The following is a 57,671-nucleotide window of genomic DNA, read 5'->3' as shown; positions in this document are numbered from 1 at the left end:
AACTATGGGTCAGCCCGGAAGATAGAGCCGCAAAAGCTCTCAAAGAATATTTAGGCGATAAGGAACAACCGATCCAAGAAATTGCGCCGAAAGATTCTGCGCAACAAGAAGCTCCTATCCAAAGAGAAACAGTTGAACTGACAAAAGCAGTTGCACAAAAACCTGCGGCTACGCAAGATTCTAAGCCTGAACCCAAGGTAGAAGCCACATCAACGCCAGAAACAACTCCTGTGCCGGAACCTGTTTCCGCCCCAGTATCTGAAACTGTTGCGACTCCTAAACCTGCCCCTGATCCCCAACCAGAAATAGAAACTTCCGCTAAGCTAAAAGACGGTAAGGCAAGAATAATTGAGCCGATCATGGCTACAGAAGCCAAGCCGGATGCCGACAAGCCGCAGTGGCAGAGTGACCTTACCAAAGCTCTGCAACAGGCAGATCCACGCCTTTCCGTATGGCTTGACCTCATTCTTGACGGCATTGATACTGCCGGAGAAGATCTCTGGGCGCGCCTTACTTTTCTGCTGAAAGCACTCGAAGCCCCGGCCAAAGAAGCTGAAGATTTCGTCGCCCGCTTCAAAGAATGGCTAAGCGACATGGACTATGAACATGTCGAAGAATTTCGCTCTGAATTGCAGTATCGTCTGGCTCTGGCTCTTGAGCTTGAAGATGAAGAAGATGAACGAAGCCGTCTCTTCATTAAACTTTCCGAAGGACTTTCCAAAACACGAGAACAGATTACCAAACGTCTTGATTCTCTTCTTTCAAGTCACTCCGCATTTGATGACAATTTCTGGGAAGAATTTGAAGAAATTCTAATCATGGCAGATGTAGGCTTTGAAGCAACTTCCGAGTTGGTGAGCCGCATGAAAGCCAGAATACGCAACAGCGGTGAAACAAATCCTGAAAATTTCAAAGATCTTCTGCGAGCAGAACTGGACGAAGTTTTCAAAGTTCCTAAGCGCATTAAAGCATACAATCCGCCCGAAGTTGTAATGATGATCGGGGTTAACGGTGTCGGTAAAACCACCACCATTGCAAAGATCGCCCACCGCGAACAGATGCAGGGCCGCAAGGTTCTAATCGTTGCGGGTGATACTTTCCGCGCCGCAGCAATCGGACAGCTTGAGATCTGGGCTAAACGCGTAGGAGCAGGATTCTTTGCAAAAGCAGAAGGCTCCGACCCTGCCGCAGTAGCGTATGAAGCAATAGATTACGCAGTTAAAAACGGCTACGACCTGATGCTTCTTGATACAGCAGGAAGACTGCACACCAAGACCAACCTGATGGAAGAACTCCTTAAAATAAGAAGAGTTTTAGGTAAAAAACACGATGAAGCCCCGCACCGCTGTGTTCTGGTCATTGACGCAACAACCGGACAGAACGCCATGTCTCAGACAAAGCTTTTCAACGAAGCAATCGGGGTGGATGAATTAATCCTCACCAAGCTAGATGGAACAGCAAAAGGCGGAATCATGATTGCCGTGACCATGCAACACAAAATCCCCATTACCTTCATCGGACTAGGTGAAAAAATGGAAGATCTGCGCCCATTCAACGGTGCTGATTTTGCTAAGGCTTTATTGATGTAGAAGATTGAATATACGATTTGAATATAAATCCCGTTTGGCTTTTAGGAGCTGGGCGGGATTTTTTAGTAAACAGAAAACATTTACCTTACAACACACGTAGATTACAAATTATTACGATTAATATGGAGCAGACATGAACATTGTAGAAGAACAACCTAACCTTTTTCTTAAGGATCTACGGACTATCCAGTCAAAATTCCCAAACGCTTACCAAATATTTAAACAAATATTTGGTATTTTTCTTTTTCTTGGAGCTCTAATTTTTACAATATATTTCATTAGCATTCGCCATTTTCCCGTAGAGTTACTTCTTGGAGAATATTTTTTATTATGCTTCACCTCATTTTTATTTATCGTATACTACCTATTTCTTGTTGCTGTTTTTTTCTTTGCTCTATTACTTCCACTAGACATCATACTTATCTCCATAACAAAAATTACAAAAAGCAAGAAGATAAAAGAGCGCTTCAACTATTCATTATATACATTTTCTTTTATTGCATACAGGATATTATATTTAAGCAATATGTCAAAACACGATTCAGATTATAATATTTTATGTTTTTTTACATTCATAATAGCTCTTATAATTTATTGTTTATACTCTTTTGATTGGGTCGAAAAATATTATCAAAATAGATACTTCTTATTACCAATATTTTTACTCCCATTACTAATGCCTCCAACGTTAACCGTATTAGTAAACAACACTCTTTGCAAAATTGGTATCAGAGTTGAAGAGCCAATACTAATTGTGAACAGGCACTACAAAAATATTTTTAAAAATCAGACTATTCTTTTTGACGAATTGGCGACAAGCTCAGACCTCTTAGTTAAAAACTCTACGGTTCTGTTGACTAATATTGGAACTCAATCTTATATAGAATTCAAAACATCAAAAGGTAAATTTGTAAAAATTCAAATACCTACGGAAAAAATCACTATAGTAAAATAATACTATATATTACTTGTTCACTCAAACAGAGAAATCCCCCTTGAAGCACAGCTCCAAGGGGGATTTCTCGTTCATAATATATAACCCGCGAAACTTAATCCCAATCAGGCTCACACTCAGCTCTGAATCCTTCAAACGAAATCAGGTGATTGTGCAGATACATTTTTTCACCGGCAGAAGCCTGTCCGTAAACATCATCACCCACAATCGGGAATCCTGCGGAAGCAAGATGTGCTCTGATCTGATGACGCGCGCCCTTTGCGATTCTGACTTTAACCAAGGATACGCCGTTGCCTAAGTCGGCCATACGGTCAACGTAGCTCCAGCGGAGTCTGTCAGAGCCGTCGTCCAGCACTTTGGTTACAGTGCGGGAATCAGTATCAAGCTCTTTTTTGACAACAAACTCAGAATCAGGATTACCCAGAACTCTGGCGTAATATTCTTTTTCAACTTTTCCTTCTTCTTCATACTCTTTAAACAAACGGGCCTGTTCATGTCCGAATGCTACCAGCAGTATTCCGGAAGTTGAATAATCCAGTCTGTTAATTAAAATCGGATTTTTCTCCATGAAAAGTTCTTCAAGACAATCCTGCGCGGAACTTTCCATACTTCCGGCGATGGAAGCGGAATGCATCCCTGCCGGTTTTAAGACAGCGGCATAATCGTCAGTTTCTTTGATTATGGTAAGATGCGGCAAAAGATTTTCGGTGCTGTCTGCGTCAGTTTTTTCATATAAAACAACTTCAGCTCCGACAAACATTTTAAGCCCCGGCTTTGCGCTCCGTCCGTTTACAGAAACCAGACCGTTTTCAACAATCCTTCTGCGCTGACGAAGACCTGTTTCAGGGAGTAAAACAATCAAAAATTTATCGAGTCGCAATCCTTCATCATTTTCCGTTGCAACTACTCTTGAACATTCTTTTAAATTCTTATTATCCATAATTAATCTCCTGACTTTATATGGTTCTATCCTGCGATAGATCTTTGACGATGTAATGGAAAAAGCATACAACTCTGATACTCAATCCAACTGTAAATTTTAATAAATCTGCTGTTCCGTAATAATCAAACCAGAATATTCGAGGGCCACACGTGAACTTACGAGGATGCATACTAATACTTACAGCTGCAGTCATGTGGAGCCTCATCGGACCTGTTTCTAAATTCCCCCTTGAACAGGGGATTCCGCCTCTGGAAAACGCATTCTGGAGAGCTCTAATCGCATGGATACTTTTCGCTGTCCATGCATACCGTATGCGTGCCCTTAAAATAGCTGTTAAAGACATCCCTTTTGTCGTCTGCTTCGGGATAGTCGGTGTCACCGTTTTTTACGGATCTTATCAATTAGCCGTGCATGGAGTTGGCGCAGCACTTGCGTCAGTGCTTCTTTACACGGCTCCGGCATGGGTTGCATTCATGTCATGGCTTTTCCTCGGCGAAAAAATGGGTCCGATTAAACTATGCGCCCTCTCCATGACAATTCTCGGAGTTGTATGCGTATCACTCGGGCCTCAAATTTTCGGAACCGGAAAAGAATTAACCTTCACATGGTTCGGACTCTTATGCGGCCTGACCTCCGGATTCACATACGCGCTTTATTATATTTTCGGAAAAACTTTTTTCGCCCGCTACTCAACTCCTACAATTTTTCTCTATGCCCTTCCGATCGGCGCGCTAGGATTGCTTCCTTTTTTCGAATTTCATCACAAAACCCCGACTTCATGGATATGTATTATCACACTTGCAATAGTTTGTACCTACGGTGCATACACTGTTTATTACGCAGGTTTAAAATGGCTTGAAGCCACAACGGCATCTGTCATTGCTACGCTTGAACCTGTCGTTGCCGCCCTGCTCGCGTGGTGGTGGTGGAATGAAAGTTTCGACTGGACCGGGTATTTCGGAAGCTTACTCATCATTTCAGCGGTGCTCCTTATTGTAATGGAAGGTAGAATCACATCCCGCGTACTTAGCCCGCAAACTGAGACAACATAATTTCAACAGCTTAAAAGGTTCTCAAAAATATGCTCAAACAGGTAAAAGCTTCCGCCGGTTCCGGTAAAACCTACGAACTAACTGCACGCTTTTTATCCCTCCTTGCAGGATCGCAGGAAGAGGATTCAATTCCCGTCTGTAAATCATCACAGGCTAAAGGCTATTGCTGGCCTGAAATAATGGCGGTGACCTTCACCAATAAAGCCGCCGCTGAAATGAAAGAACGGGTCGTGCGCTCTCTTAAAAACAGAGCACTGGACATAAAAGGTGACGGACTCGGCAGTGACTGGACTCCCGGCGCAGCCAAACGTCAACTTACTCCGATTTTACAGCGTTACAACAGGTTAAACATCAGAACCATCGACAGTCTGCTGAATCTACTGGTGCGTATTTTCGCCCTTGAACTAGGCTTAAGCCCTGAGTTTGAACTGCTTTTCGATCCAGCGACACTTTTTGAGCCTAACTTCAATAAATTTTTGTCCCAATGTGAAGAAGGCGACGAGTATCGTAAAAAGTTAATGGATGACGCTGTTAAAAGCCTCGTTATCAAAGAAAACAAGCAGGGTTTCTGGCTGGCTGAACAAATGCGTTTCAGGCTGATCAGAATTCTTGAGCATGTTCTGGAATGCCCCGGTGAAAGGCTTACTGATCAGGAAGAAATAGCAGGATTGCTTCAAGGATATTTTGATAAATATATGAAAGCAGTTTCCGCCATGTCTTCATTAATAAAGAGTGAAAGCATCGCAGCCTCAAGTCACCTGCTGAAATATCTGGACCACGCAGCAACTCTCGATTTTATGGGGGAACCTAAAGAATCGACAATGGTCACAAAGGAAAGCTTTGTGGATTGCGTGAACAAAAAGTCTAAATGCGATATCAATTCATTACATGAAAAAATTTATGATGATCTGAAAAAAGCTCACGTTCTTTACCGTGATCAGGCCATGATTTTGCGCGGAGCATATGCTCTTGCCCCGTTTGTCAGAATCGTTGAAGAAATCCGCGATGACATTATAGAATACCAGTCACTGCACGGAATGCTGCTTAGTTCATCACTTCCACGAGTCGCTTCGTATGTTTTGCAAAGCGGTGAAGCACTCCCTGATGCCTTCTGCCGCATGGGGTCGAGACTGCATCATTTACTAGTAGACGAATTTCAGGACACCAGCCTTGAGCAATGGCACGCTATGATTCCTCTAGCTGTAGAATGTTTATCCAAGAACGGAAGTCTGTTCTATGTTGGTGATGTAAAACAGGCCATCTACAGCTGGCGAGGCGGAAGATCTGAACTTTTTGATGAAATAGCCGACGAACCGGAACTTGCCACACTGACAGAGTTTACTCCCGGCCACCTTGATTACAACTGGCGCAGTCTTGAAAAAGTTATAGAGTTCAACAACTCATTCTTCGATGCTCTTGCCGACTACGATGTAGCAACCGATCTGGCAGAAATTCTTTACCCCAACGGACCGGAAGATCAGCAGACAGAACTTGCTGAAAAGATTGCTTCATCCTTTGAAGGTGCATCGCAGAAGCTTCCACCAAACCAGCCCCGTTCAGGTGGATATGTAAGACTGCAAAAACTGTTTGCCGAAACTTCATCTGAAATTGAAGCTGAAACAAAACGCAATTTTGATCTTTTAATAGATGAACTTTGTCCTCGCAGAGAATTCAAGGATATATGCGTCCTTGTCCGTTCCAACGGACATGCCCAGCTCGTATGTGACTGGCTGGTGGAAAAAGAAATTCCGGTAATCACCGAAAACAGTCTTCAGCTTGATCGACATCCTGTAGTTCGCCAGATTGTATCACTGCTTAAATTTCTGGATTACCCGCAGGACGATCTCGCTTTTCTGGAGTTTATTTGCGGCAAGGAAGTTTTTCAACGCATTTCAGCCATATCAAATGATGAAATTGTAAGCTGGCTTGGTTCACGAGATAAAGGATCACTCTACCGCCGCTTTTCTGAAAAATTTCCCGACTTCTGGAAGTACCATATTTCGCCGTTCCTGCGTAAATCTGGTCTTATGACTCCGTACGACCTTGCAAGCGAAATGGTCGCGCGGTTCAAAATTATTGAAAGCAATCCTCAGGATGAACTTTATATTCGCAGATTTTTGGAAGTTGTTCATTTGGCGGAAGAAAAACGCGGAACATCGCTGGCGGCGTTCCTAGATTTCTGGGAACTTTCGTCCGCAGAGGAAAAAGTACCTCTCCCTGAATCCGTAAATGCCGTACGTATTATGACCATCCACAAATCAAAAGGGCTGGAATTTCCGGTCATTATTGTGCCTTTCCATAACTGGGCGGTATCAGGATCAGATACAACTTTCACGGACATTGAAGTGGACGGAAAAGTAATGCTGACTCCGATGAGCAGTGCTTTAGGCGAAACTTATTATGAAAACCGTACGCGCATGTTCACGGAACAGCTCAATTTATTATATGTAGCATGGACCAGAGCCGGAGATGAATTATACGGATTCCTGCCGTCGGAAAAAGTTAAAAGCGTAACTCCCGCACTTTCCGCAATTGAAACTATCCTTGATGGACGTTTTAATGATCTAGGACTGCTGGAGCATGGAACCGCGCCGATAAGGACGGAACCTTCAATTGATGAATCTTTGCAAGAAAATAAACCTACGCAAGAAATAACAGAGAATTTAATCGCTCCCGACTATTCCTCCCTGCAATCACCGGAGCTTATGGCTTGGCTGCCAAGGCTTAGAGTCTATCGCCATAATTTAGAAGACTATTCCTATGATGCCAGAATGCGCGGAGAACTTGCGCATAAGGCTATGGAAAATCTTATTCTAACAGGTGATGACAGCGGTGATTGTATGCGGAGCACCGAAGCCGCCTTTGCACAATTTCCCGCCATTGCGGATGAGCGCGAGACTATCATCCCCGAAGTCGCAGCCATGACAAGCTGGGCCATATCCGTTGAAGATGTTCGCGCGGCCATTGAACGCGGGAGACCTGAAGTTGCCATTATGGACAGCAAAGGCGAAACACACCGCGCGGACCTGCTTCTGCTGGAAGAAAACCGCGCATTGGTGGTTGAATATAAAACAGGCTCCCCTTCGCCTGAGAATGAAAAACAAGTTAAAAGGTATTTAAGATTGCTGAAAGAAATGTACGGAAATCAAAAAGAATTACGTGGACTCCTTGTCTACCTAGATGGCCAGTTCACACGGGAGGTTCTGATATGACCACCCGCTCACCTTTCAGCATTATTTCGTGGAAAAAAGATTTTATCGAAAATTTCAGTTCTATCTTAATAGATGAATCCGACGGCGACTTGAGTAATACAATTGTTATCGTTCCTCACCAGCGGCCTGCCAGATATTTAAAAAAAGCTCTTGCCGCGTCGGAAAATCTGCCGAAACCTTGCATTCTGCCTGAGATTTATTCTTTTTCAGAGTTTGTAAGCTCACTTATGCCGAAACTTACGGGATCTTTTCCGCGCAGAATCGGTAAGCTGGACCAAGTAGGTTTACTCTTTCATATAATAGAAGGACTTCGCACTGAATCTACAGGCTTACTGGCGAAATTGCCCGTTGACCTGCAAAAGTTTTTCCCGTGGGGGACCAGACTTGCATCTCTGCTTGAGGAAATGCTCAGGCAGGATATTGTGCCTCGCAATCTATCCATGCTGCAAGGAGAAGTTCTCGACTGGGCGGCCGCTTTGCTCGAAGAAATAGAAATAATTTTTGTTAAATATGTTGAAGCACTTGAAAGACGGGGCTGGTCAACCGGTGGCCTTGAAAGCCGCAATCTGTCTCAGAATTTAGATAAGCTGGATAATATTTTAGCAGGTAAAAAATTATATCTGGCAGGATTTTACGGACTAAGCGGCGTTGAAGATAAATTTTTCCATCACCTTTGGGACAATTTAGGTTTGCGGGTAATCTGGCACAGTGACCCGGCTTTAGCCCTGCGCGAGAAGGGACATTTTGCGGTAAAAGAGCACTACAACTGGCTGAGTAACTGGCGAGCCGAAGCGGTCTCAGATGACAACACCGAAGGAAGTTGCGATCTGCCGGAGCTTAAATTCTTTGAGGGATTTGACCGCCACTCGCAGCTGTGCGCCATGCGCGAAGAACTTTCAACCGGATCATATGACGGATGCGCCGTTGTTCTGCCGGACACATCATTACTGCTGCCGGTAATGCATCATCTACCGGAACACGACATCAATATAAGTATGGGCTATCCGCTTGAACGATCTGCCCTGAACGGTCTGCTGGAAGCAATTCTAAAACTTCAGGAAAATAAAAACGGTGCGACCTACTACTGGAAAGACCTTTTAGCATTGATCAGGCATCCTTATTTAAAAATGCTTGAGATTAACGGCGATCAGCCGCTTAGAACTATTTTTCATCAATGGGAAACACTGCTCAGATCCGGTTCTCCTTATGCCGATCCAAATGATTTTATTCCGGTTTACTGCGATGAAAACGGCAACCTTGTTGATAATTCTGAAACGACAGAAGAACTCCGGGCAGAAGTTGTAAACCTTTGCATTGACGGCTTTGCAAAAATCACAACACTGGAGGAGCTTGCTGACAGCTTACAGCATATGGCGGAAATGCTTCGCTTACGCGGCGGAACTTTATGGCAACGCTACCTGCTGGACTCAGAATGTTTGTTCAGGTTGATGAACGAAGTTATTCCCGAACTTCGCGAAAGCTCCATCAGTGAAGAAGATTTCGGTCAATCTTTATCCTTTTCCATATTCAGACAGCTCCTTTCCTCACAGCGGGTATCCTTTGAGCCGGACCCGATTTCCAGCATGCAGGTACTCGGTATGCTCGAAAGCAGATTGCTTAACTTCAAACGTACATTCATTCTTGACACGGTAGACGAAAAAATACCGGGCACTGACCCGTATGATCCGCTTTTACCGGACCAGTTAAGACATCTACTTGATCTCCCGGATTCACATGAACGCGAAAGTGTTGCCAGCTATAACTTTTACAGACTCATTATGGGTAGTGAAGAATCATGCATCTTCTATCAAAGCGGTGTTCAGCCCGGCCTGCTTGATTCAAAAAGTGTACGCAGCCGCTTTGTTGAACAACTCCTCTGGAAAATCGAACAAAAAGAAAAAAGAATAATCACTCCCAGTGAGAATTTTCCTTTAAAAGCAATCAACTTTCCAGTCGGGGCAATACTTAATGTCCCCGTCGCCATTGCGAAAGAGCCTGTGGCCGCAAAGCTTGAAGACATGCTTAAACATAAAGGGCTTTCACCTTCAGCCATGGATTGCTATGTCACTTGCCCCAAGCTTTTCTTTTTCCGCTACCTCTCAAACGTAAGGGAAACTGCAACAGTTGACTTGGACGGAGATCGCGCCGGATTCGGCGAACTTATCCATTCAGTGCTGAAAGATTTTTTAACACCGCAACTCGGCAATGAAATCTGCGGCAAAGATTTAAACTTCAATGAATTAAGTGAACTTTTTATGATGAGGCTTGAACGCGATTCACTTTACCTGAATCTGCCATATGATATTAAAAAGTCACTTGAATACGCAGGTAAAAACAGACTTACTTTATTTCTTAACAATATTGGGCAGACAAAAATAGTAGCCCTGGAAACAAGCGCGCAGGCAATTCTTAATCTGGATGGTTATGATAATTACGCAGTAAAAATTCACGGCCGAATCGACAGGGTTGATAGTCGTAACGACAGCCGCTATGTTATCGACTATAAAACAGGGCAGTTACATATGCCCCGCAAATCTTTTTGGGAAAATTCTGAAATTTGGAATCCAATACTTGAAGAACAGCAAAGCTTGCAGTACGACTCAGCAGATTTTCTTGAAAAAATTAAATCAAGTGCGAACAGCCTTCAGCTTCCCCTATATTTATTGATGGATCACCACACCTCATCAGTAATGCCTCATCAAGCTGCGCTTGTTGAACTTGTAAAAGAGGGTCAGGAAAAATTCTTATTTGATTCAAAAACAGATGAAGAAGAAAGAATCGATATTATCGGCACAAAAATACCTGCGCTCTCAACATTTCTTATTAAAAATATGATCTGTGAACCGCAATTTAAAGCAATTCGTTCAGCGCAGTGCAGTTGGTGTTCATACCGAGAAGCATGCGGAGCATAAGTAATAATTAGATGAAGACTACTGAAATAATGATATGCGGAGCAGGCATAGTAGGATTAACCTTGGCACGTGAACTGCTTGCCAGAGGACATAAGGATATTCTCATTATCGATAAAGAAGACGAAGTGGCAAAACACGCTTCAGGTCGTAACAGCGGCGTATTGCATGCCGGTATATATTACGCTCCGGGAAGTTTGCGCGCTCAGTCATGCCTTTCAGGTAATTTTAAAATGAAGGCTTACTGCAAAGAGAAAGGATTACCGTTGCTCGAAACCGGCAAAGTAATTGTTGCAAAAAACGAATCAGAAATTTCTACTTTGCATGAGCTGTATGCCAGAGCCACAGCTAACGGAGCAAAAGTTGAACTGATAGACGAAGAGAGACTTTCACAGATAGAGCCGAATGCAAAAACATGTAAAGAAGCTCTTTTTTCACACTATACGGCGGTTGTTGACCCGCGCGCAGTAATGAAGTCACTCTACAATGATCTATTGCAAAGCGGTAAAGTCACTTTTATGCTCGGCACAAGTTTTATCACAGCAAGAAAGAACAATATAATTGTTACAGACAAAGGTGAAATCAGTTGCGGCCTGTTTATTAACGCCGCAGGAGCATACAGTGATCAGGTTGCCAGACCTTTCGGCTTCGGCGAAGGCTACCAGCTCATTCCTTTCAAAGGAATTTACAAAAAACTTAAAAAGAATAAGGCTGATATAATTAAAGGAAGTATTTATCCTGTCCCCAATATTAAAAACCCGTTTCTCGGCATACACTTTACCAGAAGTGCGACCGGGGATGTTTATCTTGGGCCTACGGCAATTCCGGCTTTCGGCAGAGAAAATTACGGCATCTTAGCAGGACTGGACAGTGAAGCTTTCAGTATTATATTAAGGGATGCGGTCCTTTTTATGAAGAACCAAAAATTCCGCTCCATAGCCTTTGAAGAACCGCGCAAATATTTCTTCAAATGTTTTTTTAACGATGCAAAAGAATTAGTCAAAGAATTAAATCCTGATGATATTGAGAGCACCCCTAAAGTCGGAATCCGCCCTCAACTTGTAGATATAAAACGTAACGAACTTGTCATGGATTTTCTAATTGAAAGTGACAACAAAAGTGTACACGTACTTAATGCAATTTCTCCGGCATTCACAGGATCCATGTTTTTTGCAGAAATGATCGTTGATAAATACATACAGTAGAGAATGTTACAAGTTACATGAAAAGACCAAAATTATTACATAGTTTTCCATAGATTCTAAAGTAAAAAACACTTGACTTAAACGCTCATACAGGAAAAAACTTTGCTCGCACTATACTCTAGTTAGAATAGTTCAAAATAGCTTTTAAAGATTTTATAACAGTACATTAATACAGAATATTTTGTATTATCTTTAATTTTTCAAGTAGTTTAGTAAATACATATAGGAGAACTTACAAATGAAGCTTCCCCAACTTAAAATAGGCGACCTAGTTGCCAGAGTACCCATTATCCAAGGTGGAATGGGTGTAGGGATATCTCTTTCAGGTTTAGCTTCAGCTGTAGCTGAAGAAGGCGGAATAGGCGTTATTGCAGCAGCAATGATCGGCCTTACCAGCTCAAAACCAAACAAAAGCACACCAGAGGCCCAAAGCGAAGCTTTAGCTGATGAGATCAGAAAAGCAAAAGCTAAGACTTCCGGCATCATTGGAGTCAACATCATGGTTGCTCTGACTGATTTCGCTGCGCAGGTATCAACCTCCGTTAAAGAAGGTGTTGATATTATTTTTTCCGGTGCAGGCCTTCCGTTGGATCTTCCTAAGTACCTTGTTGACGGTGCTAAGACTAAATTAGTGCCAATCGTTTCTTCTGGAAGAGCGGCTTCTATCATCTGCAAAAAGTGGATGTCCAAGTTCGACTATGTTCCAGACGCATTTGTCGTTGAAGGACCTAAAGCAGGCGGTCATCTTGGATTCCACCGCGATCAGCTTGATGATCCTGATTTTGCGCTAGACTCAATTCTACCTGAAGTTCTTGATGCTGTTAAAGTATTTGAAGAAAAAACAGGTAAAACAATCCCGGTTATTGCTGCCGGTGGAGTCTATACCGGAGAAGACATTTGTAAGTACATTAAAATGGGTGCATCAGGAGTACAGCTTGGAACAAGATTCGTAACAACTCACGAATGTGACGCGGACGAAAAATTCAAGCAGGCTTATATTGATGCTTCTGAAGATGATATGACAGTAATTCAAAGCCCTGTAGGACTACCGGGAAGAGCTCTTAAAAATGAGTTCCTCGAAGAAGTTACTGAAGGTAAAAAAACTCCTTTTAAATGTAGCTTTAAATGCCTTAAAACCTGTAATGTTGAAACAGCTCCATATTGCATTGCTTCCGCACTGATCAACGCACAGCGCGGAAAACTGAAATACGGTTTTGCTTTCGCAGGCGCAAATGCATACAGAGCTAAAAAGATAATCTCTGTTAAAGAATTAATTGCTGAACTCAGCTCTGAATTTGAAGAGGCTTGCACGGCATAAGGACCAAGTAATAAATCAAAAAAAGGCGTTCCATTTGGAACGCCTTTTTTTTGCCTAAGCTATGTCTAAAACTATTTTGTCTTACTTTTTTTCGGATCTTTTGTACTGTCGTCGGCAATTGGTTTCGAAGCAGCTGGATCATCAACTTTTACGGTATCAGTCTCAGCTTTAGGCGCATCATTTTTAACAACAACTTTCTTTTTAGCAGGCTTCTTGCGATTTGAAATTATAGACTCAAGCTTTTCTGCTGCAGTCTGAGTTTCAGATCCGGCTCCCAAAAAGTGCATTTCACCTGCGGGCGAAATCCAGTGCCATCCCTCAGGCTTTTTTAATATCCTAGCCCCCTTTGAATCAAGAAAATCCTTATATGAAGTTTTTTCAAGAACTTCATCAATCTGTTCAGTCAATTTTACATTTTCTGCTATCACCTGTGTATAACGGAAAATTTCAAAAGCACTGTGGATCAGATCAAAAGCAGGGTCGATACTTTCATTTTTCTTAGACGAAAGTTCCTTTTCAAGCTGAGCAAGATCTTTCTTTAAACTGCGAATTTCAAAAAGAGCTGCATTCCTAGCCGCTTCACTATTATCCGCAATTGCGTTTGTAACCACGGCTGCTGTCTGCTTTTTCATAGATCATCCTCCAAAGTTGATAATTTTAATTATATACATCTAATTGTTAAAATAAGTAACTTAATCATCATTTTCACCTTGTTTATTACTGACTGCGCCACTTTCGGATAGAGGATGAGCTTTATCATAAACATTCATAATATGCTGTAAATTCAAATGAGTATACCGCTGAGTAGTAGTAAGATTTTCATGACCCAGCAATTCCTGCACGGAACGCATATCCGCTCCGGACTGCAACATGTGCGAGGCAAAACTATGACGCAACATATGAGGATGTACTCCCCCGTACAATCCAGCTTCTTCGGCCATGCGCAAAAGAATCCGATTGACCTGCCTTCGATTAATGCGTCCGCCCCGATTCGCTATAAAAAGTGCAGTCTCTTCAATGGCAGGACCAAGCTCTTCCCGGACGGCAAGATATGAATCAAGAGCCTCGCGGGCAGTGTCACTGAGCGGTGAAAGACGTTCTTTGTTACCCTTCCCTGTTACCCGGACAAGCCCGGATGAAGTATCAACATCATAAATGCCGAGTGAAACAGCTTCACTTACCCGTAATCCCGAGCCGTACAAAAGTTCGGCAATAGCCAGATCACGCTTATCCTGCGGTTCGACCCCGCATTTTGAATCAAGAAGATTAACAGCCTGATCAACATTCAATGAACGCGGCTGTCTGATTTCCTGTTTAGGATTTCGTATTCCGGACATGGGATCGTTGGCAATAAAACGGTGGCGTACCATGTATTTGAAAAATGATCGAAGTGTAGAAAGTTTCCGTGAAAGGGAACTTTTAGCAAGCTTACGCCCGTGAAGTTTCGCCAGAAAACTTCGGATATGATCTACTGAAATTTTTTCAGGGTTTGAAAGCGACTCTGAGCGAGTGGAAAGGAATTCTTCGAATTGAACTAAATCTTTTTCATATGACCGTAATGTAGCTTTAGAACATCCTTTTTCAATCTCCATATGAGTGAAAAAGATCTGAACAGGTTCAGGCATTACATTATGTGTTCCGGCGGTCGAGGACATAATTACTCTTTGGATTTTCCTTAGCTTTTTTCTTAAGCCCCATTGCTATGGCGGAGGCTTCTCCGAAATGTTTGAGTTGACCATCAATATTAAAAACAACTGCTATAGAAATAGCCATCAGTGGAAAAGTCTGCACTACCCCCTGTCTATCAACAGAAACAATAGATTTACTTTTGCGGTCTTCAAGATCATAAAAATTAGGAACAATACCGTCGAAAGAAAAAATAATCCGCTTGCAGGCTTCCTCAACAATATCCGGAGAAGTGATTACAACAAAGTCATCACCGCCGACGTGCCCGACAAAAGTCTGTTCCCCGACAAAACCGCGAACAGTATTTACGATTATCCGCGCAGTCATGCTTAATACTTCATCCCCGCGGGAAAACCCATACTTGTCATTAAATGATTTAAAATAATCTAAATCACAATAAGCTAATGCAAAATCCTGTTTCTTTTCTATAAGAGTTTGAATCTTATTAATTATTGAAGTGTTTCCAGGAAGTTTTGAGAGAGGATTTGCATCAAGAGCTCGCAGTGATCTGGAAAAAGTTAAATTAATTCTTTCCCGCACAATGGGCATAAAAAAAGGACGGATAATGAAATCATCAACCTCGATTTCATCCCAGTCCCAAGGAGTTTCAAGATCTTTCTCATCAAGACAAATAACAACCGGAAGCTGCCGGTAAACATTTTCGCTTTTAACAAGCCGTGCAACTTCTGAAGCCGAAACATCCGTAACCCTGTTATCTACAATAAGTAACTCTGGAGGATTGTTGAAAATATCATCAATGGCTCCACGTGCTTGATCATAATAAGTAAACTCAAGAACTTCTTTCGGCCAAATAGACTCAAGCAGTTCTTTTAGATTATTATCCGGAGAAACCAGAATACATCTATGTTTAGTCTGGTTCACAAGACCTTGATTATTATTCATGTCCATTGGGTTACGATTAGCATCACTGGCAAGCTTCGTCAAAGCAGAACTGTATAACGGTACATTAAAACAGAATATTACGGCCAATATTATGGATACAAAACAATCATAGCAATAAGAATTCAGGTTAAAGTTATTGTGAAGATATTTACTTTAGAAGGTAAAGCCTGAAATCTCAACAAACTGTTCGGAAAGTTCGTCCATAACAGGTTCAAGATCTTTCATTTTGAGCTTTAAAATTTTCATGGCAGCCGGCTTGAAGTATGAAATTTGATCATCTCCTCCGTTACCATATTCAAAAAGACGGACCAGAAAATCCCCGACATGAACAACTGCAGCCGTCTGCTGATAAAACTGTGCTCTGTCAGGATGATGGTGATATGTCATTGCTTCTCTGACATTCGGAGGTAGATTCCAGTGCCTCGCAAGCCATGCATTAATGCGGTCATGTCCGAATCCTAAAATAACTTTTTCAGCATCATAATAGCAAAGATTTTTTTCTTTCACAGTCATGCGTACAGCTTCGTTCAGTTCCGGCAATTGCACGGCGGTGACGACTTTTCCTAAATCATGCAGCAAGCCGGCAACGGTGAATTCTTCAGGATCTTCAAAACCGGCAGCTTTTGCAATAGCACCACTTGCTAAAGCGCATCCGATGCTATGTTCCCAAAGTCCTGACATTGCCTGTTGAATCATGTCAAAAACAGACGTTGAAATAATAATACCTTTTATAACATTAAGGCCGAGCAGAACAAGGGCATGCTGAATTGTTGTAATACGACCCGGAAAACCGTAAATCGGAGAATTAACCATCTTCAAAACTTTAGCCGATAAAACCTGATCTTGCGAAATTACCTTGGCAACCTGCTCTGTGGAAGAATTTGGATCATCCACAAGTTTTGTAACCTCATCAAGAACAGTAGGTAAAGTGGGCAAATCAGAGGTTGAGAGAATCTGTCCTTTTACGCTTGTTTTAAGATCCAGATCAGACATATTTAAATTCCCTCTCCCCTTTCAGCTGCTTCTTCAGCTTCAAGAGCTGCGGCTGCGGCCTTTTCCTCAGCTAATTTAATAGCTTCTGCTTCGGCTTTTTGAGCTGCCGCTTTGAGATTAAAATATTCTCTAAAAAAACCTTTTACACGAAACATCCATTTATCATCATTATATCGTCTAAAAAGATAATCAAGACGTTCAGACTTCTTACCCCACGAGGAATCACCACCATCACCGAGATCCAGAGGATTTCCCTGCACTACAATACGCTCGACATTCATACTTGCAAGCCTATTGATAATCCCGTCAGACAGCTCAAGCCCTTCAGCAAGCACAACCATGCCGTTATCGCGGGTAACCGGTTTTGCCAGTTTCATTCCCGGCATCGCAAGTTTTACTGGAATTTTCTGCATCAGTCGGGCATCTCCTACACATTTTGAAAAATTAAAGCAGGGTAAACTTTCAAATCAAAATATATCTATTATCTCAGCAACGCTTAATATCATAGTACATGCCGGGAAAGTGCACAACGATTCCCTTCACTTCCATACCAAGTAAAAGAGCTCCTGTTAAGGAAACATCCACACTTGATTTACGTGCTATTTCATCAATATGAAGCTTTCCTTCCTTATCAAGAGTTTTGACTATCTCTTGTTCGTCAGGGTCTAGATCATCAATATTTAAAATAAACTTAGCACGTTCAGAGCCCTTTATTGAATTATTTTTCTTGTCACTAAATTTATCAGAACACAGTCCGGACAGCGGTTTTTTTTTATCAGAAACCGGCATAAATTTTCTTTGAGCATTAGTATCTAAAGAATGCCCTATACTGATTAAAACATCATCAACTGTTTCGACAAGTGCCGCTCCTTCTTTTATGAGCTTCAAACATCCGGAAAAGTTGCTGCTCCCCAAAGGTCCGGGCAAAGCCATTACTTCGCGTCCTTGCTCTGCAGCCAGCCTTGCGGTAATCAGGCTGCCGCTTTTAACATCGGCCTCAGCTACAAGCACGCCTAAACTTAAACCGCTGATAATGCGGTTGCGAAACGGAAAATTCCCGCTATAAGGTTTCGTTCCCGGTGAAAATTCAGACACTATCAAACCGTTTTCAATAAGTTCACGCCTCAGGTTACCGCTGTTTTGGGGATAATCATCTATATCAAGCCCCGTCCCGAGGACCGCAATCGATGACCCGACTCCTTTCAGAGCTTCCTGATGTGCGCAGGCATCAATGCCGCGTGCAAATCCTGAAATCACAGTAACACCTATGGCAGAAAGTTCTCCGGAAATTTTTTGAGCATACTCTAGTCCCAAACGGCTGCTTTTGCGAGAACCGACTATGGCAACCCCCGGATTCGCAAGCAGGGACGGATCTCCATAGTAATACAAATAAGTCGGAGGGTCAGCTATCTCTTTTAAAGAAGGAGGAAATGAAGGATGAGTCCATGGCAAAATACCGAAACGAAGGCGCATTACTTCTTTAAATTCTTTCTCTGCCGAACTTCTCCATACTTCTGAACGGGCAGCCTCAGCAACATTTTCAGAACAAAGATTTAAATCAGCCCAGTTCGCGGCATCCTTTAATGCACCATAAGCTGAAGGATAATTATTTAAAATACGCGCCCAGGACTTTGGCCCGAGTCCCGGAGTAAAGCGCAAAGCAAGACATGCAAAATATTCCTCTTTGAGATTAAACTGAGATTCACCGATAATCAACTAGCCCTCAATTTCTTTAAGTCTGTTTTTAGCGATTTTAGCAGGATCCGATTTTGGATAGTCATCCGTGAGAGTCCGTAAATAAAAAACTGCATTCTCTTTATCACCGAGCTTCTCGTAAGCTAGACCTATTTTCAGCATTGCGTCGGGAACCTTATTTGCTTTAGGAAAACGTCTGCTTACTTCCTTGAATTTTAAAATAGACTGAGCAAAATTCTTTTCAGAATAATAAGTTTCGCCGATCCAATAAAGAGCATTCGGAGCAAGCTTGTCGGAAGAATTATTTTTCAAAAAGTCAGTGAGTTTATTTCGTGCTTCCAGTGGCTTACCGTTCAGGACGAGATGAACTCCTTCCTGATAAAGTTCTTCACCGCTTTCAGATGAAGAAGCCACCTGCTCATCTCCAGTATTTTCGCCAGGAACATTCATCCACGGCTTTTCTTCATTGCTTTCGCTGCCACCGACAACAACTTCCTCAACAGCAACAGGAGTTATAATCTGTTCAGCTTTCATAGCTGACATCTTCAGTTGAGCTTGTTTCAGCTCAGCAATTGAGTTATCAATCTCGCCGAGTCGTTCTTGAATCTTTTCAATTTCAGACATTGTTTCAGCATGATTCTTACCTATTTTATCGTTCTGTTCACGTAATCCTTCCTTAAAATTCAAAAAATTCTCTTCAAGACTTTTTAATCGCCATTCTTCACTTGCACCCCACGCTGGCTGATCCGGTTGCTTTGCAGCAAAACAGCCACTTATTGATAAGGACAGGATAACTAATGCAAGAATATGAAAATACTTCATCAAAATGTCTCTCCAGATGAATTTTGAAAACAACGTAAGCAGAATGCATAATTATTGAATATGAAAATGATGATGTCCAATTCAAATTTCAACTGATTCAAAATAGGCGACTTAAAGCAATTTAGCAAGCAGATCGCTTATTTTACTGAAAGACCGCACTCTTACCCTTGCCTCATAAGCATTTTTAAGGCAAAAGTTCACAAAAAAGAATAAATCAATATTTAAATTTTACAATTACAAAGCTAAGCTGTCTAACTATAACCTTTCGGAACTACATGACAAGTGCATTTTGCCCAAAAATTAGCCCGCACCAGCTTTAAAAACTGAAAAAATGATATTTTTTGCTCAAAATCAAGCTAATTACAGCTTAGGTCTTGCTTTTCATAAAATTGAATTTAATTGTTATACGACATCAAATTTTTGAAGGATAAAGCAAATATGAACACTCTTATTGAACCGTTAAGACTTACTTCTCATTTATTACCCAAAGCCGCAGGTGACTTTATAGCTCTTTCAGCTATCGGAGCACCAATTCTGGCTGTCATTTTAGAGATAACTGCAAAAGCACGAAATAAAATTTTTTATGACAAATTAGCTAAGCAAATATCTTCCCTGTCTCTCATAATGTATGTTCTTTTCCTCATTTGCGCTGCAGGTGCGGCAACGTACTTTACCCGCAGGTTTGACTGGCTTACCGAGTGGTTCATCAGCACTTCATCTCCGCTTTTAATGGTCTACATAACCGTTGCATTTACTTTAGCTATGCTTCTTCCGTACACCATGTTCTGGAAACCAATGAAGGGAAAGAAACCACTTCATATACTGTTAGGATCATGCGCAGCCTTCGGAGGAATTGCCTCAATACATGCCGCAACAATGACTATGAAAGTTTTTTTCATTCAACAAGCGGCAGCGCCATTCCCGAAAGTTCCAGATCTGCCTTTTATTTACCACTTTATGGTTCTCCCGCCGGCCGCAGGACTATGTCTAGCCGGACTTTATTTGATTATGGCTTTATCTTTTGCAGCATCTATAGGCGGACTTTATCTGGTTCTACGCCGAAATAAAGACGACTTCGGCCGCGATTATTATAAATTTTCACTACCTGTTATTGCCAAATGGGCCTTTATTCCGACGTTTGCACAATTAGTTGCAGTAGCCGCAGTGATTATTTATCTCTGCGGACCAGCGAAAGAACTGCTCTTGTCCAATAATACAACCGCTATTTGCTTCGGCATTTCTGCCTTTCTTACTATTTTAAACTGTGCAATCTGGATAGTGACCTGGAAAAGTGCCACCCCTATGCGCCATAAAATAGGTCTAACTCTAGCCCCGTTTTTTACAATAATAGCTCACGCAACAGTTATGGCCGGAGCCATGAATCTTTATCTTACAATGTAAAATTATTCTAAAATATAATTACTGAGTTCCACCAGTAACCTTGGTGGAACTTTTTTACAGCCTGTAAAATTACAACATTTTGATTATAACAAAAAAACTCCCGATAGAATAAATCTATCGGGAGTTTTCATTTATCGTGTTTCGCAGAGTCTATTGCATAGATCCTTTAACTGTTGCCATGCTGTATATCTCATGAGGATCAAGGATAAGAACGACGCTACCGTCTCCCATAATGGTTGCACCGGAGACTCCCTTAAGATCAAACCTGCTAAGAAAATTACCAAGTGGCTTAATAACAATTTCCTGTCGTTCTAGCAGTCTGTCTACAACGAGTCCAAGCCTGCGCACATTATCGTGAATGATAACAACCGGCAGCACCTCCCTGTTAGGATCACTGACAGGCTGTTCCAGCAGTTCTGCAAGTTCTGCAATACCGAGGACTTCACCACGCAGAGTGACTACCTTGCGGTTATTAACTTCAGTAAGCCTTTCCGCTTCAATCTTGGTGGTTTCAGAAACAGCATCCAGCGGAATCGCATAGTTTGCTCCGTTTATCTGAACCATCAATGCATCAATAATAGCCAGGGTGAGCGGCAGGATCAGGGTAAATTTAGACCCCTTTCCGACTTCTGATGAAATCTGCACACTACCTTTAAGGTCTTTGATATTGTTACGGACAACATCCATTCCGACGCCTCGACCGGAGATGTCAGTTACCTTTTCAGCGGAAGAAAATCCAGGTGCAAAAATTAATTCAATAGCTTCGCGATCATCAAGACTTCTTGCCTCTTCCGCAGTGATAACACCTTTTTTAACGGCAACATTACGCATTTTTTCAGGATCGATTCCGCGACCATCGTCTTCAACTTCGATGGCGACAGAGTTCCCCTTATGGTAAGCGCGTAACCAGACATGCCCTTCCGGCGTCTTTCCGTTGGCAAGACGCTCTTCTTCCGGTTCAAGTCCATGGTCAACCGAATTTCGAATTAAATGGACCAAAGGATCGCCGATTTCTTCGACAACACTCTTATCAAGTTCAGTTTCTTCACCTTCAGTGATAAGCTCTACACGCTTATTACTTTTGCGGCTTAAATCACGAACCAACCTTGGAAATCTTGAAAAAACTGTCTGTACAGCCACCATTCGGACCTTCATGATCGTATCTTGAAGGTCATCTGAAATTCTGGACAATGCATAAGTTGTTTCTGTTAGTTGCTGTGCAACTATAGGCACTTCCAAATGCCCTTCTTCAAGACCGCGGGCAAGCATTGTATAGCGTCCGCGACTGATAATAAGTTCACCTATCAGATTCATTAAGTGGTCAAGTTTCTGATGGTCAACACGGATAGTAGTCATAGCCTTCGGCTTAGACGATTTTACAGCAGGAGTTCCGCCGGCAACGGCCTGTGAATCAATTTTATCTGCAGCTTTAACTGCAGGTTTCGTCGCAGGCTTAGAATCCGACTTGGGAGCAGGCTTAGCAGCGGCAGCTTTCGGCGCCGGAGCAGACTCAGGTTTAACTTTTTCCGTTGCAGCAACCTTGGGTTCTTTCTTTGCTTCCGGCTTAGGCTCAGCTTTAGGTGCCGGCTTAGGTTCAGCTTTAGGTGCCGGCTTAGGTTCAGCTTTCGGTGCAGGCTTAAGTTCCGCCTTGGCAGCTTCTTCTGAGTCAGAACTTTCACCTTCCCCCTTCAGCTCGGCAACAGCAGCAAAAATCATCTCTTCAATAATTCCGCATTCCTGTTTCAACAGATCTATCATTAAGCCGAAATCCATATCTGTTGAACGGGCTTGATCTACAAGTCCGGCGGTACGTTCGGCATATTCTTTAAGGCTGGCAAACCCCATATATCCTGCAGAATTTTGTATTGAAACAAGGCTGCGGAAAAGAGCATCTATATAATCTTTAAGACTGGAATCATCTTCTAAAGTTGTAAGAGCTAATGTAATATTATCTATTTGCTGGTGAACAGTCTGCTCAAAAATGGTAATATCTTCAGGATCAAGTCCGTCTTCAGATCCACTGGATTCCAATTCGTCTTCCGATTCATCTGCTTCGCCTGAATCTTCTTCGACATCAGAATACGCATCATCAGAACTATCTACAGGAAGGACTTCTCCTCTTTCAACGGCATCCTGAAGAGGATCAATAAGTTGCGCTATATCAAGAGGCTGAACTTCCCCTGTAGACGGAGTTACATGAGCGATAAGTGATTCAATGCCATCTACAACGGCAAGAAGTAAATCAATCATGTAGTGGGTGGCATTAATCTCGCCCTTACGAACCTTGTTCAGCAGCGTTTCTGCTTCATGAGTTAAAGAATTCAACTCGCGAAATCCGATAATACCGCTATTTCCTTTCAAGTTGTGGAAATATCTAAAAATATCGTTGATGAGATCGTCATTTCCTTCAGGGTCCTGCTCAAGCTCAAGAAGACCACGTGTAAGGTTTTCTATTATTTCATGAGCTTCCTCAAGGAAGTCGGCTAAATGTCCTTCCCCGACAGTTGTCAACCTATACGGTTCTTCATTTTCATTGACTATAGCAACAAATTGGTATGATTGCTTGCGGTCAGAAGATTCGGGAGTAGTAGGTTCCTGCACCATTTCGACCTCCGGCAATTCTGGTTCGATTTCATCTTGTTCCAAATCTGAAACCAATTCACTTTCTTCAGGTTCAGGTTCAGGTTCAGGTTCAGGTATAATTTCAGGCTCGGGTATATCTTCAATCTCTGGAGGAGCAAGCGTTTCACCAGCCATAATAGCTTCGATACGTTCTATAACAATCGAAGTATCAACGTTGCCTTCATTTCCATTTTCATCAAGATTATCAATAAGCTGACGCAAAGAATCAGTAGCAGCAAGGATTACATCCATAATCTCAGAATTAACAGCAATCTCGCCTTTCCTGAGTTCGTCGAGGACATTTTCCGCTCTATGCGCTAGCCCATTTATAATATTCAGCCCGAGAAAACCTGAGGCTCCCTTGAGAGAATGCATAGGTCTGAATATTTCATTTAGAATATCAAGATTATCTGGATTATTTTCAAGCTCAAGCAAGTTGGGCTCGATTGTCTCGAGATGTTCTTTTGCTTCGATAATGAAATCAGCAAAAATTTCAGGATCCAAGAAATCTTGGCTCATCTAGAGCCCCCTATATTAAAAGTTCGTCTGCAACTGATCACGAATATTTCCTACTTAGCATATGATAACTTAAAAAAAAGAAATAATAAATTCTAATTACTAACCCAACAGCATTTTTATATTCTTAACCATCTTTTCAGGCTGGGCAGGTTTTACCATATATAAATTAGCGCCCAGATTAAGTCCGGTTTGAATATCCTTCTCCTGGCCTTCGGTAGAAAGAACGATGATGGGAATATCTTTATATGCGTCCTGCTCGCGAACGGTTTTAATATATGTAAAACCATCCATTCTAGGCATATTAACATCCGAAATAATCAGGTCAACCTTTTCAAGACTGTAAAGCTTCTCCAGCCCGTCAAGACCGTCTTCGGCAGTACTGACCTTGAACCCTTCCTTCTTCATGATAAAGGCAACAAGATTCCTTACAGTCTTTGAATCGTCCACTATCAGAATATGTTTAGGCATTTATTTCACCTTCACTCTTTAAAATTTGTTCCACGAGCCTATCGACAGAAAGGATACTGACCAACTTATCTCTGGATTTGTATAGTCCAAGTAAAAATTCAGCACTTACACCAACCTCTGACTCAACACCCCAGACAAGCTCGCTTTTATCCGCGCGGTACATAGTTTTGACTGCACTGATTGCCAAGCCCAGTTGAAGCCCTTTATGTCGGCAAACAACAACAAATTTATCTGAAACTCCGATTCCCTTATGCAAAAGATTTCTTAAATCTAAAACCGGTGTAACTCGCCCTCTGAGATTAATAATGCCCTGCATATACCCGGGAGCTGAGGGAAGAAGAGTTACCGGAACTTTCTTAACCACTTCCTGAATTACAACTATCGGTAATGCGTATTCTCTTTCACCTACGACAAAACTGACAAGTTGAACTTCTTCATTTTCTTTGAGCCTTTCCTCAAAATCTTCCGCACTTCCCTCACCGCCGAAATCTTCAAGTTCAGGAGCGGGCATAAACCCTGGCAGTCGTGAATCCCTTCTAGGGTCAACTCTTTTGAGTGTATCAAGGACATCACGGTCTCCCAGTCCAAGATATTTATCCATAAAAGCAGATTCGGCTTCAGTATAATTGTCCTGCTGCTTTTCTTCATTGGGTAGATTTACATTTTCTACGAAATATTCTTCAGGCGTTTTCATTTCTTATTATCTCTCTCGCCAGTTGCATGTATTCCAAAGCACCACGGGACTTGTCGTCAATAGCGTAAATAACTTTTCCGCTGGCGCATGCCTCTCTAAATTTCGTATCCATATGCACCACTGTACTAAAAACCTTATCTTTAAGTTTTCGTCTGATAAGATTTAAAATTTTGCGGCAGGCTCCGGCCCGCCCGTCATACATCGTAGGCAAAGCCTTGAATTTGACGGGACTCGGCAGCACCTTATTCAGCACCTTAATTGTATCAAACAACAATCTTATACCGTAAAGAGCCAAAAAATCTGTCTGGATCGGGATAAGCACCAAATCCGATGCAACAATCGCGTTAACCAGGAGCACTCCGACATGCGGAGGGCAATCAATCAGTATATAATCATACTGATCGGATATTCCGCCAAGAGCATTAGATAGCACCATACCCTTATTTTTTCTATCTTTAAGGTCGTTTTCAAGTTCAGAAAGCCTTATGCAGGCCGGTACAAAATCAAATCCTACGGCAACCCGTTTCTGAACTATCTGCAACCAGATCGTTTTATAATTAGCATCATCAAAAAACAGATTATGAGCTGTCATGGTTACTGTTTCAGGAAAAAAAGACAAATGAACCGAAGCGTTTGCATGTGGATCAAGATCTATGACCAGCACCTTTTTATCAAGGCGGGATAAAGCTTCCCCAAGTGTCAAAGCTGTGGTTGTTTTGCCCACTCCTCCCTTTTGATTTGCAATCGCAATTACTTTTGCGCGTTCCATATGATCAGCAACCGCGATCTTTGAAATATCATTTTCCATATAGGTCCGCCCAATAAACAGTATTCAGTGAAGCAGACAAATTATTCCAACTTCTGATAAATAATAGCACCTGGATGATGCACAGGTTTAAATGCCCGTGTAATATTATGCAAAGATTCAGAATGCCCTATAATTAAAAAACCGCCGGGAACCAGATTATCATAATAGGCATTGATAACCTTTTTCTTCATAGGCTCATCGAAATAAATTATAACGTTTCTACAAAAAACAATTTCAGATCTTTCAACTCTTTTAACCTGCACTCTATCACTTAGATTAATTTGTCCAAAAGAAACAAGCTGTTTAATTTGATTCGTAACTTTGTACTCCGTATCACTCTGATCAAAATACTTGCTGACTATTTCCTTTGGAGTTGTCCTTAAGGAGTATTCATTATAAACACCCTTTCGCGCAGCCTTCAGCACTCTTTCAGACAAATCGTTAGCTGTAATCTTAATATTCCAGCTACTGAGCTCTGCCCCCAGTACCTCACTGATAATCATAGCAAGCGTGTACGGTTCTTCACCTGTTGAGCAACCGGCAGACCAGATACGCAGTCTTTTTTTCTTTTGCGCGCGTAAGGTATCAAAAACTTCAGGCAGAACTTTTGTCTGAAATACTTTTAACTGAGGAGGATTCCTGTAAAAGCTGGTTTCATTAGTGGTAATAACTTCAAAAAGTTTATTAAGCTCACCTTTACGGCCGGAATCGTACTGCAAAAAATAGTAATATTCTCCAAAAGTCTTCAGATTCAATTCTTTCAGACGATTGGCAAGACGGTTCTCGAGCAAATATTTACGGTTTGCAGCGATAAATATACCAGCCTGATCATATATAAAATCTCTAAGCTGGGTAAATTCCAGATCAGAAATTTTTAACTCTTTTCGAAGTGAAATAGTCTTAGAAAACAGGGAAGACATCTATTTATTATCTCCTTGCTTTTCTTGAATTTCAAAAATCGCATCTTCTGCGGCCTGCATTATTTCCGGATCTCCACCTGTATTTGAGGCTTCAAGCAATGACTGAAATGCGAGAGTTCCGCCAATTGCACCCAAGGCTTCAATAACTTTCAAAACAACAAGTTTATTAGGGGACGCAAGCATCGGAATGAGATTAGGCAGTGCAGCCTGCTCACGATGTGTGCCCAAAGCTTCTGCAGCGCGAATCTGAACCCAGTCATCATCATCAACCAAAGCTTGAATAATATAAGGTATGACTTCAGATTTATAACATTTTCCCATCAATTCAATAACTGTGAGTCTTACATCCCTGTTTTCATCATTTAAACGCGAAACTATTAAAGGAAGGCTGGTCATACCGCTAGAGCAATCCGCCAACGCTTCGAGCGCAATCTTTCTGATATCAGGAACTTCATCTTCAAGAGCTTTCTGTATAAGCTCAATATTGCCTGTGGCATCAAGTTTGCCCATGGCGAAAACAGACATAAGCCTTTCGATGGGTTCTTCGCTGGTAAACAGTTCAATAAATTTCTGATTAATTTTGTCTCCGCCGATGGACACACAGGCATCAAGAGCAGCTTCCTTAACGTCATCATAAGGATGAGCAAGCAATGCAAAAATTCTATCCGCTTCGTCTTTAGCTTCAAGTTTCTGCCCCAAGAAATCGATAGCAGTTTTAAGCATAGTGCCATCCTGCTCAGTTTCAAGAACTTTCACAAAAAAGTCCTTGGCTTCTTCGCCTGCAGTATTCACCAAAGCTTCCAGAATTCCGCGCTTAAGATCTCTTTCTTTGCCATCAAATGCATCCATCAATACCTGCGAGACACCCACATCTTCAAGGTTTGATAAGACCTCTATAGCGATAGCAGCCTTTTTAAAACTGCCATTATTTAAAGCACCGATTAAAGATTTATTCATCTTCATGTTAGACAGGCTGGAGACTATTTCAGTCAGTCTGTCCCTATCACGGTCCGGCTCAAGTTCACTTGCCAGCTTAAGCACTTCATCCGTGGCTTTTTCACCACCGACAAAACCTAAACCGGTTATTGCGGCATCCTGAATTTCTACATCTTCATCTTTAAGCGCGATAAGCATGTATTCTCTTAATTTCTCACGCTCAGCTGCTGATAAAAGCTGCAGGGACTTGCCGCCGAGAATTCCGACAATGGCTTTAACAATTTTATTGCGCAATGCGGTAGGAGAAGTATCAAGGTGGCGTAAAAGCATCGTTACGGCTTTAATATTACCAACCTCACCCAAGGCATCAATTATCATGGATGCAACAAGGTCCGAACTGGTATGAAGAGCCTTGACCAAGGCATCAACTGAGCTGGAATGCTTAATTTTAGCAAGGGCTTCGATTACTGCATACTGAACCCATTCATCATCCTGCATTGCCTTATTGAGGCATTTAGCAGCAGCCGGATTTTCAAGGTCACCGAGGCTGACAGCCGCCTGATAGCGGACGTTTACTTCAGGATCTTTAAGCAATGCATCACAAAGAGGTTCAACCGCCATAAAACTATCGCTGGAACCAAGAATATCAGTAGCAAAAATTCTTATATCCGGATCATCATCATGAACCAGTGCAACGAGAGAAGGAAAATCCTGTACTCCTACTTCGCGTAATATATCCATAGACAGGTTTCTGACCGGAGCTTCATCGGAACGCAACAAAGGAACAACTGCCTGTACAGTTCTTTTACCGCCTATATGGCGAAGTGCATGGTCAGCCGCTTCCTGCAGTCCAAGATGGCTGGTCTTTAAAAGCTCAGCCAACAAAGGCACGGCTTCTTCACAGCCGAATTCTCCAGCTTGAAAAGCAGCTTCGCGGACAATTTCATTGTCTTCATTTTTCAAATCTTCGATAATTCTCGCACAGTCCGTCATTGCCTATTCCTCATGTTTTCGAAAGCCGCAAGGCAGCTTACGGTTGCACGACTTTCCACTCTTCGGATTACAAATATAGATTATTGAGAATAGCTTCAGCCATATCATCAATATCAACGATTTCATCAGCAAGCCCGTCATCAACAATAGCCTTAGGCATGCCATATACAACACAGGAGGAATCACTTTGTGCGATGGCCCTGCCTCCCTTAGATTTCAAATCACGGATACCGTCTCTGCCGTCATTTCCCATTCCAGTAAGAATAACACCCAAAGCTCTTCTTCCTACAGCGTTTGCTACGGAAGTGGCCAGAACATTAGCCGAAGGCTTATACAAGGCTTCTTTGGGTTCAGCTGTAACTGTTAATTCAATTCTGCTGAATCTTTGATCAATCACTAAATGAGAACCGCCCGGAGCGACAAATACTGATCCCGGTACAAGTCTGTCGCCTGTTTCAGCCTCTTTTACCGTAAGCTGACTTATACTGTTAAGTCGGTTTGCAAACGGTCCTGTAAAGGCTTTAGGCATATGCTGAGCTATAACTATACCAGCTGGAAAGTCTTTCGGCAATGAAGATAAAATTTTTTGTACAGCAGGAGGTCCGCCGGTAGACACGCCGATCATAACCACGTCTCTCTTGGGTCTTCCGATGTTAACACGCGGAGTAACGGGACGCTTAGCGGCAACCGCGGCAGAACGCAACCTTGGAACAGGGCGCATCCTCCGCATGGCGACACTTTTAACTTTGGAAATCAAATCTGTTTCAATCTTAACAATATCAAGCGATACTTTGGAAAGCTGTTTAGGAATAAAGTCCACAGCACCGAGATCAAGAGCCTTTAAGGTTGATTCTGCTCCTTCAGTTGTCAAAGAACTTACCATGATTACCGGCTTCGGCATCTCCATCATTATATGACGTAATGCTGTAAGCCCGTCCATCTTAGGCATCTCAATATCTAATGTAATAACATCAGGATTAAACTTCCTGATTACTGCAAGCCCTTCCTCTCCGTCACGAGCGGTAGCCACAACTTTTATGCCCGGATCTTTCTCCAGCATTGTGCTGATGGCTTTACGCATGAAAGCTGAATCATCAATTACTACAACATTTATCACTCAGAAAATCTCCTTTAGCCTCAACATTACCATTCAAATGAACAGCTAAAATCCTGTATATATAGAAATTTAAAAAACATTCAGAATATTAAAAATAGAAAAATTACAATATTATATAGACTAATTCTTGATAAAACTTCTCACATATAAGCCATTTTGTCCAACAAACTCCACCAGCTCAGCAGAATTAATAACACGATAATTACCACATATAACAATGAGTACAAAACCATTTTAAGCTTACGTGATTGACGATTTCTCCGCAACAAGATTTAAAAAAATATTCTCAACATTTGAAAATTACAAATTTAATTTTTTTCTCTTGCTATCCCAACGCACATTCGATAAACCACTCCCACAAGACGGGATGTGGCTCAGTTTGGTAGAGCGCTGCGTTCGGGACGCAGAGACCGTGGGTTCGAATCCCGCCATCCCGACCAGATATTTCAAGGGTTTATGAAATTAATTTCGTAAACCCTTTTATTTTTGCTAACCTATTGCTAACTACAAACGGATCTACACCAAAAAAGGGCGCAAGCCTAATTGATCAGATTTCCAGCCGTTGATGCCAAAAAAATCCCCGCGAAGCTATCTTGCTTACGGGATCAAGGGTACTGACAAGTAATCGCGTAGCTCAAATAGAATTACAAAATCACTGTAAAGCAACAACGTTATCAAAAAAGACACTGCGTTCATCTGCTGTAAGTTTAACTTTCCTTACTCCTCCTTTTGGAGATAAAATCATATCCAGCTGCTCTATATACTTAATCAAAAGAAGAGCAAGATCTACGCTACTAGAATCATAATCTCTAACCATGTTCGCGTCAAAATTCATGCAAATAAGCGTAAGCGTCCAGACGCCTGCATCTTCCATTAATTTTCTCACATGACATACTTCCTCCCATTCAAGGAGGATGAATATGACAAGCAAGCAATGTCTCTGGAAAGAGCATATTGCAGCATGGGAAAACAGTGGTCTTTCTCAAGCTGAATATTGCCGCAAGCACTGTCTTTCATACAAAGGTTTCGGGTATAATAAGCGCAAAATTTCTGTGGCAGCAGAACCTCAGAAAGTTATTCCAGTTCCACACATCGTGTCCCGACTGGAAGAACCGAAGCAGAACTGTAAACCGAGAAAACTTTGTGTATCTGGAATATTCAGTTTAGAAATTGAACCTGATTTTTGCCAGCGCACTTTGAAGCGGCTACTTGAAGTGATTGCCTTCTAATGCTCCCCGTGGAATCAAAAGCGCAGGTATTCATCGTTCTGGGCGCAACTGACATGCGTAAGGCCGTCAACGGACTCTCGATTATGGTCGCTGATCATCTGGATCTAGAGTTGTTCACCGGCAGTTTCTTTGTCTTCTGCAATCGCGGACGTACGAGCATTAAGGTTTTGTACTGGGATAACAATGGCTTTTGCTTGTGGCAAAAACGTCTTGAAAAACATCGTTTCTTTTGGCCAGAGTCGGAACAGGAAGTACTTGAATTCAGCCATCGACAATTTCGCTGGATTCTAGATGGTCTTGATCCAATGCAGGTAAAAGGACATCCTCGTTTAAGTTATAAGAACATACTTTAATATCTTAAATTAATTGATATTTGTGTGCTAATTAGATAGAATTCAGCATCATGAGCATAGCCGACTTGACCAATGATCCAGAAGCTCTGCAAGAGCTTATAAGTGCTCTTGGAGAGAAACTTTCCGAGAGTCAAAAAAGAATAGATGAGCAAGATCAGCAACTTTCCGATAGCCACTCCGTAATAGAAGAACTCACTGAGCAAGTTAAACTTCTTAAAACTCTTTATTTTGCTAAAAAATCAGAAAAGCAGAGAAAATCGGAGCGCGAGGAACAGCAATACAGCCTTTTTGATGAGGCTGAATTGGTTGCAAAGCAGGAAGATTCTGAGGTTCTTAAAGGGTCTGAAGCTGCCGAAGACATCACGGTTAAAGCCTACGCCCGCAAGAAAGGTCGTAAATCCATCCCCGAAGATTTTCCTCGTGAAGAAATCATTCACGATATTCCTGAAGAAGATAAAATTTGCCAGTGCGGCTGCCGATTGACCAAAATTGGTGAAGTTATCAGTGAAAAACTCAATATAATTCCTCATAAAATCACAGTTAAACGGTATATTTGTGGGAGAGTAATAAAGACCTTTACTCAAAAATTTGGTACCCTTGTATTTTCGGAGGTCTAATGTTGCATTTAAAAAATAAAGTTCTTTACTGAAAAACATCTTATAGCTCAACAACTCCATACAATCTGAACAACACTGAGGTCGTAACGTTTTCACTTGAGAGAAAGCCGTTTTACGTTAATGACTTTGGCAAACATCATTCCGCTCAAGGGGAAGACGGCTGGATTGAGATTTTATAGTCTAGATTTTTTCTTGAAAAATCCATGTCAGTAAGGCCGGAGTTTATCTTGACGTCCTTGTAACTGTAATTCTCCAGAAGAACCTCTTTTCCATCATACACGGTAATGCCGACGGGAAGCAGATATTCCTTGTCGATGTGGCAAATGACGTGAAAGGCATAATATTTATGCCCTTCCTTATGGGCTATGACCTTCTCGTTATTCTCCTCCGCAACGTTTTGCAATAATAGCTTTTCTTATGATTTATCTCTCTTGGTCAGAACTTGAATTAACAGTATCCTTCTGGGGTTGGAATTTCTTCTTCTGGTTGTAAAAAGTGATCTCAGATATACCTATTTTGCGGCAGACATCGCTAAGTTTTGTTCCGATTTCAACCTGAAACTTCACTTGCGACACTCTTTTGCGAAATGGGAATCAACACCTCAGCCCAATGTTCCTTATGATCATCAGTCAGAGGAATGCAACCGCCCTGCTGCGGTATTTGATCCAAGCTCGCACGCACTTCTCCGCTTTCTCCCGTAACCTGCATTACCTTGATATGAAAGACTGTTCCCCGGTAGCGATAGTGTATGGTGAATCCTGTCCACTCCGGCGGTAAACATGGCTCGAAACGCAGATGATCCACCTCAAGCCTGAGACCGAGGAGCGATTCCATCATAAACCTGTACATCCATGCCGCAGAACCGGTGTACCAAGTCCAACCGCCGCGGCCTATATGAGGCACAACCGCATAGATATCAGCGGCCATGACGTATGGTTCAACTTTGTAAATAGCGACTTGCTCGGCTGTACGTGCATGGTTCATTGGGTTGATGATGCCGAAGAGTTCCCATGCACGGCGATTGTCACCCAGTTTTGCAAAGGCCATAGCCGCCCATATAGCCGCATGCGTGTACTGCCCTCCATTTTCCCGCACCCCCGGGACATACCCCTTAATGTATCCGGGATTCAGCGGTGAAGTATCGAAAGGCGGAGACAGCAACTGGACCAACCCCTGCTCGCGACGCACCAGATGTTGGTCCACCGCTTCCATGCCCCGACGCGAACGCTCGGGTTCCCCGGCTCCGGAAAGCACGGACCAGCTTTGGGCAATAGAATCAATCTGACACTCTTGGTTTGTCATAGAACCGAGCGGGGTCCCGTCGTCAAAATAAGCGCGGCGATACCACTCACCGTCCCAGCCGTTGGCATTGATGTTTTTTCGCAGTTCCGCAGCCTCATCATCGCAGCGTTTGGCAAAAAGTTCGTCTTCATGAGCGCGGGCAATCACGACAAAATCCATAAGCACGTCATAAAGGAAGAACCCCAGCCACACACTCTCGCCTGTACCGTCCCGTCCAACAAGGTCCATGCCGTCGTTCCAATCTCCGGACCCCATTAGCGGAAGGCCATGTGTGCCGAAGCGTAGGCCGTGTGCGATAGCTCTGGTACAGTGATCATATAGACTGGTCACCTCTTCGGAGTTTCCGGGCATATCATAGTAGGATTCTTCGTCAGCCTTCAACATTCGGCCCTGTAAAAAGCCCACGAGTTCGTCAAGTACTCCGGAGTCCCCGGTGGCACGTATGTAACAAGACACGGCGCGCGGTAACCATAGGTAATCGTCGGAACATTTGGTGCGCACACCTCGGCCTGTTGGCGGATGCCACCAGTGCTGCACGTCGCCTTCCTCGAACTGACGGCTTGCACATAGCAACAAGTGGTCACGCACCAGCTGCGGCCGAGCGTAAATAAGAGCCATAACATCCTGCAACTGATCACGGAAGCCGAAGGCTCCACCGGATTGATAGGTGGCACAGCGAGCCCAGAGACGGCAGGTCAGAGTTTGATAGAGGGCCCAACCGTTGGCCAGAAGATTTAAGGCCTGATCCGGTGTCTCCACATTCACCGCTCCAAGAGTATGCGTCCAGTGCTCCCAGACCTTATCCAGAGCAGTACGTGCAGCGGCGGGTCCTCGGAATTGTTGAACAATACGTCTGGCGTCCTCAACGTCACTTCCAACTCCGAGCCGGAAGACTATCTCCCGTTCCTGCCCTGGTTCCAGATCAAATACCACCTGAATGGCTGCGCATGGATCTAAGGCGGCCCCCACCCTGCCGGAAAGCCTGATGCGGGTCATGGCGGCCGGGGCACTCAGCGTACCGCCACGGCCCAGAAATTCCATTCTGTCACCGCTCACAGTGCGCGAGGTTTCGTCTACATCGAAGAACGCTGTCCTGCCGTTAAACTCCGTATTGTAGGAGTTACGGGCAAAGAGCGCACCACTGCTCTGATCAATTTCTGACACCACGTGCTCGGCTGTTTTGCTGCGCAAATCACCCAAAACCCATTCGGCATATCCTGTAGCCGAGAGCCTGCGGGATCTGCCCAACTCGTTTCGCACTTTCAGCACTGCGAATTTGATAGCAGCATCGAGGGCCACGTATACCCATAGTTCAGTAGCGATACCGCGTTCGGAGTGCTCAAAGACACTGTAACCGAAGCCGTGACGGGTGACGTAAGGCGTGGTCCCGGGACATGGAAGTGGAGTTGGAGACCAGAAGTGGCCGCGTTCCTCATCTCGGAGGTAGAAGGCCTCGCCTCGCGAATCGCTGACTGGGTCGTTACTCCAAGGGGTCAGGCGAAATTCATGAGCATTCTCGCTCCAAGTACTGGCCATGCCGCTCTCAGAGATAATGCTGCCGAAATTCGGGTTGGCCAGCACGTTAATCCAGGGAGTTGGCGTCAGTTGCCCTTGGGCCGTGGTGATGACATATTCACGACCATCCGGAGTGAAGCCGCCAATGCCATTGGAAAAACTCAGATCCTGACGCGGCAGCGGGGCCACGGCGAGAGAAGCTGCCTTCAGGGGGCGTGTAGGGACGAGATGAGGTATAGCTATTTCAGTCAGACTGCGACCGTCTATCTGTTCCGCCAACGTTCCTCTGCTATCGGTAATGACAGTTCGAGCCACGGCCTGGAACAGGATACGATCCTCTTCAGCAATACGATCCGCAGGGCGGACGAATATTCCGCCTGAACGTTCGGGCAAGCCGACCTTGGTTCCTGCGGCAATGAGCCCCATAATCTGGTCGTGGAGGATTTGCCTATAGCCGCCGTGATCCTCATTCCAAATCACCAGGTCCACAGCCAGCCCTTTGAGCCTCCAATAGGCGTGGGCCTGCACCAGCTGCCGCACCAACTCAATGTTGGCCACATCCTCGATCTGCAAAAGAACTATGGGCAGATCTCCGGAAACGGAATATCCCCAGAGTCCGGATTGCCCGCGATGGTTCTTGATGAGTACTTCCGCATCGGCTCGGAGCGCCGCATTTGCGTATAGAATAGAACCGGCCAGCCTTCCGTAGAGTTGAGCTTCGGCCTCCGATGCATTCAATTGGCGCAACTGTACCTGACTGTGGGTCCAGGCCAGGTCGAAAATGCGATCAGCCATGCGATAATCCTGATATTTTTCCATCAATCCAAGGGTCGCTTCACGGGTTTTCGAAATGCCGTAGATCATATCAATGGTTACGAATTCTCCCGGTTCAAGGGTTATCCGCTGACGGATGGCGGCAATTGGATCTAAAACAGATCCTTCACTGTCCGAGAGCGAATCTGAATAATCCTTCAAGTCAGCATGCAATGCCAAAGGGTTGGCAGTTGTATTGCCACGGCCGATAAAACGCATGCGATCTGTTTCATAGGATGCATTGTTAGCCTCGGAGCCGTGTACGGCCATCATATGTAACATGAATGGAGGCTCTTCCATCTGGGAACGCGGTCTGCGGGTGCAGAGAATGGCCTGATGTTTGCGAATGATCTCAGTCTGGATAAACAGATTGCTGAAAGCCGGATGCAAAGCATCTGCCGCCTGCGGTGCCAGAACAACTTCTGCGTAACTGGTCACATCAATGACCCGGCGCTTGCGGGAGCGGTTGGTGATACGCAGTCGGCGCAACTCAATATCATCCTCTGGCGAGACTGCTATCTCAGTATACGCGTCATAGTCATGCTCACGGCACTGGAATTCAGCTTTGCCTTCCGAGAAAATCGCCTCGAAATGTTTCGAATGTTTGAGTGTAGGCTGATGGGTTGTGGACCAGTACTCACGACTGTCCACATCTCGCAGATAGCAGAATGTGCCCCAATTATCACAAGTGGAATCCTCGCGCCAACGGGTCACAGCGGTGTCTTCCCAGCGGCTGTAACCTCCTCCGGCATTGGTGACCATTACATGATAATGCCCGTTGGACAGCAGTTGCACCTCCGGACTCGGCGTGTCGGGAGTGTCGTAGAAACGCATGGGAGTATCCGCAGAACTCGTTGCGAGGTGAAGCTCGGCAAGTTCTGTAGTATGGGCGTAAAACGCTGCGGATTGTGGAATACGCTCCTGAAGCAGAGGAAGGGTTGCCATGAACCTGACATCTGACTCGAAGCGCCGCTGCATCGGATGATCAAGCAGTACCGCGGCCAAGGACAAAAAGCTCATGCCTTGATGATGGGCCATAAAAGATTTGACCACAGCCCGTGTCTGTCCGCGTGGCAGACGCGACGGGGTGTAGTCTACAGCTTCGTAAAAGCCGTAACTGGTCTCAACACCTTCGCCGGTTAAGCGCTCAAGGTTCCGGCAGGCCTCTTGCGGAGCCACTAGAAGAGCCAGAGCAGTCGCATATGGCGCAATAATCAGGTCCTCGGCCAAACCTCGCTTGAGTCCCAAGCCTGGTACGCCGAATGCGCGGTACTGATAATTTTGGTGCACGTCTATGGCATTATAACCGCATTCCGAAATACCCCAAGCCACACCGCGCTTCCTGCCGTAATCTATTTGCCGTGCCACGGCGGCCTTGCAAGTTTGATCGAGCAAGGTATTGGCATAACTGGGCATGACCAAGTTGGGCATCAGATATTCAAACATTGAACCACTCCAAGAGAGCAAAATCGGGTCCCCACCGGCAGAGGTAAGCAACCGTCCAAAAGCGAACCAGCTTTCCTGTGGCAGTTGGCCTTGAGCGATGGCCACGAAAGTGGCTAAGCGAGCCTCCGAGGCTAGCAGATCGTAATAACTTTGATCTCTGCGACGCTCGTCCACATTGTAGCCGATAGCCAGCAAATGCCGCGCCTTATCGTACAGGAATCCGTACTCCATTTGAGCAAGGTCGCCACAGCTCCTAGCCAATGCGCTTAGAGTTGCCATTCTGGATTCGGCATGTCGGCTGGCAGATGCAACCATGCTGTCAAGTTGTATGTCCTGCGCCGTGGTTGCAAAAACCCCGACTTTGGTTTTCATTGTAGCTAGGCCACTCAATGTCGGGATCTCGTCCAGAAATTCCAATTCTTGACTTAATTCAATGGAGGAGGCCGTCCACGGAGCCAGCAGGTCCAGCTCGTTCAGGACGTCCCGGCATTGAACGGCAAAGTCCTGAAGCCAAGACAAAAATACATTATCAGGGGAGACATCCGTGAACTGCGGGCTTCCTTCGATCATCGATACGGCAGCAAGCAACTTCTCCAGATACAACCGTGTGGCTTTCAAAGAGACTGGCCGATTTTGCACGGCAGAAGCCATATCCTTACTCATGGCAGCCAATGGGGTTTGTGCAGATACCTTCAAAGCTTCCGGCAGGTCTTCCATGGCGATGGACAGAGTGTTACTCAAACTTTCAAACAGCTTCGGAGAGATGACCTTGTCCACCGGTAAGGTTAGCAAACCGGCGCGTAAAGTCAGGAGATGTCCGGCCAGATTCCCGGAGTCGACGGAGGAAATATAGCGAGGCAAAAGTGGCTGTAACGTCTGGGTATCATACCAGTTAAAAAAATGGCCCTCGTGTCGGTCCAGCCGCTCCATAGCCTCCAGAGTCTGCATGGAACGCTCTACCAGTCGGCCGCAAGAGATGAAACCGAAATCGTACGCGGAAAGATTCGCCAAGAGAGCCAGCCCCATATTCGTGGGTGAGGTGCGATGCGCGATGACAGCTTTGGGCTGTTCTTGAAAGTTATCCGGAGGCAGAAAGTTATCATCCGGCCCGACAAAGGTTTCGAAAAATCTCCATGTTTTGCGGGCGATTCTATGCAGAAACAGGATCTGAACTTCCGTAAGCCGCTCCTGACGGCGAGTAAGCGGAAGACTGATCCACCAGACCACGATCGGAGAGATAAACCACAGAAACAGCACTGGCCCCGCGGCTAGAAGGACAACCTGATTTGTTGCGGCAAGGACAAGGGCCGTTGCTACGGCGACAAACGGTCCGAACCACATTGTCCGGTACGAGCTTATGAGATCGATGCGGCTTTTTCCATCCCCCCCACCGGAAGCCTCCCACTCCAGGAGCCCTCTGTGCCTGACGAGCATCCGCCAGATAGCGCTTGCCAAGGCATTCAAGCTGTAAAAAGCTTCATATGGCAAACAAATCAGGGTGAATGCAGCCTGAGCGAAATGTTTAGGCAGCAAGCCGATTGCCGCAACGAGATGCTGTCTTAGAGACAGGTCAGCTGGTTTTTGCAGCGCACTTTGAGCCGCAACAAGGATCGAGGGCAGCAGAATGATGGAACAGACTGTCAAAGTCCAGAACCAGGCTGTGCCCAGAAGGGTCCACCCGGACAGCAGGAGCAGAGTCAGAGCTGCGGACGTAAGGCTACGCCGCAGGTTGTCCATGATCTTCCAACGAGACAGGAGGGAAATCGGATTTTTCCGCAAACTCGCGTCAGCGTCTGGAACCCAGAACCACAGCCAGCGTGCGATCTGCCAATCTCCGCGGATCCAGCGCATCCTGCGTTTCACGTCTGCATCGTAACTTGGCGGATACTCCTCGTACAACTGCACGTCACTTAGAAGCCCGGATCTAGCATAGCAGCCCTCCAGCAAATCATGACTCAAAATGTGGTTCTCAGGAAAACATCCCTCGAGGGTGCGATCAAAGGCTTCGACTTCGTAGATGCCCTTGCCGATAAACGAACCTTCGCCGAACAGGTCCTGATATACGTCGGAAACGGCGCGGGTGTAAGGGTCGATACCGATCTCGCTGGCACACATCCGCGCATAGCGTGACCGGTTGATCCCGGACAGGATAGCTCCCACCCTCGGCTGGAGAATACCGTAGCCGCCGACCACACGCTGACCGCTTACGTCATAACGTGGCCGATTTAGCGGATGCGCCATTGCGCCCACAAACTGTCTGGCGCAGTCGCGGGGCAGCTGTGTATCAGTGTCTAAAGTGATGACGTATTTCACTCCTCGCAGGATGCTTGTATCACCGACCATTAAGGAAAAAGGAGCGGATACGCCTCTCCGCAGCAGCCCGTTTAAGTCTGCCAGTTTGCCGCGTTTGCGCTCATACCCCATCCAGAGCCGCTCCTGAGAATTAAAGCGACGCGGCCGATGAAACAGGTAAAAAATGTCTCCCGTCGTACTATGGTAAAGCTTGTTCAGATCCTCTATGCATTGTTGAGCTAGACGCAGCAGAGCCGCGTCATCTGGCTGCGTTTCCTCGTCCGCATCACGAAAATCTGTGAGCAATCCGAAATGCAAATACTTATCCCGGTTGGACAGAAAGCGGACCTCTAAAGCCTTGGACAATTCTAAAATACCCGAAGCGCTGGTTAGCATAGTCGGAACCACAACCAGAGTGCGTTGGTCCTGAGGAATACCTTTGGAAAAATCCAGACGCGGCAAAAGGTTCGGCGCAGCCAGCAGGGTTACCAGCCAGTTAGTCAGAGTAACCGTCAGGTGGCTGGTGCACATGAGTAAAAGCAGGCACATCAACCCCAGCCACCAGCCACGCAGCCCGTCGGCCTGCGCCTTTACTGCGAAACCTCCGGCAAAAAGAATAGTCAAAAGCAGGATGCTGCTGCCGTAAAGTGACAATGGAAATCGTTTACTCAGCACGCACAGGGATTCAAACCACGTGTCACGCACCTGAGTTTCCTTTTTTAGCGGTGTCAGACCATTGTCGACAAGGTAGTACCCGACATGGGCCGTAAGGGCATCGTTACCGTTAAGGGCTGCACCTTCCCGGGCCAACCCTATAATTTTATGTGCCACTTCGACTTCGGAAAACGGACTTCTCTTTGCCACTTTCTCCAACACATGCCGGTAGCGGTCACGCGTAGCGAAATCCATAGTATCATATACTTGGGAAGGGTCATGATTCAGAATATTTTCGACTAGACTTGTTGACTCGACGAAATCTTGCCAATCGATGATGCCGAGATGGCGTAGACTGCCGATGCTGTTACTTATTGAGGCCTGATCAGTGGATTGTTGCTGATTTTCCGAATATACCATTTGCTCTATAGTCAATCCGGTTCCTGCCAGCCTCTGCTCGATCCACGTCAGCGGCAAAGCCAGAGCCGGCCCCTTGCCGAGTAAGCGGCGAGACAGCTCTGCAACAAACGGACTCGTCATAGGCGGGTCGGAACGAGCCATATCCGCGAGGGTCAAAATCATGTTTTGCGGCTGTTTGACAGCGACTTTGATCATCTGGTCGGCCCAAGCTTCAGCACGGTTGCGGTTGGCTCTGTGGTCAGCAATGCTGGCGGCTACCCTGCGCAGATTTTCAACGAGAGCCAGACGCAACATGATCGGGATAGCCCATAGTTCTCCCAATTGCAGTGATATAACGGATTGATAACCGCTCACTATACTTTTCAGGCTCTCTTGGTCCACTTGACCATCTCTATGTGAAATGCTTTCCAAGGCAAGGTCATATACACGCGGTAGGCCAGCCGATTGGCCGTTCGTAAGACAAGGCAACTCACGACTGTACCCTTTTGGAAGGTGAAGACAGGCTGTGCGGATTTGCTCCTCAATTACATAAAAATTGTCCAGCAGCCATTCTCCGGCGGGTGAGATTCTGCGACCTTTCTTCACGTCTTCAGTGAGCTGAGTGTGGACACCGAGCAGAAATGTTTCGTTCTCAGTCAGACGTTCAAGCAGACGATCCCGGGAACGTCCGGCATCCAGCTTGTGCAAATCAGCAAGTACCTTGCCGTGCTGCTCCATCTGGTCGCTACTGAACAACTTCGAACGCAGAGGTGGTTCCTCATCAGAGAGCTTATGCTGCCCGTCAGCTCTGCGCAGACTGGTCCAGATGCCGGAAAATTTTGCGCTGAGGGTCTTACTTATATCCATGCTGTTGCCTCCTGCTGCCGGAACAGTGACAGGTTTCGGCAGATTTAAACTAGACTGACTCAGGAAAAGGACTGGGTTGGAGAAAGGACCAGCAAGAACGCAATCACAGCCTGAGGTCTATTTGCCATGGCGGACATGGAAGGAATTCGTACCGACCAGAACGTCGTAACTCGTTAACGCGTCCGTGGTGGTGAAAGTGTCCGAGAGGTCTTAATTGAATAGCACAAACGACCATGCGTAGAAAGGACTATATCCATTAAAACTAGTCAAAAAACAGACCGCCTTAATGTTATAAAATACCACTGGTAGCTTTCTCTTTTAAATTTTAAGCCCTCGGCATGGTGACGGTGCAATTGCGAGAGAGGTTATCCCCGTTGGCTTAGGGCAGAATTAAGGCGATATTTTTATCAAACTTTATTGCCTCGCAACTACAAGACAATAGTCTTCGAACAGGATATACTTAAAAAATGAAGGTATACTCATGACAAAGAAAAAAGATACAGCAAATCCTAGTCCGCGAAAGGATCGTCCCGCATTGATAGACGAGACAAAAACCAAGCCTAAAAAAAAGTTCGGAACAATCTTCCCAATTGTGGGAATTGGTGCCTCGGCTGGAGGCTTGGCGGCTTTCGAATCCTTTTTTTCCGGCATGCCTGCAGATGTAGATCCGGGAATGTCCTTTGTTCTGGTGCAGCATCTTGCCCCGGACCACAAGAGCCTGCTGACTGAAATTATTAGTCGCTCTACCCGTATGAAGGTCTTTGAGGTCGAAGACGGAATGGAAGTCTTGCCCAACTGTGCCTACATCATCCCTCCAAATCGCGATATGACCTTTCTGGATGGCAGACTCCAATTAATCGAACCTGTAGCCCCTCGGGGGCATCGATTGCCAATTGATTCTTTTTTCAAATCTCTAGCCCAGAGCCTACATGAATCGGCAATCGGCATCGTACTCTCTGGCACCGGCAGCGACGGCACCCTCGGCGTACGGTCCATTAAGGAAGAAGGGGGCATGGTTATTGCTCAAAGCCCCAGCTCCAGCGAATATAATGGCATGCCGCTCAGCGCCATTGCCACGGGTCTGGTAGATTACGAATTGTCACCGTCCGAGATGCCCGCTCATATCATCGCCTATGTGTCCCACGTCTTTAGCTCCCCCCTCCAGAAGCCGGCCACGCCGAAGCATATAGCCGAAAATTCATTACAAAAAATATGCGCCCTGCTACGCGCTCAGACTGGGCATGATTTTTCCATGTATAAACCAAGTACCATACATCGTCGTATCGAAAGACGCATGGCCATTCATCAGATCGCCATGGTGGATGCGTATATTCAATATTTGGAGCAGGCTCCGGCGGAAGTGGAAGCTCTTTTTCGCGATTTACTCATTGGCGTGACCAATTTTTTTCGCGATCCCGAGGTGTTTAATACGTTTGAGAAAGAGGTTGTCCCGAAACTTTTTGCCGGAAAGTCCGAGGGTTCCCCAATCCGGATTTGGTCGACGGGGTGCTCTACCGGAGAAGAAGCGTACTCCATCGCCATCCTCTTGCAAGAATATCTGGAAAAGACCAAGCAACATTTCATGGTGCAGATTTTTGCCACCGACATTAACAGTAAGGCTATAGCCACGGCCCGAAGCGGACGTTATCCAGCCAGCATCGTCGACGATGTTACGCCGGAACGTATCTCGCGGTTTTTTGCGATTGAGGACGAAGGCAGCGTTTACCGCATTCGCAAAAAGATCCGCAATATGCTGATATTCTCCGAACAGGACATGATCAAAGACCCGCCATTCTCCAAGTTGGACTGTATCGCCTGTCGGAATCTGCTTATATACATTGGAGGAGCGTTGCAGAAAAAGCTTATCCCACTCTTCCATTACGCATTGCGCCCGGGTGGGGTTCTCTTTTTGGGCACATCGGAAACAGTGGGTGATTTTGGAGACCTGTTCACAGCCATAGATCGCAACTCTAAGCTTTACCTGCGCAAAGAGAATCTGAACAGCAGGCTGCCTTCTACTATAGACCGTTTTCTGCCACCCCTGTTACAAGTGGAGTCATCCCCCCATCGGCATGTCTCCGTAAAAAGGATAAATCCAGTGCAACAGCCATTACGTGAATTGACTGAACAAACGCTGCTAAAACAATTCGTCACAGCAGGCGTATTGGTCAACGCTCATGGTGACATCCTTTATCTTCATGGTCGTACTGGACAGTATTTAGAGCCGGCGCAAGGCGTATCCGGAATCAACAACATTATCAAAATGGCCCGGGAAGGATTGCACCGGGAATTGAGTACGGCTTTGCACAAAGCCCAGTCATCAAGTGAAATCGTACGCAGTCTGGCTCTGCGAGTTAAAACCAATGGACACTTCACATCGGTTGACTTGACGATCTGTCCGGTGACGGCAAATCACGCCGAATTTGCAGACCAGCTTTATTTGGTCATATTGAAGCCGACGTCGCAATTCGAATGCGAGCTGATGCAAAAAAACGGACCTTTAGGTGTAGATGAAGTTGTGGGCGGATCAGGTAAAGAAGAAAATATGGATGTTGCTACGTTGCGGCAAGAGTTGTTGGCTAAGGATGAATATCTCAAGAGTACTATTGAGGAATTGGAAACATCCAATGAGGAACTCAAATCATCCAACGAGGAAATGCAATCCATAAACGAAGAGTTACAATCTTCGAACGAAGAGCTTGAAACTTCCAAAGAAGAATTACAATCAGTCAATGAAGAATTGACCACCGTCAATACCGAACTGCAAAATAAGCTGATCGATCTGTCGCAGGCTAACAATGATATGAGCAACTTGCTCTCCGGTACGGGTATTGCCACTATATTCGTAGACAATCGACTATGTATTATGCGCTTTACCCCGGCTGCCACCCGGATCATAAACTTGATCCCGGTTGATATTGGGCGGCCTGTTGGTCACATAGTCTCCAAGATGGTGGGCTATGACAGCTTGATTATTGACGTGCAATCGGTGCTGGAGACACTGCTCCCCAAGGAACTGGAAGTACAGACGACGGAAGGGAAATGGTACACGATGCGTATCCAACCTTACAGAACCATTGAGAATGTGATCGAGGGAGTGGTTATCACCTTTGTCGATATAACCGAAATGAAGAAGTCTCGCGAATTGCTGCAGGATGCCTATGACCAGCTTCGCTTGGCGGGAATTGCCCGGGATTCACAGGATGCTATTACCGTACTGAACACGGATGGGGATATTTTGGCATGGAACCCTTCAGCGCAGAGGATTTTCGGCTGGACCGAAAAAGAGGCGTTGACCATGAACATTCAAGACATGCTTCCAAAGGATATACAGGCGCAAGAATTGGAGAAGATCCGGCTGGTCGCTGCGGGTGACATACCGGTGCCATATGAGACAAGTCGCAAGAACAAGGAAGGACAGACTTTGCCGGTGTGGCTAACAGCCAGTTTTTTGGCCGATGATGCAGGTCATGTCTATGCCATGGCGGTCACTCAACGCACTACTATGAGAAAGGACAACACATGACGGACAAGCTAAGACTACAAGCCGAAGAATTAATCAAGAAGGACGATTCTGCGACCAAGAGCTCAATTACACTTGAGGAAATGCAGCAATTGCTCCACGAGCTGCGGGTACATCAAATCGAACTGGAACTGCAGAATGAAGAATTGCGCCGGGCGCAGGAGGAACTGGACGCAGCACGGGCGCGCTACTTCGACCTCTATGATCTGGCTCCGGTCGGGTATTGCACAATCAGCGAACAGGGGCTGATTCTTGAGTCCAACCTTACTGCCGCGACGCTGCTCGGCATGCTCCGGAGTGAAATGGTCGGACAGCCTTGGACCAAATTTATTTATAAGGAAGACCAAGATATTTATTACAGGCAACGCAAAGATCTCTTCAAAAAAGACGTATCGGCGGATACGGCGGAGTTCGAGTTACGTCTGGTAAAAAAAATCGGTGGAGAATTTTGGGTGCATTTGACGGCTACCACCGTCCAGAATGCCGAAAAGGAGCCAGTCTGTCTTCTTATGATGCATGACATCACGGAGCGTAAGCAGGAAGAACAATTTCGCAAGGACGTTGAACGTATCGTTCATCACGACATCAAAGGACCACTTATCAATCTCTTTTCCTTGGCGCAGTTGGTAATGGAAGGTAGCGACGAGGCCTCTTTGATGAAGGAATTTCCGCAAATCATTCTTGGTATTAGGCAAGTTATCCATCTTATTGAGGCCGCAGAGCCTTTGCGAAAGATGGAAAAGGGAGAATATACTCCAGCTAAAACACCGATCGAAATTTACCAAATTCTTGAAGCCGTGAAGAATTCTCTGGCGAGACTGTCCTCACAGAAAAATGTAACCATTGTTCTCCAAACGGCGGCAGATTGCTCTTCTGCAGATGTGTGGTTGTGTGGTGAAGCTTTTCTCTTCGAAAACATATTTATGAACCTGGTGAAAAATGCGGTTGAGGCTTCATCTATAGGTGGATGTGTTACTATAGCCATCCGAACGGAACTCGGCAAGGTGAACATTGCCATCCACAATTCCGGTACTGTGCCTGAATTAATCAGGGACAGGTTCTTTGAAAAATATGCCACTATGGGCAAACAAGCCGGTACCGGCCTTGGAACATACAGCGCCCAGCTTATAACCAAGGCCCATGGTGGACAAATCAGGTTCACCACATCCGAGGCCGAAGGAACCACTGTTATCGTCGAGCTTCCTCTCTGCGACATTCAATAGCGTTCTTTCAGAACGTAACCTTGATATTAAACAACAACCAAGGAGAACATATAACCGTTCAGCGCCCTTCTTTGATCCATCTTTCAAACTTCAACTATTCTTTTCCACATTATTGTGCATAAAATTCTAGGGTAACCATCCAATTTTTAAGAATCTTAAAAGTAGAGGCTATGCAGCCTTTCTTAATTTCTGCATAGGAATAAAGCCGCCAATGTCCATATGTGTGCTAGCGCACAGACCTACCTACCTCACATGAGTTATACATTATATAAGTCCAAAGTTCCGAATAACAACAGGAGAGAAACATGCTCCAAACAATCGCTATCGTTCTTATTATCCTTTGGCTTCTAGGCGTGGTTAGCTCCTACACCATAGGTGGATTCATCCACATACTCTTGGTCCTGGCTATCATAATGATCGCGATCCGAGTCATTCAGGGTCGACGGATTTAACCGGTCTAAACGATAAACATTCTTACTATCTCGGAGGGTTATCATGACTATTACCTCAAAAGAACATCGAACTATCAAAACTAAGGGCAGCGATATGCCCGGAACCGGCAAATTAACAGGGGATCAAACTGATTTATTGGCGGGCATAACCACGTCACTTCATGGCTTGGGCTACCCGGCAATGAAGGACGACATTCTTAAACAGGCCCAAAAAAACGGAGCGGATCCAACCGTGATCAGTTCAATCAAAAATGTGTCTGAGCGGCATTACACTAGCTCGGACGATCTCTTGAAGGAATTTGATGAAAGCCGTTAATTAATCAGCAATCCTGAGGCAATACAATAAAACAGTTCCCATGCCCGAACTGCAGGCCTAACTGGGATCGTCGCCAGACGGTCTCAGTTAGGCTGAAGCGCAGAAACGACTGACCCAATACGGACCGAACGAGATTCCGGAAAAGAAACCCAGCCTGATCCTGAAATTCTTGTCCTATTTTTGCGGCCCCTTCCAGCAGGCATTTGAAGAAGAATTCAAAGAAGATATTGTCAAATACTCGCGCAGTTAACTTTCGTTGTTTGCCGATTCCACTTTTACTGCTATAATATAATATGGATTGCCCGTTCAAACGGGCAGCGGGATGTAATCGAAACACCAACAACCAAGGAGAACATATGACAGTTCAGCGTTCATTCAGTGCACAGGAACAGGAGTTTCGCAGCAGTTTCCGCGAGATGATGGTTCAGGCCGAATCCACGGAGGACGTGAAGAAATTCTTCTATCAAACGGTGCGTGACCTGTTGGTGGATATCTGCGAGACTCTGCCTGATTTCAACATTCCGGATATTCAACTCGACCTTGAAAAGGATGAGGGCTATCTGCTCTCGGATAGCCTTATGGAAGGAGCAGGTCTGCGAGAGCTGATGCAGGAATCCGATCTTGACGCCATTTTGGGACGTTTATCGGAAAATGCTTGGAACCGCTACCATCATCTAGAGAAAAATTCGGCTAAATCCGAACAAAAGATCTATCCTGTGCCCGGCAGATAAAAGTTAACAGCCGAAGCCACCGTTTTCTGAGTGGCTCCGGCTGTGATAAAACTACACTTAAATGGTCTTTAATCTATTTGTCTGCGACTTGTTCGATCTCGCCGGTTTTCTCCTGAACCTTTCCTTCAAAAATCTCGGATTTACCCTTAATCTGCATTTCGTTATTATCGATGGCTTCGCCAGTCACTTCCTTCACCTTGCCGGAAGCCTGATGCAGCTTGCCTTTGACCTTATTTACTGTGCTCGATTTCATTAACGTCACTCCTTCGTGTTAAAAGTTATGAACTGCTAATCGGTCACAATCGGCCGGTAAAAAGCATGATTACGAGGACAATTGTGATAATCCCCAATATACTGCTGGGGGCGTAGCCCCATGAGCGGCTGTGAGGCCAAACGGGGATTACTCCCAGAAGCATAAGCACCAATACGATCAGTATTATTCCGCCAAGAGACATTGTTTTTCTCCGCTGTTAAAGATTGGCTGTAAACAGAGTGCAGAACTCTTTGATCCAACTTCTGACTCTTGTTATATGAAATGCTTTAATTAATGGTTATGTTGTTAACGACCTTCTTTACGCCATGCACGTCATTAGCGAGCTTTTCTGCTAGATCTTTCTCGGCATTGTTCTTGGCTTTACCTTTCAGGGTAACTACTCCGTCCTTGGTCACGACGTTTGTTTTCAGTCCGCTGGTCGAGCTATTATATAGCAGGGTCCCCTTGACCATGGCGGTGATAGATGCATCGTCAACGGCGTCTCCAACGGACTCAATCATGGATGAGTTATTAGACTTGTCCTTTGATAAAGCAGATACCGTCATCATATTGTTGACACTTTTGACGCCATCGACATCGCCAGCATACTCGCTTGTCAGCTTCTTCTGGGCGAGGTTGTCGGCTTCGCCGCGTAAAGTGATGATGCCGTTTTCGGCTGTGACATTAGTTCCGACAGTGTCCACGCTCTTGTGAAATAAAAGGGTGAATTTGACTTTTGTGATGAGCCATGCGTCCATACTGTCAGAGGAATCCGTCTCTTTCGTCGTCAACTGGTTATCTACGCTTTTCACACCGGGTAGTCCCTCAACAGTATCATTGGCTAGAGACAAGTGCGATTTTTCTTCAACGGTTCCTGTCAGCTTCACGTGGCCATCACTGGATGCCACTTTAATGTTATCATTCTTGAGAAAGGTTTTGAACACATAGGTCTGTTTGGCAGATGACTCAATACGGTCATCAGCCGTGGAAGCATAGAGGTTGGCGGTGACAAAGAACATCAACACCATCACGACCAGGCTCAGAGCAAGCAGTGTTTTTTTCATGATAAATCCTCGTTGGTTAGAAAACCCTTTAGATATTCGTCCAAATCACATACCTCACGAAACCTTGTTTCATTGCGGCAACATTTCTTAGCATCACAGGGGAAAAGTTACATAGTGGACCTTTGTGGGCGCGGTAGAAATGCGCGAAAGGGGAGGCAATCCGTGGAAAGGAGAAGTCTGAGGCAAAGAAGTGTGGCAGACTCTAAGTTCAAAACAATTCAATCATTATAGGCTACTGGAAGTTAAAGGTTATTCTCCTTATATATACATAGCATGTTTCATGGGAATGTACACTAAAAATAAAAAACATTTTATTAATGGGATGAAAAAAAACCGTGTATAGACTCTTTGAAGTTTCAGTCATGAGCAACCGGCAGTATTCAGATGAATTTAGGAAGTTTGCCGTGCCGGAAGGTAAGGTAGCAGGCGGTCGGTCTCCTTCTTGACCACGCTGTAGCACTCACAACACAACGCCTCAAGCTGAGGCCGATCCAGTACGGTGATGTGCCCGCGGCTGTATTCGATGACGCCGAGTTTGTGCAGCTTGCCTGCGGCTGCGGTGACGCCTTCACGGCGCACGCCGAGCATGTTGGCGATGAGTTCCTGAGTCATGACCAGCTTGTCGTCTGACAGACGGTCCAGCGAAAGCAACAGCCAACGGCAGAGCTGCTGGTCAATAGAGTGGTGACGGTTGCACACCGCCGTCTGAGCCATTTGCGTGATCATAGACTGGAGGTAGAGCAGTATCAGCATCGTCATCTGGGAATGGCGATTGCACTCGTCCATGAAACACTGGGCCGGCAGCGAAAAAGCCCAGCCAGCACTCTGAACCACGGACCTACTCGTGGTGCTTCCCCCGCCCATAAATAGGGAAACGCCAAGGAATCCTTCGTTACCCACCATCGATATCTCGGTCGAGGCACCATCCTCCATCACGTAGAGCATGGATACAATAGAATCCGTTGGGAAATAAATCTCGGTCACGACTTCCCCGGACTCGTACAAAACTTCGCCCAAAGTCATCTCCACCAACTTAAGATTAGGAAATAGGCGTTCCTGAGCCTCGCGTGACAAGGCTCCCAGAAGATGATTTTGTCTAGGTGTGGGAGCAGATTGCATGTGAACCTCTTTCGGCAGCTTGGAGTGTTTGTATGGTTTTTTAAAAGTATTTTAATCATTACACATTAATGCACGTATGACTACAAGCCGTCGGTTCTAACCAGCTTCCTGTTTATCTAAAATTTCCTGTGATAGACTCTTTGCGTTTTTTAAGTATATTTTCCCCCATGCTCCGATTTATCTGAAACAACATCATAGCTAAGCCATGAAAAAACGGCGGGCGACTCAAGTCGCCCGCCGTGTCTTTACGAACAATATTAAAGCTTATTGCTTTTCCATGGGCTGATCGCAACAGACGAGTTCTCCTTCGCCTCCTTCCTTTACTTCAATGACAGCACCACACGCCTCACATCTATACGTTTCACCAGTTACAGAAGCCATGATTTTCTCCTTGTTTTGGATGTTTATGGTTGCTTCAAATGAAACCATACTATTTCTACGCTACAAGCATGCACTATTAACAGTATAATGCAAGGGAGAATATCGGGAATTATGGGTGAGATGAAACGTCATTCCCACTCCGGTCCCTGATCAAACTCCACAAGATGGGCAAAATTGAAATCCGGACCAAGCACGACCTGATGATACAATGGGCTCTCGCGGGTACCTCTCCCATCGTGAAGCGAGTGAAAATGCACGAACTTCATTGTTGGGCTGTGGGCGGGTGCGAAGTCACGGTGCGGGCGCCTCTCTGAATGACACCGGGGTTATGCGACCGATGGGTTCGGGCTGATCCGACCTCTGCCCCGGTAATTTAGTCAGCCTGGCCCGACCAGTGTAAAGCAAAGTATTGACGGGCATATCGGAAGAATAGAATCCCTTTTCATTGAAGCAGACAAAATCCAGTCGACTCAAATCATCCGGAGTCTCAGGACGGAAATAGTACCCCACGAAAGGACCGAACCTGACCACTTCACCGTCCGGCTCCACACGCAAAACAGACTGGAATCCTCGGGGGACGTCCAGGCGCACCGATTCTGACTCGCGGGGAATTCCCGAATCTGTGCAGGCAGCAAGAGAAAGCAACAGGCATAAAGATACGAGTCGTAATATTCTCAGGACAGTACTCATACCATTAATGAGCTTGAGGGCCACGGCGCCAGAATTTTCCGATGAGCCACACGGCTATCAATAGGACTTCATGCTCAAGGTGCTAAGGCCGTTCAGAATTAGGGCAGGCTCAACTGGGGCAAACACTTCCGTTTGAATCAAAGATCCGATTCGGCTTTACGGTCCAAAACGAACATGCCTCAAAACCAGAATGAAACATGGATCTTATTTATATCGTGAATTGGCCGACTTCATAGCCTCACTGAGTGCTTCCCACGCAAGATCAACACCTATTTTAAGATCTTCCCATGCTCCTTCACTTGCTCCCTTGAGCTCTTTAAGTCTCACTTTGACTGATTCATGCTTTAACCGTAACTCTTCGATTCGTTTGTAATACTCAAGCTGTACATTGGCCCCCACCTTGTCGGCCTTTGCCTTCATCTTGTCGATCTCAGCTTCCCATTCGTCCAGCTGGGCCTCAATTTTTTGACGATACGCTTCTTTCATACTCATAGTGTTCTCCTTTCTAGATTAAGGATTAAGGGAGTAAAAACTGTTAATGATTTCAAAAAGTATTCATATGAACACTTCCTTTCATACCTATTCAGGTTCATTGTACCCTTCTTGCTGGTTAAGTATAGACATAAGTTTTAAATGTGCTGCCATGGGCACCTTCTGGGCGACCTCTTCTCGTGAGTCGCCATTCTTCCTGTCTTTTGGGTCTTCATAGTGCTCCCATGCGCTATTGAATGCGGCCAGTTATATCTTTTTTGAATGCTTTGGCCGGTTCAGTCTGAGAGGCGGTCCTGAGCCTCGCGTGACAAGGCTCCCAGAAGATGATTTTGCCTAGGTGTGGGAGCAGATTGCATGTGAACCTCTTTCGGCAGCTTGGAGTGTTTGTATGGTTTTTTAAAAGTATTTTAATCATTACACATTAATGCAGGTATGACTACAAGCCTTCGGTTCTAACCAGCTTCCTGTTTATCTAAAATTTCCTGTGATAGACTTTCATAAAAAACTCTATCCTCTGGCCTCCTTGTGCAAAGTATAGTAAGTCATTAGGTAAGCATCCAATTTTTACTGAATCGTAAAAGTAAAGGCTATGTGGAGAAGGACAATGAAAGTTAGACTGCGACAACTCTGGTATCATGTAACAACAAGCCTATGGTTCATTCCCGGGTGTCTAGCGGTCGTGGCCATAGCGGCATCCTTTGCAATGGTTAGTCTGGACCATTATCTGCCCAAGGAAATTACCCTCACAGTAAGATGGATATACTCAGGCGGACCGGACAGTGCCATAGCCATATTGTCTGCTATCGCAAGCTCTACAGCTACGGTGGCCGGCGTGGTTTTTTCCATCATCGTCGTCGCGTTGACATTGGCGTCTTCTCAATTCGGCCCGAGACTCCTAAACAATTTTTTGAGCGATCGCGTCAATCAAGCGGTCCTTGGCGTCTATGTCGCCACATTTATTTATAGCCTCCTTGTTTTACGGACAATCAGGCAACTGGATGAATTTGTTCCGCATTTGTCAATAACTGTAGCTATTCTCATGTCTTTAGCCAGTTTCTTTTTTCTTATTTTTTTTATTCATCATATCTCTTCGTCCATTAAAGCTGATAACATCATTGATCTGGTGGAGAAAGATCTGGAACGGATCATTGAAGAACTTTTCCCGAACCAGATAGGACTGAAGAAGGAAGGGGAGGCGCAAGATGTTCCGGTTTTACCGAAATCATTTGACGAACAAGCCATAACTATACGGGCCAGAGGCACAGGCTACGTACAGGTTGTAGATCTTAAAAAACTTATCGCTATTGCCCGTGATTCCGATTTAATCCTGAGTTTGAAATACCGGTCAGGAGATTTTGTGACCATGGGAACACCTCTGGCCAAGGTCTGGACTTCGGGAGCTGTTCCGGAAGAACTGGAGCGGCAGATGAATGGACAATTCATCCTTGGTCGACAGCGAACGCCGGTTAATGACATCGAATTGTGCATCAACCAACTGGTTGAAATTGCCATTCGCGCACTTTCCTCCGGCGTCAACGACACCTTCACCGCCATTACCTGCATTGACCGACTTGGAGGGGCTTTGGCCAAGTTAGCGGGACGAGAGATGCCTGGACCATACCATTACGACGATGACGGAACATTACGGATCATTGCTGTACCCCTGACATTTGCAGGGATAGTGGAAGCCGCCTGCAACCTCATCAGACAGGACGCCAATATTTCGGTCATGATTCGGCTGCTTGAGACACTGAGCACAGTTGCAAGTCTGGCGACGACCGACGAGCGGCGGGAGATTTTGCTCCGTCAAGCGCGAATGATTGTCTGGGATGCCAAGCGTCGGAGCATTGCACCAGAAGATCTCCATGATATTCTGGACCGCTATAAGGTGATCCAGCAGACTGCTGGCGCGGTAAATTAGAGCCCTATAAATACAACACCAGAATGGTACTATCAATTAAAGTTCTGAACGGAGAAGATAAATCATATGAAAAAATCATTATTACAAAACACTCCAGAGAGGTTTCAATTGAAACGCCCCTTCACGGCCCCGCACTTGCCCCAGCGGACGGTGACTGTGCTTGTCGTCTCCTTTATCTACGTTGCCACGCTGTGTTTGACGGCTCTCACTGCGACTGCGGCTGATCGGAATGAAGAACTGCTCGCGCTTCTGGCGTCCGTAGAAGCTAGTTACGCCAAGGTTGAGGACTATTCGACGCGATTTCTCAAGCAGGAGCGGGTGGAGAATGTGCTGCTGCCGGAGGAGGCGATTTTCTTAAAATTCAAGAAACCCTCGAAAATATATATGAAATGGATTAACGGTCCACTCAAGGAAGCCCTTTATATCGAAGGGGAGAACAACGAGAAGGTGGTCGCGCACAAGGACGGTACAGGCTTGAGCCTGACATGGAACCTGTCACCTACAGGAAGTACGCTCCTTGCCGGCAACAGGCATCCTATCACGGACATCGGATTTGGTTTTATTGTCAACCTGATGCGAACCATTATCCCCATGGCCGTGGAACATAGGGAGATCGAGATTATCCGCCTGAATGACGCCCCGTTCAAGGGCAGGCCAGCCATCGTGCTGGAGGTCCGCCTTACCCCAAAAGAAGGTCGCAAATACTACGCAGCGCACATCATCTGCTACATCGATAAGGAATATCTGCTTCCCGTTGGCATTACCACGTATGATGAAAAAGAGGTCCTTCTGGAGGATTACAGTTACACGGACGTCAAGATAAACTCCGGCCTTACTGACATGGATTTTTCAAAAGAAAACCCAGATTATGATTTCTAAATCCAGTGGTTCCATTTCTCAAATTGGAAGGATTGATCCTGCAAGACTGTGGCAAAGTCACAGCGTTAGTTGAAAGGGGTTAGCATAACGCAGATAAAGACACGCTGGAGTCTGGGGGCGGAAGTATATTAGCCGATTTTTATCCTTGATCGATAATTCATGATAAAGAGGAACAAATTACTTCTCATCTGGCTGAACTATCACTTTCACTTTGTCCTCTATGAGCTTGCGTTCATTGAATAGTTTAAGATATTTAATGATTGTATCGTTTACCCCGTAGCCCTTCTGTAAAACCTTGACCATCTGATCCCCTCTTGGGATACGAATGTCTTCTCCGAGGAGCATCTTGCTTGTCATTTCACAGATAGACACTGTTTTTATGTCATATTTCTTTTCATCACCAAGAGCTTCCCCCAGCGCGTAAAGGATTGTCTGATCGTAAAGGTGTACGGACTTAATCATAAATTCCAGTGCAATTCGCTTAGTCATCCCTTTGGCGAGCATACGATCAAAATCAGTGACAACTTTGATTATTCTTGATCCCAGCGGAAGATGTTCCTTTATGGTACCGTCTGAGACGAGCCCTGTTCCGTCGAAGTAGGTTTCCTGATAAGTAAGAATTCTAGCCACCTCATCCAATTGGGGAAGGGCTTTTACTAAGCTTGCTGCGATTTCAGGGGTTTTTTCATAGGCGGCAAACTCTTCAGAAGAAAGAGTGCGGCCCTTGTGCAACTTGGCAACAGTGGTATCCGAAAGGGTTAAATACCCCAGAAGAGACAGCGAAGCAGCCGTCTCAGTAAACCAAGGGCTGGGATCGCCCACCCTTGCAGATATCTGTTTGACATAAGGCAGAATTCGAGATGTCAGGCCGAAGACCTCTGGTTTAAGCATGGAGAGCACGTTGCTGAGGACGTTTATGCTGCCTCGTAAGGTTTCCTGCAGTAACTCTTTCACCTCATCCTGCGCCTGCTTTGTCTGAAGGACTGCGGCTATTCTGATTTTGAGTTCGGTTTTGTCAATTGGCTTGGTTACGTAGTCATTTGCGCCGAGCAGCACTGCACGCAGCTTGTCCTTTCTACTATCCAGTGCTGTAACCATAATTACCGGGATATCTGACACCGATGGCATTTTACGAATGCACTCCAACACTTCAAACCCGCTCATGTCAGGCATCATGACATCGAGAAGTACAAGATCATGCTCAGGGCAGATTGCTTTTAAGGCTTCTGTACCATTTGCTGTAGATTCATACTGATACCCCATCGATTCCAGCATCACTCCGAGCATTTTTCGACTTCTGTCCTCATCTTCGACAGTAAGAATTTTCCATTTTTTTTTCATCTAAGAGACCTTATTTTGCCCATCAATCTATTTTCAAAATATCTTTGATGGTTTTGATTAAAAGCCGAGTATCAATGGGCTTTGAAATGTATCCGTCAGCACCTGCGTTAAGCATTTTTGCATCATCCCCACGCATGGAATGCGCGGAGACTCCAATCACGGGAATCTTGCTGGTGACAGAATTAGATTTCAGCGCACGCGTTGCATCGACACCGTTCATGTGCGGCAATTGTACGTCCATCAGAATTAGATCAGGTTTATCACTTTCTGCCATGCGCACTCCGGTAACTCCGTTGTCTGCCTCTATCGTGGTAAAACCCAATACCTCAAGCAGGTCGCGAACGAGCTTGCAGCTCTTGAGGTCGTCTTCCACAATCAGAATCTTTTTCATTTTTTACTCCTAATTATCATTGGAAGAACAAATGAAAATATGCATCCTTTACCTTTACCTTCGCTGAAGGCCCATAATCGCCCTCCTTGTTCTTCAATAAAACGTTTTGAAAGTGATAATCCAAGTCCGGTTCCGGGAGTCTTGCCGGTGATGCTGTCACTGAGTTGGCGAAACTCCTCAAAAACAGCATTAATTTCATCAGGAGCAAGGCCTATTCCAGTATCTTCGATCGACACCAGACACCAATCATTTTCGGCATAGTCACCAACTGTCAGTTCCTTTGCATTTGGAACAATTGATAATACCATATTTTTTTCGATTTTTCTGGAGGACATCCGTATACTTCCCCCGTCCGGTGTAAACTTAGTTGAGTTGGATAAGAGGTTAAAAATAACTTGCTTAATTCTTCGCTCGTCCGCCTTGATCGGCTGCAAATTGTTGTCAGGTTCAAACTGCAAAGAAATCCCATGTTTGAAGGCTTTTTCCCGTATATAAGTCAGGCAGCTTTCCAGCAGTTCATTAAGATCGAACTCTTCCTTGACGAATTCCAGCCTCCCGGCTTCGACCTTGGACAAATCCAGAATATCGTTGATCAGCGAAAGCAAATGCTGTCCGCTTTCAAGAATATCTTTTATGTATTCTTCCTGCTTATCAGTGAGCGGTCCGAAGAACTTGTCCTGAAGTACCTCGGAAAATCCGATGACCGCATTTAAAGGGGTTCGAAGCTCATGGCTCATGCTTGCAAGGAAGCCGCTTTTCGCTTTGTTTGCCATTTCCGCTGCATCCTTGGCGATTACGAGGTCACTCTCCACTTTTTTGCGAAGAAGATAGGTGGAAATCAGTTCCGCCAAAGCGTGGAGGAGGCTCCATCTTCCAGATGCAATGCTTAAATTTTTATGTTGCTTGTAATCATTGGAAAAAGAGATCTCGATAAAACCTACGTCAGCACCAGCGACAGCAATGTCTGCACGGTAAGCCCAAGGGGACTCCTGCCAGAAATCAGTCGTGTACTCTACGCCGTGGACGTTAATACGTATACCGTAAACATCCATTTCTCCTATAGCAGGCTCCAGTGACTTAAACACGGTAGTGAATACATCCACTTCGGAGGCGTCGGGGTTGGTCATGACCGTCGAGGCATTATACAGGCAGTCGAGTTCCTTCACCCTACTACTGAGGATTACAGCGGAGTCACTCAGCATCCTTTCATGCCGATCAAGCTTAATCCGGGATGTGAGCGGCGAGGCCATACTTAAGGCAATTTCCTCCAACAGGCGGACATCATCCTCATTATAGTCAGTTTGTTTGTTGGCTACGGAAATTTCTCCGGCCAGCTGATTCTTGAAAAGAATGGGTACACAGACAGCTCTATCAATTGCGACATGTCCAGAAGGAACTTTCCTCGGGCTGTTGGTGAAGATGGTTTTTTTTGTTCGGAGAGCTTTTCCACACATGTCTTTCCATGTTTCTTTAGGAAGGGTGGTTCCAAATTCTTTAATAGGACATTGTTCCAACAGTCCATTGGTCAATGTCGGAATTTCGAGTTCTTCATTCTCATTGATGTAACCGATGAATCCGATTGTGCTGTCAGTTCTATCCTGAATGATATTGAGCGTTTTAGTTAGAAGAAGGTTGAGATCAGGTTCCA

45 protein-coding genes, 1 tRNA gene and 2 pseudogenes (2 of these 48 cut by a window edge) are annotated in these 57,671 nt (G+C 45.1%); 20 read left to right on the top strand and 28 right to left on the bottom strand.

What is annotated here, in order from left to right:
- Window positions 1-1,589 carry the 3' portion of a signal recognition particle-docking protein FtsY gene (ftsY, locus tag B9N78_RS17140; RefSeq protein ID WP_085104560.1) on the top strand. It extends 25 nt beyond the left edge of the window, so 1,589 of the gene's 1,614 nt are visible here — the last part of the coding sequence; its start codon lies beyond the left edge, outside the window; its stop codon occupies window positions 1,587-1,589.
- Between the two features lie 133 nt (window positions 1,590-1,722).
- Complete coding sequence (locus tag B9N78_RS17135; RefSeq protein WP_085104559.1) at window positions 1,723-2,544, top strand: hypothetical protein; 822 nt, start codon at window positions 1,723-1,725, stop codon at window positions 2,542-2,544.
- Between the two features lie 94 nt (window positions 2,545-2,638).
- Here the strand turns inward: B9N78_RS17135 and B9N78_RS17130 are convergent, their stop codons facing one another.
- The gene (locus tag B9N78_RS17130) at window positions 2,639-3,484 is read right to left on the bottom strand and encodes an RluA family pseudouridine synthase (protein ID WP_085104557.1); all 846 of its coding nucleotides are present in this window, start codon (window positions 3,482-3,484) and stop codon (window positions 2,639-2,641) included.
- 152 nt (window positions 3,485-3,636) lie between these two features.
- Between B9N78_RS17130 and B9N78_RS17125 the strand changes: the two genes are divergently transcribed.
- The 5 genes from B9N78_RS17125 to B9N78_RS17105 all read left to right on the top strand — a co-directional run bounded on the left by B9N78_RS17125 (window position 3,637) and on the right by B9N78_RS17105 (window position 13,183).
- On the top strand, window positions 3,637-4,539 hold the full coding sequence (locus B9N78_RS17125) for a DMT family transporter (RefSeq protein ID WP_085104555.1): 903 nt from the start codon (window positions 3,637-3,639) through the stop codon (window positions 4,537-4,539).
- 29 nt (window positions 4,540-4,568) lie between these two features.
- On the top strand, window positions 4,569-7,751 hold the full coding sequence (locus B9N78_RS17120; protein ID WP_085104553.1) for a UvrD-helicase domain-containing protein: 3,183 nt from the start codon (window positions 4,569-4,571) through the stop codon (window positions 7,749-7,751).
- Window positions 7,748-10,663 (top strand): PD-(D/E)XK nuclease family protein, encoded by a 2,916-nt coding sequence (locus tag B9N78_RS17115; protein WP_085104551.1) that lies wholly within the window; start codon window positions 7,748-7,750, stop codon window positions 10,661-10,663. Before B9N78_RS17120 ends, B9N78_RS17115 begins: the two co-directional genes overlap by 4 nt.
- A gap of 11 nt (window positions 10,664-10,674) precedes the next feature.
- The gene (lhgO, locus tag B9N78_RS17110) at window positions 10,675-11,865 is read left to right on the top strand and encodes an L-2-hydroxyglutarate oxidase (protein ID WP_085104549.1); all 1,191 of its coding nucleotides are present in this window, start codon (window positions 10,675-10,677) and stop codon (window positions 11,863-11,865) included.
- Between the two features lie 238 nt (window positions 11,866-12,103).
- Window positions 12,104-13,183: an NAD(P)H-dependent flavin oxidoreductase gene (locus B9N78_RS17105; RefSeq protein ID WP_085104547.1), complete on the top strand. Its 1,080-nt coding sequence runs from the start codon at window positions 12,104-12,106 to the stop codon at window positions 13,181-13,183.
- 71 nt (window positions 13,184-13,254) lie between these two features.
- On the opposite strand, the gene B9N78_RS17100 is transcribed toward B9N78_RS17105, so the two are convergent.
- From B9N78_RS17100 to ybgF, 7 genes are all read right to left on the bottom strand, one after another.
- Window positions 13,255-13,815 carry a hypothetical protein gene (locus tag B9N78_RS17100; protein WP_245805583.1) on the bottom strand — a complete coding sequence of 187 codons (561 nt, stop codon included), beginning with the start codon at window positions 13,813-13,815 and terminating at the stop codon, window positions 13,255-13,257.
- Window positions 13,816-13,875: 60 nt separating this feature from the next.
- The gene (xerC, locus tag B9N78_RS17095) at window positions 13,876-14,838 is read right to left on the bottom strand and encodes a tyrosine recombinase XerC (RefSeq protein WP_085104545.1); all 963 of its coding nucleotides are present in this window, start codon (window positions 14,836-14,838) and stop codon (window positions 13,876-13,878) included.
- Window positions 14,813-15,772, bottom strand: a complete 960-nt coding sequence (locus B9N78_RS17090; protein WP_425429865.1) for a GGDEF domain-containing response regulator — start codon at window positions 15,770-15,772, stop codon at window positions 14,813-14,815. The genes xerC and B9N78_RS17090 overlap by 26 nt, the downstream gene beginning before the upstream one ends.
- 153 nt (window positions 15,773-15,925) lie before the next feature.
- On the bottom strand, window positions 15,926-16,765 hold the full coding sequence (locus B9N78_RS17085; RefSeq protein WP_085104543.1) for an HDOD domain-containing protein: 840 nt from the start codon (window positions 16,763-16,765) through the stop codon (window positions 15,926-15,928).
- Between the two features lie 2 nt (window positions 16,766-16,767).
- Window positions 16,768-17,178, bottom strand: coding sequence for a hypothetical protein (locus B9N78_RS17080; RefSeq protein ID WP_085104542.1), 411 nt, complete (start codon window positions 17,176-17,178; stop codon window positions 16,768-16,770).
- 73 nt (window positions 17,179-17,251) lie between these two features.
- Window positions 17,252-18,481, bottom strand: a complete 1,230-nt coding sequence (gene dprA, locus B9N78_RS17075) for a DNA-processing protein DprA (RefSeq protein WP_245805582.1) — start codon at window positions 18,479-18,481, stop codon at window positions 17,252-17,254.
- Complete coding sequence (gene ybgF, locus B9N78_RS17070) at window positions 18,482-19,282, bottom strand: tol-pal system protein YbgF (RefSeq protein WP_085104540.1); 801 nt, start codon at window positions 19,280-19,282, stop codon at window positions 18,482-18,484.
- 438 nt (window positions 19,283-19,720) lie between these two features.
- Between ybgF and B9N78_RS17065 the strand changes: the two genes are divergently transcribed.
- Complete coding sequence (locus B9N78_RS17065; RefSeq protein WP_085104538.1) at window positions 19,721-20,683, top strand: hypothetical protein; 963 nt, start codon at window positions 19,721-19,723, stop codon at window positions 20,681-20,683.
- Between the two features lie 150 nt (window positions 20,684-20,833).
- Here the strand turns inward: B9N78_RS17065 and B9N78_RS17060 are convergent, their stop codons facing one another.
- The 7 genes from B9N78_RS17060 to B9N78_RS17030 form a co-directional block, all read right to left on the bottom strand.
- Entirely contained in the window at window positions 20,834-23,824 is a 2,991-nt protein-coding gene (locus B9N78_RS17060) for a chemotaxis protein CheA (protein ID WP_085104536.1), read from the bottom strand.
- A 99-nt stretch (window positions 23,825-23,923) separates the two neighbouring features.
- A complete protein-coding gene (locus tag B9N78_RS17055) occupies window positions 23,924-24,292 on the bottom strand; it encodes a response regulator (protein WP_085104534.1) in 369 nt (122 codons plus the stop codon).
- A complete protein-coding gene (locus tag B9N78_RS17050) occupies window positions 24,285-24,986 on the bottom strand; it encodes a chemotaxis protein CheW (RefSeq protein ID WP_085104532.1) in 702 nt (233 codons plus the stop codon). The genes B9N78_RS17055 and B9N78_RS17050 overlap by 8 nt, the downstream gene beginning before the upstream one ends.
- The gene (locus B9N78_RS17045) at window positions 24,973-25,794 is read right to left on the bottom strand and encodes a ParA family protein (RefSeq protein ID WP_085104531.1); all 822 of its coding nucleotides are present in this window, start codon (window positions 25,792-25,794) and stop codon (window positions 24,973-24,975) included. Before B9N78_RS17045 ends, B9N78_RS17050 begins: the two co-directional genes overlap by 14 nt.
- Window positions 25,795-25,835: 41 nt before the next feature.
- Complete coding sequence (locus B9N78_RS17040; protein WP_085104529.1) at window positions 25,836-26,714, bottom strand: CheR family methyltransferase; 879 nt, start codon at window positions 26,712-26,714, stop codon at window positions 25,836-25,838.
- Window positions 26,715-28,643, bottom strand: coding sequence for a HEAT repeat domain-containing protein (locus B9N78_RS17035; protein WP_085104527.1), 1,929 nt, complete (start codon window positions 28,641-28,643; stop codon window positions 26,715-26,717).
- A 67-nt stretch (window positions 28,644-28,710) separates the two neighbouring features.
- A complete protein-coding gene (locus tag B9N78_RS17030; protein WP_085104525.1) occupies window positions 28,711-29,760 on the bottom strand; it encodes a protein-glutamate methylesterase/protein-glutamine glutaminase in 1,050 nt (349 codons plus the stop codon).
- Between the two features lie 363 nt (window positions 29,761-30,123).
- Between B9N78_RS17030 and B9N78_RS17025 the strand changes: the two genes are divergently transcribed.
- Window positions 30,124-30,200: transfer RNA gene (locus tag B9N78_RS17025), tRNA-Pro, on the top strand.
- A gap of 212 nt (window positions 30,201-30,412) precedes the next feature.
- Here the strand turns inward: B9N78_RS17025 and B9N78_RS17020 are convergent.
- Entirely contained in the window at window positions 30,413-30,634 is a 222-nt protein-coding gene (locus B9N78_RS17020; protein WP_085104523.1) for a hypothetical protein, read from the bottom strand.
- Window positions 30,635-30,680: 46 nt separating this feature from the next.
- Between B9N78_RS17020 and tnpA the strand changes: the two genes are divergently transcribed.
- From tnpA to B9N78_RS17005, 3 genes are read left to right on the top strand one after another with little or no spacing between them, the layout of a single operon-like run.
- The gene (gene tnpA, locus B9N78_RS17015) at window positions 30,681-30,989 is read left to right on the top strand and encodes an IS66 family insertion sequence element accessory protein TnpA (protein WP_085104521.1); all 309 of its coding nucleotides are present in this window, start codon (window positions 30,681-30,683) and stop codon (window positions 30,987-30,989) included.
- Window positions 30,989-31,342, top strand: coding sequence for an IS66 family insertion sequence element accessory protein TnpB (gene tnpB, locus B9N78_RS17010; RefSeq protein WP_085104520.1), 354 nt, complete (start codon window positions 30,989-30,991; stop codon window positions 31,340-31,342). The genes tnpA and tnpB overlap by 1 nt, the downstream gene beginning before the upstream one ends.
- Window positions 31,343-31,392: 50 nt before the next feature.
- Window positions 31,393-31,959, top strand: a complete 567-nt coding sequence (locus tag B9N78_RS17005; protein ID WP_085104518.1) for an IS66 family transposase — start codon at window positions 31,393-31,395, stop codon at window positions 31,957-31,959.
- A 145-nt stretch (window positions 31,960-32,104) separates the two neighbouring features.
- On the opposite strand, the gene B9N78_RS17000 is transcribed toward B9N78_RS17005, so the two are convergent.
- The 3 genes and pseudogenes from B9N78_RS17000 to B9N78_RS16995 all read right to left on the bottom strand — a co-directional run bounded on the left by B9N78_RS17000 (window position 32,105) and on the right by B9N78_RS16995 (window position 41,247).
- Entirely contained in the window at window positions 32,105-32,362 is a 258-nt protein-coding gene (locus B9N78_RS17000) for a DUF1571 domain-containing protein (protein ID WP_085104516.1), read from the bottom strand.
- Between the two features lie 67 nt (window positions 32,363-32,429).
- Window positions 32,430-32,534: pseudogene (locus B9N78_RS18525) on the bottom strand (hypothetical protein); the annotation flags it as partial.
- Window positions 32,509-41,247: a glycoside hydrolase family 94 protein gene (locus B9N78_RS16995; RefSeq protein ID WP_085104514.1), complete on the bottom strand. Its 8,739-nt coding sequence runs from the start codon at window positions 41,245-41,247 to the stop codon at window positions 32,509-32,511. The gene B9N78_RS16995 and the pseudogene B9N78_RS18525, both read right to left, overlap by 26 nt.
- Before the next feature lie 481 nt (window positions 41,248-41,728).
- Between B9N78_RS16995 and B9N78_RS16990 the strand changes: the two genes are divergently transcribed.
- The 6 genes and pseudogenes from B9N78_RS16990 to B9N78_RS16970 all read left to right on the top strand — a co-directional run bounded on the left by B9N78_RS16990 (window position 41,729) and on the right by B9N78_RS16970 (window position 47,492).
- Entirely contained in the window at window positions 41,729-44,773 is a 3,045-nt protein-coding gene (locus B9N78_RS16990; RefSeq protein ID WP_085104512.1) for a chemotaxis protein CheB, read from the top strand.
- Window positions 44,770-45,993, top strand: coding sequence for a PAS domain S-box protein (locus tag B9N78_RS16985; protein WP_085104510.1), 1,224 nt, complete (start codon window positions 44,770-44,772; stop codon window positions 45,991-45,993). The genes B9N78_RS16990 and B9N78_RS16985 overlap by 4 nt, the downstream gene beginning before the upstream one ends.
- A 305-nt stretch (window positions 45,994-46,298) precedes the next feature.
- Window positions 46,299-46,445, top strand: a complete 147-nt coding sequence (locus B9N78_RS18040) for a lmo0937 family membrane protein (RefSeq protein WP_137982573.1) — start codon at window positions 46,299-46,301, stop codon at window positions 46,443-46,445.
- Window positions 46,446-46,488: 43 nt separating this feature from the next.
- Window positions 46,489-46,761, top strand: coding sequence for a DUF2795 domain-containing protein (locus B9N78_RS16980; protein ID WP_085104508.1), 273 nt, complete (start codon window positions 46,489-46,491; stop codon window positions 46,759-46,761).
- A gap of 103 nt (window positions 46,762-46,864) precedes the next feature.
- Window positions 46,865-47,011: pseudogene (locus B9N78_RS18585) on the top strand (cation-transporting P-type ATPase); the annotation flags it as partial.
- A gap of 106 nt (window positions 47,012-47,117) precedes the next feature.
- A complete protein-coding gene (locus B9N78_RS16970; protein ID WP_085104506.1) occupies window positions 47,118-47,492 on the top strand; it encodes a hypothetical protein in 375 nt (124 codons plus the stop codon).
- A 73-nt stretch (window positions 47,493-47,565) separates the two neighbouring features.
- On the opposite strand, the gene B9N78_RS16965 is transcribed toward B9N78_RS16970, so the two are convergent.
- From B9N78_RS16965 to B9N78_RS16935, 6 genes are all read right to left on the bottom strand, one after another.
- Window positions 47,566-47,745 (bottom strand): CsbD family protein, encoded by a 180-nt coding sequence (locus B9N78_RS16965; RefSeq protein ID WP_085104504.1) that lies wholly within the window; start codon window positions 47,743-47,745, stop codon window positions 47,566-47,568.
- A 43-nt stretch (window positions 47,746-47,788) separates the two neighbouring features.
- On the bottom strand, window positions 47,789-47,947 hold the full coding sequence (locus tag B9N78_RS16960; RefSeq protein ID WP_085104502.1) for a DUF3309 family protein: 159 nt from the start codon (window positions 47,945-47,947) through the stop codon (window positions 47,789-47,791).
- 85 nt (window positions 47,948-48,032) lie between these two features.
- Entirely contained in the window at window positions 48,033-48,809 is a 777-nt protein-coding gene (locus tag B9N78_RS16955) for a BON domain-containing protein (protein WP_085104500.1), read from the bottom strand.
- 390 nt (window positions 48,810-49,199) lie between these two features.
- Entirely contained in the window at window positions 49,200-49,826 is a 627-nt protein-coding gene (locus B9N78_RS16950) for a Crp/Fnr family transcriptional regulator (RefSeq protein WP_245805581.1), read from the bottom strand.
- 366 nt (window positions 49,827-50,192) lie between these two features.
- Window positions 50,193-50,309, bottom strand: a complete 117-nt coding sequence (locus B9N78_RS16945) for a desulfoferrodoxin FeS4 iron-binding domain-containing protein (RefSeq protein ID WP_085104496.1) — start codon at window positions 50,307-50,309, stop codon at window positions 50,193-50,195.
- An 894-nt stretch (window positions 50,310-51,203) separates the two neighbouring features.
- Window positions 51,204-51,491: a sll1863 family stress response protein gene (locus tag B9N78_RS16935; protein WP_085104492.1), complete on the bottom strand. Its 288-nt coding sequence runs from the start codon at window positions 51,489-51,491 to the stop codon at window positions 51,204-51,206.
- 604 nt (window positions 51,492-52,095) lie between these two features.
- Between B9N78_RS16935 and B9N78_RS16925 the strand changes: the two genes are divergently transcribed.
- Window positions 52,096-53,412, top strand: coding sequence for a DUF2254 domain-containing protein (locus tag B9N78_RS16925; protein WP_170921462.1), 1,317 nt, complete (start codon window positions 52,096-52,098; stop codon window positions 53,410-53,412).
- A gap of 66 nt (window positions 53,413-53,478) precedes the next feature.
- Complete coding sequence (locus B9N78_RS16920; RefSeq protein WP_085104488.1) at window positions 53,479-54,291, top strand: DUF1571 domain-containing protein; 813 nt, start codon at window positions 53,479-53,481, stop codon at window positions 54,289-54,291.
- A gap of 177 nt (window positions 54,292-54,468) precedes the next feature.
- On the opposite strand, the gene B9N78_RS16915 is transcribed toward B9N78_RS16920, so the two are convergent.
- The 3 genes in view from B9N78_RS16915 to B9N78_RS16905 are tightly spaced (at most 22 nt apart) and all read right to left on the bottom strand, a layout consistent with a single transcriptional unit that may run on beyond the window.
- Entirely contained in the window at window positions 54,469-55,632 is a 1,164-nt protein-coding gene (locus B9N78_RS16915; RefSeq protein WP_085104486.1) for a response regulator, read from the bottom strand.
- Between the two features lie 22 nt (window positions 55,633-55,654).
- Window positions 55,655-56,023 (bottom strand): response regulator, encoded by a 369-nt coding sequence (locus tag B9N78_RS16910; RefSeq protein WP_085104484.1) that lies wholly within the window; start codon window positions 56,021-56,023, stop codon window positions 55,655-55,657.
- Window positions 56,020-57,671, bottom strand: the 3' end of a protein-coding gene (locus B9N78_RS16905) for an MASE3 domain-containing protein (protein WP_085104482.1). It continues 1,930 nt past the right edge of the window; the window shows 1,652 of its 3,582 coding nt (coding positions 1,931-3,582); the start codon falls outside the window, past its right edge — the gene reads right to left on this strand; it ends in the stop codon at window positions 56,020-56,022. The genes B9N78_RS16910 and B9N78_RS16905 overlap by 4 nt, the downstream gene beginning before the upstream one ends.

Source organism: Desulfovibrio gilichinskyi, from assembly GCF_900177375.1.
GTDB lineage: Bacteria > Desulfobacterota > Desulfovibrionia > Desulfovibrionales > Desulfovibrionaceae > Maridesulfovibrio > Maridesulfovibrio gilichinskyi.
The sequence above is the reverse complement of the archived record's forward strand: the minus strand, read 5'-3'. Positions and strand labels throughout refer to the sequence as shown.

What these genes read in the sequence shown, in the direction of transcription:
- B9N78_RS17135 (WP_085104559.1), top strand. Translation starts at nt 1,723, where the DNA reads ATGAACATTGTAGAAGAACAACCTAACCTTTTTCTTAAGGATCTACGG.
- B9N78_RS17130 (WP_085104557.1), bottom strand. Translation starts at nt 3,484, where the DNA reads ATGGATAATAAGAATTTAAAAGAATGTTCAAGAGTAGTTGCAACGGAA.
- B9N78_RS17120 (WP_085104553.1), top strand. Translation starts at nt 4,569, where the DNA reads ATGCTCAAACAGGTAAAAGCTTCCGCCGGTTCCGGTAAAACCTACGAA.
- B9N78_RS17115 (WP_085104551.1), top strand. Translation starts at nt 7,748, where the DNA reads ATGACCACCCGCTCACCTTTCAGCATTATTTCGTGGAAAAAAGATTTT.
- lhgO (WP_085104549.1), top strand. Translation starts at nt 10,675, where the DNA reads ATGAAGACTACTGAAATAATGATATGCGGAGCAGGCATAGTAGGATTA.
- B9N78_RS17105 (WP_085104547.1), top strand. Translation starts at nt 12,104, where the DNA reads ATGAAGCTTCCCCAACTTAAAATAGGCGACCTAGTTGCCAGAGTACCC.
- B9N78_RS17100 (WP_245805583.1), bottom strand. Translation starts at nt 13,815, where the DNA reads ATGAAAAAGCAGACAGCAGCCGTGGTTACAAACGCAATTGCGGATAAT.
- xerC (WP_085104545.1), bottom strand. Translation starts at nt 14,838, where the DNA reads ATGTCCTCGACCGCCGGAACACATAATGTAATGCCTGAACCTGTTCAG.
- B9N78_RS17090 (WP_425429865.1), bottom strand. Translation starts at nt 15,772, where the DNA reads ATGAATAATAATCAAGGTCTTGTGAACCAGACTAAACATAGATGTATT.
- B9N78_RS17085 (WP_085104543.1), bottom strand. Translation starts at nt 16,765, where the DNA reads ATGTCTGATCTGGATCTTAAAACAAGCGTAAAAGGACAGATTCTCTCA.
- B9N78_RS17080 (WP_085104542.1), bottom strand. Translation starts at nt 17,178, where the DNA reads ATGCAGAAAATTCCAGTAAAACTTGCGATGCCGGGAATGAAACTGGCA.
- ybgF (WP_085104540.1), bottom strand. Translation starts at nt 19,282, where the DNA reads ATGAAGTATTTTCATATTCTTGCATTAGTTATCCTGTCCTTATCAATA.
- B9N78_RS17065 (WP_085104538.1), top strand. Translation starts at nt 19,721, where the DNA reads ATGAACACTCTTATTGAACCGTTAAGACTTACTTCTCATTTATTACCC.
- B9N78_RS17060 (WP_085104536.1), bottom strand. Translation starts at nt 23,824, where the DNA reads ATGAGCCAAGATTTCTTGGATCCTGAAATTTTTGCTGATTTCATTATC.
- B9N78_RS17055 (WP_085104534.1), bottom strand. Translation starts at nt 24,292, where the DNA reads ATGCCTAAACATATTCTGATAGTGGACGATTCAAAGACTGTAAGGAAT.
- B9N78_RS17050 (WP_085104532.1), bottom strand. Translation starts at nt 24,986, where the DNA reads ATGAAAACGCCTGAAGAATATTTCGTAGAAAATGTAAATCTACCCAAT.
- B9N78_RS17045 (WP_085104531.1), bottom strand. Translation starts at nt 25,794, where the DNA reads ATGGAAAATGATATTTCAAAGATCGCGGTTGCTGATCATATGGAACGC.
- B9N78_RS17040 (WP_085104529.1), bottom strand. Translation starts at nt 26,714, where the DNA reads ATGTCTTCCCTGTTTTCTAAGACTATTTCACTTCGAAAAGAGTTAAAA.
- B9N78_RS17035 (WP_085104527.1), bottom strand. Translation starts at nt 28,643, where the DNA reads ATGACGGACTGTGCGAGAATTATCGAAGATTTGAAAAATGAAGACAAT.
- B9N78_RS17020 (WP_085104523.1), bottom strand. Translation starts at nt 30,634, where the DNA reads ATGGAAGATGCAGGCGTCTGGACGCTTACGCTTATTTGCATGAATTTT.
- tnpA (WP_085104521.1), top strand. Translation starts at nt 30,681, where the DNA reads ATGACAAGCAAGCAATGTCTCTGGAAAGAGCATATTGCAGCATGGGAA.
- tnpB (WP_085104520.1), top strand. Translation starts at nt 30,989, where the DNA reads ATGCTCCCCGTGGAATCAAAAGCGCAGGTATTCATCGTTCTGGGCGCA.
- B9N78_RS17005 (WP_085104518.1), top strand. Translation starts at nt 31,393, where the DNA reads ATGAGCATAGCCGACTTGACCAATGATCCAGAAGCTCTGCAAGAGCTT.
- B9N78_RS16995 (WP_085104514.1), bottom strand. Translation starts at nt 41,247, where the DNA reads ATGGATATAAGTAAGACCCTCAGCGCAAAATTTTCCGGCATCTGGACC.
- B9N78_RS16990 (WP_085104512.1), top strand. Translation starts at nt 41,729, where the DNA reads ATGACAAAGAAAAAAGATACAGCAAATCCTAGTCCGCGAAAGGATCGT.
- B9N78_RS16985 (WP_085104510.1), top strand. Translation starts at nt 44,770, where the DNA reads ATGACGGACAAGCTAAGACTACAAGCCGAAGAATTAATCAAGAAGGAC.
- B9N78_RS18040 (WP_137982573.1), top strand. Translation starts at nt 46,299, where the DNA reads ATGCTCCAAACAATCGCTATCGTTCTTATTATCCTTTGGCTTCTAGGC.
- B9N78_RS16980 (WP_085104508.1), top strand. Translation starts at nt 46,489, where the DNA reads ATGACTATTACCTCAAAAGAACATCGAACTATCAAAACTAAGGGCAGC.
- B9N78_RS16970 (WP_085104506.1), top strand. Translation starts at nt 47,118, where the DNA reads ATGACAGTTCAGCGTTCATTCAGTGCACAGGAACAGGAGTTTCGCAGC.
- B9N78_RS16965 (WP_085104504.1), bottom strand. Translation starts at nt 47,745, where the DNA reads ATGAAATCGAGCACAGTAAATAAGGTCAAAGGCAAGCTGCATCAGGCT.
- B9N78_RS16960 (WP_085104502.1), bottom strand. Translation starts at nt 47,947, where the DNA reads ATGTCTCTTGGCGGAATAATACTGATCGTATTGGTGCTTATGCTTCTG.
- B9N78_RS16955 (WP_085104500.1), bottom strand. Translation starts at nt 48,809, where the DNA reads ATGAAAAAAACACTGCTTGCTCTGAGCCTGGTCGTGATGGTGTTGATG.
- B9N78_RS16945 (WP_085104496.1), bottom strand. Translation starts at nt 50,309, where the DNA reads ATGGCTTCTGTAACTGGTGAAACGTATAGATGTGAGGCGTGTGGTGCT.
- B9N78_RS16935 (WP_085104492.1), bottom strand. Translation starts at nt 51,491, where the DNA reads ATGAGTATGAAAGAAGCGTATCGTCAAAAAATTGAGGCCCAGCTGGAC.
- B9N78_RS16925 (WP_170921462.1), top strand. Translation starts at nt 52,096, where the DNA reads ATGAAAGTTAGACTGCGACAACTCTGGTATCATGTAACAACAAGCCTA.
- B9N78_RS16920 (WP_085104488.1), top strand. Translation starts at nt 53,479, where the DNA reads ATGAAAAAATCATTATTACAAAACACTCCAGAGAGGTTTCAATTGAAA.
- B9N78_RS16915 (WP_085104486.1), bottom strand. Translation starts at nt 55,632, where the DNA reads ATGAAAAAAAAATGGAAAATTCTTACTGTCGAAGATGAGGACAGAAGT.
- B9N78_RS16910 (WP_085104484.1), bottom strand. Translation starts at nt 56,023, where the DNA reads ATGAAAAAGATTCTGATTGTGGAAGACGACCTCAAGAGCTGCAAGCTC.